This window comes from Paenibacillus sp. Soil724D2, assembly GCF_001427935.1.
Taxonomy (GTDB): domain Bacteria; phylum Bacillota; class Bacilli; order Paenibacillales; family NBRC-103111; genus Paenibacillus_E.
The window spans coordinates 54,566-109,898 of the sequence record NZ_LMRY01000058.1; the positions used below are offsets into that span (position 1 = coordinate 54,566).

Consider the following 55,333-nt stretch of genomic DNA (forward strand, 5'->3'; position numbering starts at 1 on the left):
TTCACCATAGCCAATCAAATTCTCTACATGGCCAATATGCTTAATGGTAAAATGTCAGATGGTAAAGAAGCTACAGAGGGTCAGAAAGCATGGGCGAAAGCGGTTCTTCTCGATCTCAGTCCATTCATGAAAGAACGCGGACTCCTATAATAATAAAAGCCTCCTCTTCTGAGGGGGCCTTTTTGCGTTTACATAACAACTTTCCATTTATCCACTTTTTCATCACGAACAACTGGTATACCCATAATCGTTGCTTCCCTTGGATCTCTAACATACGAAAATATCTTCGGATCAGTCATGAGTTCAAAATAATGTTTCGGGTGTATACGTACTTCTTTGGCATGACCAACGTACATTTTCTTATTGGCTGCATTCTCCGTGTTCCAAACGTCCTCCATGATCTGTTCTAAAAGACTCATATTATTTCTCCTTCACAAGTATTTTAACTGCTTCCTCACGTTTATCATCATTCAGTCCGTCAATGTTACTTGTATGCACTAATAGATTAATCAAATCGCCCATGTCATCATCATCGTCAAGTATGACAAATGATTCTATTTCATCATTGCAACCATCCAAGAATTGTTGTATTTCTAATCCGCGTATAACTTCATCAATAACAGGTGTCAATCCGTAAAAGTATTGATGCATGTCATAGCTGCGTAGTATCGCTTTCATACGTGTCGCCCCCATCTTTCGCCAAGTTGATGAAACGACTATTTTAGCTCCTGTTCGCTTAATAATCTCACGAAGATTTCGAACTGCAATTGGACAAAATTCTTGACCTTCATGAAGCCTACTCCGCACAAAATGCTTCCTATGGTTCATAACTCCATCTATATCAAGAAAAATAAGCTTCATCGTTATTCCTCCTTCACCCATATCTTCCTCAAATCCGTTCCTGTAACTTCCTCGATCATATAAACCTTATCCAACGTAGGTAAGGATCCTTTATTCCACGCACTCACAGTGGATTGACTTACTCCCATCTTCTCCGCGAACTCCGTATGACTCATACCTATATCAGCAAGCACAGCTTTTAATCTGCAGCGTAATTTCACCTTGATCACCTCTCTATATATATTCGCCAAAAAGGACAAGAATCCCTCTAAAATTTCGAAGTTAACGAAAAATATTTTAAGCAAACTGGCATAAAACGAGCTTGTTCGACAATACGATTAAGTATGAACCGCGGAACAGTCTCACAGGGAACGGGATTCGGAATCATAGGAATCGCATACTTTAGCGGTTTCCTGCTAATTCGGAAGATTCCCCGAAAAGCTAACTATCTTATAAAGATAGTAAGAATGGAGGTGGCGTATGATCCTAACAATTCTCGGTGTAACTGCAATGACGGGTGTGCTTGGCTACACTCAAAAAGAAAAACTAACTTTATCAGAAGGAAAGAAGATCGCACGAATCGCAAACAACGCAGGTTTGAACCTCATGGAAGATGGACAAAAGCAAACAATTCAATTACTCAGAAAGAAAAAGCATACGTGGGGCGTGGAATATTGCTATCGTATCCCTCTCGGCAGATCGTTCAAGGATTACGAAGCAAAGAAGCATGTTTTCGAAGATGGCCTTAACAACCGCAAATCACTTTGGGAATTCTCGGTTAAGGATTTACTTGGTATATGGAGTAACCTGCGCACCGGAAAGATTGAGATGAAAGACATTTCTCGAGAGATCAGTAAGTTAAAGGGTAAACATAGGCGTAAGGAAATATCTTTGAGCTATGATGGTACATTACTGGTGAAGGTTTACAACGAACCAACGAAGGAAGTTGTCGAGTTTAACGATGACCTTCTCAGTGAATGTAAGGGATGGAACGTACCTATGGGCGAAGCCAGGGAAGGTAAGATCTTTCATGACTTCGATAAGCTGCAGCACATGATTGTAGCTGGTACGCAGCGATATGGTAAATCAGTATTCTTAAAAAACATCATAACCACTCTCATACACACGCAAAGTGATAACGTTAGATTTTACCTTCTGGATTTGAAAGGAGGTTTAGCTATGAACCGTTTCATAAACTGTAAGCAAGTTGTGGGAGTGGCTTCAAATGTAGAGGAGTCAGTTGCTATGCTACAGGCTTTAGAAAGAGATATGAAGTCTAGACAAGTGGAGTATAAACGAAAGGGCTATGAGGACATTACAGAAGCTGGTGCGCGGTATCGTGATTTTATAGTAGTGGATGAAGCCGCAGAGTTGGCACCGGATAAATCAGAAGATAAAGCAAAGAAACAGGAATGTGAACGTATTCTGTCAGAGATTGCAAGAATGGGTGGCGGTCTTGGATATCGCTTAGTGTTTGCAACTCAGTATCCTGTTGGAGATATTTTGCCCAGACAAATAAAACAAAACAGTGTATCTAAGATGTGCTTCCTTCTTGATACAGAAGCGGCCTCAAGAGTCGTATTAGACGAAGCAGGAGCAGAATCACTTCCACTTGGAATTAAAGGTCGTGGGATTTACAAGACAGATCGTAAAATTACTGTTCAAACACCATTTATTACGAATGATTTTATAGAGAAAAAAATAGGTCCTCATATCATCATCAAAGCTAGAAAGGAGCATGAGGATGCCAAGCAAACGACCGGAACGGACAGAGAGGATACTCTCGTCATTGAAGCTGCTGGATTACCTAACAACGTCACAGATAGGAACGTTACACCATTTAGGAGGCCAAAGAAACGCACGTAGAGTCATTGAAAGCATGAGCGATTATCTAGGCTGCTTCCGTGATCGTGAGAACGTGTATTACCTTAACAAAGCAGGACGCGAGTACATTGGGTCAGATACAGTACGTCAGAAACTAGCCGAAGTCGATCATTACCTAATGAGGAATGACCTTTACATTAAGCGCAGACCGGAATCATTCGATACAGAGCAGCGGATTAAAACTGGTGAGATCACTATTGTGTGTGATGCCATCATGCAATGCAATTCCACACGCTACCTGGTGGAGATCGACAACACGCAATCCATGACAAAGAACGTGCAGAAGATTGAGAAGTATAAGAAGCTGAAAGATCTTGGTGTATTTCAAAAGCAATTTGGTTATTTTCCAAGAATTTTTTGGGTGTGTACTTCGGAGGCTCGTAGAAAGAATCTGACGGATGCTTGCGTAGGACTTGAAACGGTTATTCATACTTGGGATGAAATCAAATAAGGACGTGATGACATGAGAAAGACATTCACGATTGCAGAGTTTATGTCCGGTAAACACAATGAAACTTTCATGGATCGGATTAGAGAACGGATAACGAAGGAACGTATCGAACGTTGGGTGAAGACTGCTACGGGTTTAACTGTGCCTGTTACAACTGGTTTATTCGTCGGTCCGCATGTTTTCGCTGCACCTGCTTCCATACCTGCAGGAGCGGCAGTTGGAGCAGGAACAGCAGCCCTTATACTTAAAGCGTTTGATCCGCTGATACAATTAATTACTTCCCTCGCTTATCCCATAGCAGGTGTCATGATTGCCGGTGGTTGTTTATTCATCATGATTGGCTCCAGGGATAAAGGGATGGATATGCTGCGTAATGCGGCCATAGGTTATATCCTGGTGCAGTTAAGCCCGTTATTATTGAAAATCCTTGTTGGTATCGGTACTGGAGTATAAGGAGGTTGTTAACATGGCGAAAGGTCAACAAACTGAGCAAGTGCAAGAGCAGGATTTCTTGAGAAGCGAAGCATTGAAAATCGGATACAACAAAATGATATCTGATCTGGATGAGATGCTTAAAACGGATGGGATCACTGAGCTGCAAAAATCCCTTTTAACCAGCCAGAAGAACGAAATTAAAAAGCGTCTTGGTGCGTAAAGATCGACACTCCCTCAAAGGGGGTGTTTTTTATTTACTGTTTTCCTATACAACAGGACGCTGTCGCTCAGCGGTGAAATCGCCAACCATAGCGGCCAAACGATGCCGCTATCTCTTGGCTTTCACCCGTACTTCGCGTTCGCGAAGGGCGAAGCGGGCCGCGTGCGGGTGGTGATCCCCGCGGCGGCGGAGTGGCCGCTCAGCGCGGATGGCTACGCGGCGGCGGAGCCCGCGCCTTCGCCGCTCACTGCGGCGCTAAAGCAAGGCATGCTCGTCACGGAGCTGCCGAATTACCCAGGCGGCTCGCAGATGCTCAGCATCGAGCCGGGCCCGCAAACCTGCGAGCTTCAGTACGAGGCTCGGGGGACTAAGCTCGTGTACAACATGGGAGACAAGTTTCCCATTCATGTACTATTCACAGCGCCATGGGCGGAAGCTGTGTCGCTTGAACCTTATACGAGTATCATGAACGTATTCAACGAGCCCTTTGCACCTGAAATTTCGGGTGCCCAAGGCTTAGCAACGGGAGAATCATTCAAATTTCAGTGGTCCATCCATATTGAACCTTTGCAGTAGCTTACCAAAAAGAGTCAAGGGAAGGCATATTCAGCCTTCGTACTTGACTCTTTTTCTATTTCCATTTCATGAATGGCTCACCATGGCTCATAACTAAGACCAACGGATGAATAACCAGCATAACTGTGCCGGTGCAGCTCCTGAATAAGTCCTTCTATTTGTTTTGATTTAACCAATGCACCTCCCCGCGAGGTGTTATAAGCATTCAGCTCGACAGTGCCATCAAGTAAATGAAAGTGAGTGCCATCCTGGAGCGCTATGGCAGGCCCTGTCGTACCATAAAAAGCATGGTAATGGCCATACCGGATGCCGGAAATGCCTTGGTATTGATGTACGTGATTGTCATAAGCCGTACCGTTTACACTAAATGTATATAGTCGTAATAGGTGATGATGGTTTAATTCTTCTGATGTTATAACTTTAAAGAAATGAACATGAGCAGGTGGGATACGTGGGTGCATGACAAACCCCCTCGGCTACAGGATATGCTTCATCCTATTCGAGGGGGGCTGGAGTCATGACTAGGGGAGTGGATAAAGGTTAGATTGGCCGATCTTCATCTTTTTATCATCATAAATACGCACTTCGACTTGATGAGGCTTCCCAGGATCTAAAGGCGGGTTCTCCGACAGATCGACATAAAGTGTATCTTCACCATCGAAATTGGATTTAAATGCTAAACCATCAATATAAACATTGCAGGAGGAGTAAAAGGGCTTACCAACAACCTGAAGTTTGTGTTCACTTTGATTCACCTTTGTTATAACGGGATCGCCGTACCCCAAGGTGTAGCCTGGTTGTACAATCGTGTTTTTAAACCCTTTAGCTTCGTACCCATAACGACCTCCGAATAAATTATCGTATTGAAGCTGCATATAGTCGGAGAGATCACTTTCTTTGATTTGATACTTGTCCCACATCTCATTTGGCGGAATGACAGGAATTTTTTGCGACAATGCGTAGAGATAGTCTGTGTAGTAACTGCCCTGAACACCAGCCATTTGAAGAACCTTAGGGCCTAGAAAGGAAGGGCTCATTTTTAGATCCGTTTTTTCTTGATCTGCAGGCAGGAAATTGTTCCAAATCAAGAAAGGCGTGTAGTGTGTCTTAATATACAAATCTGGATCATCAGGAAGGACATATTTAGCATCACGGTAAACCTTATAATTTTCCTCGAAAAAAGGTAAATGATCTCCGAAAAAGAGAATGATCGTCGGCTCTGATTTTTTTGAGTAATAGTCCACTAGGGACTGAAGCGCTTTGTCAGTACCCGAAATACCCTGGGCGTATGTTTCCAAAATTCCTTTGGATTCAGGTGTAATATCTCCTTTAACCTCAATCGTATTTTTGACGAATTTCCCTGGTTTGAAGGGATGATGATTCTCCATCGTGTTCGCAAAAATAAAATCAGGCCCCTGACTTTTCTCTGTCTCCTCAATAATCTTCTTTGCAACGGCTCGATCCGCATAGTTAGGGCCTTCAAAATCATTTGGGAAAAACTCACTAGCTATGAAACGTGAAAAACCAAAATGCTTATAAACCTTTCTGCTGTCGAAGAAATAGCTGAAGAACGGGTTAATCGAGGTGGCGGTATACCCCTGCCTAGTCGTAATGCTAGCTAAAGAGTCCACACCATGATTCATATACTCTATGTAGGGCAATATTTTATCGGGTGATTTCCCAAAGAATCTCATGGAATTACCCGATAAGACTTCAAATTCAACATTTGCAGTGCTGCCTCCGAATTGTGGAGACAACATCCAACCGCTGGTATACGATTTCTGCAGCTGATGTAAATTCGGGATAGGATCTCGACTAAACGAGATATTTTTCATAATCGTCGGATCCCAAAAAGATTCTCCGAGCATCACAATGATGTTTGGCTTTTTGTCACTTGCTGGTTTTTTCTCAGGAATCTGCTCAAGAATGGTGGTAACGGCTTTCTTACTATATCCCTCAGGTTTTGCGACCTTGAGAAAACCTAGCATCTGTACAGAGGAATACAAGTATCCATTCTCGTCGTAGGTAATCGTTTGGTCCCAAGGGACCGTATAAATACCGTATAAATTCATGAAAGGGATAGGTTTGTCCGTATATAGACTAGTCGCCATAATAATGGCAATGACAGCATAAATACTACGTTCAATCCAAGTGAATCGGATACGTCGATGCAGCAAAATCAAATGAAATAATAAAGCAATTATCGTGAGAAAAATGGCGACAGTACCCAGTATTCTAAAATTGAGATACCCTTGCAAAAATGCTTTGTACTCAACAATTTGATTATTAAATACGAGGTCCCAAGGATAATATGGCGCTCCAATAGCTTTTAATTTACTGCCGCTTATTGCTCCTAGAGGAAGCAAGATTGCACAAAGAATCCAAAAGGATAACCGACTTCGACCTGTTAATGCAATTAGGAACAAATACATAGTACCGACAACAAAGTAGGCAAGAACCATTGAAAGCGGGTGTGACATGACCCATTTATGAAGTTCTTCATAAGAGCCTCTTTCTAAGTATTCAACCATGCCCATAAGTAGAAAAGGTAAAACAACAATCAAAATGCGAGAGGGTACATGCTTAAGTGTTTGAAGTAAATTAGTCATTCTTATAACTCCTGTTCTATATGAGCCAGTTCCATTCGTCCATTATCTTATATTATCGAAAAAGATGAAAGATAGCCCTTGACAGTCCTAACTATAACATTTATTATTACAGTTAATTGTTATGAAAAATATTACAGTTAGTTGATTGTAATTGTTTTTTCCAGTCAATATAAGAAACGCTTATGATAAGATGGCTGGAGACATAAAATGGAGGTGGAAACCATGCAGCATGTTGCTACGGCAACAGACATGACACAAGAAAAGGTTATAGATGCCAAGAAGGCTGTGCCATGGATTATTTTTCTTATTTTTTTCGCGGTGTTAAACGAAACTGTTTTTAACGTTTCCACGCCAGCGATCGCCAAGCAATACGCGATTACCCCGACAGGTGTGAGTTGGGTACTCACCACATTTATTATCTTCTTTGGGATAGGCTCAGTTATTTATGGCCGCTTATCCGATATTTTTAGCTTGAAAAAGCTAATAGTTGCAGGAATCTTCATCTATAGTGCAGGTTCCGCACTGGGCTTTCTTTTTCAAGCTTGGTATCCGGCCGTCATTTTTGCCCGCGCGGTTCAAGGTGCAGGCGCATCAGCTATACCGGCATTAATCATGGTCGTGGTGGCTAGATACTTTTCTCCTTCAGATCGGGGGAAAATATTCGGAATTTTAACATCTACGGTATCATTTGCTATTGCAGTAGGTCCCGTTGTTGGAGGATTTGTCTCATCAACCTTGCATTGGACTTATCTTTTTATCATTCCACTATTTACACTGATTTCAATTCCTTTCTTCAGACAGATATTACCTGAGGAGAAGCGCAAAGAAGGAAGTGTTGATATTCTTGGTGCGGTTCTCGTTGCATTTTCCGTAGCAGGTATCACGGTATATTTATCATTCCCTCATTGGTACTATTTGGCCGCGAGTGTGGTCTTATTCGTTTGGTTCGTTGCTCATATTCGCCGAGCAAAAGAGCCATTTATCGAGCCTGCCTTGTTCCGTAACAAGCTGCTTCGTGGCGGTTTGATCGTTGGTTTTCTCATTTTCTGTACAGTGATGGGTATTATGTTTGTTATTCCTTTGATGCTGGCGACAGTCAATGACTTGAGTACAAGTATGATCGGTCTCATTCTGTTCCCTGGTGCCATTTGTGCTGTTGTGTTTGGAACAATCGGCGGTAATTTAGCAGATAAGAAAGGAAATAACTTCGTTGTGTACATTGGAATGGGGCTTCTGTTTGTAAGTCTCGCGGCTATTGCCCTCACGGTAGGTCATTCTCCTTGGCTCATTTCAGCAGCATTGCTTCCCACTTATGTTGGTTTTTCCTTTATTCAAACTGCTTTAGCTAACCGTGTTTCCTTGACGTTGGAAGTGCATGAGACGGGGGTAGGGATGGGTTTGTTCAACCTCATTTCGTTTATCTCAGGCGCGGTAGGAACGGCGCTTGTTGCCAAGCTGTTAGATGGCGGCATGATGGAGTTTTACAAGAATCCGGTTTTGAATACGATAAAAGCTGTACCGTATAGCAATCTACTCCTTGTTTTTGCCGTAGTAGTGATGATAAGTGCTTTATTTTACAAGCAAATATTTGGGAAAAAACCATACACAGCTTAATTCATTCATGTTAAAAAAACCGACTAATTCTCAATCATGAGAGAGTCGGTTTCTGTTTGTTTTAAGCTTCTTCTCCCGTTTGTTCCTCACTGATTTGCTGTAAGGCTTGCAGGAATGTAGCCGATGGTTGTGCGCCAGTAAGTGCATATTTACGATTGATTACGAAAAAAGGAACCCCCGAAACTCCGGCTTGTCTGGCAAAATCAAGATCATCCTCGACCTGCTGTAACCCTTCCTTTGCACTTAAACGAGTGGAAGTTTGTTCCCGATTCATGCCGAGTTTCTCAGCGAAATCAAGCAAAACATCCACATTCCCAATATCTTTTCCATCTTCAAAGTAAGCTTTAAACAAAACGTCCACAAGATCTTTTTTGCGATCTTCGGGTGCGATAGCGATGAGTTGATGCGCCTTTAATGTATTTGGCATCTTCTCAACTTTTGAGAAATCGAAATGTAATCCTGACGCTTGACCAGCCTGTGTAACCTGCTGCAGCATACCGCTCAGCTTCGCCTCGTCCGCTCGTACCTTTTGAAGCATAACATCACGGAAGGGTGATCCCTCAGAAGGGGTTGAAGGGTCAAGTTGGTAAGCACGATAGTGGATTTCAACAGGCTCCGATGTAAAATTGGCTAACGCATCAGTCAAATTCTTTTTGCCGATACGACACCATGGGCAAACAATATCTTGAAATATTTCAATAATCATAGATTAGACTCCTTTGATGAAATAATAGTAACTATATTTTTATTATAGCATACTAATTCATTTGCCTGAACCGCTCAGGTGTCAGTCCGACATGCTTGCGAAAACTCGCCACAAAGTGGCTTGTATCTCGGAACCCTACCAGCTCAGCCACTTCCTTGATGGTCTGATTCTGATGGTTCAACAGCATCTCTTTAGATTTGCGAAGACGCATCATAATTAAATAGGAATAAGGGGATAGCCTAAAGGCATGCTGAAATAGTGTATTCATGTGTCTAGGTGTTATCTTTAGGATATCAGCCATTTCTTCAAGCCCGATATCAGGATTATCGTAGTGACTTTCAAGCCAAATCAATAATGGTTGCAGCTGGACCATCTGATTGCGAATAGAGGCGCGGTTATTGATTTGTCCATGCTTTTTTAGCTGAATTAGAAAGTGATACAAATCCGCAGAGGCTTCATACCCCGAATATTCGAGTGCTGCATCCATATTGGTTATAATTCGTCCTATTTCCACTTGCAGCGGACCCTCCTCATCCCAACGAAAAATAGCAGACTCCCTTAAATCAAAAGAACGAAGAATGGCATCTGCACAAGTCCCTCCAAATGTGACATATTGCGTACACCATTGTTCAGTTACAGCCCAATAAGAATGAGGTACACCCGGAAGCAATAATACCCCTGAACCTTTTGTTAAGCGAAATTTTTTCCCATCCATAATGAATTCCCCTTCACCAGCATAAGTTTGCAGCCAATGGTAACTAGGAAAACCCTCAGGTCTTACTAACTTTTCTTGATCCTCATGGTGACCAATGCTTTCAATAAATAATGGAAACGGTTGCGCAGTTGAAGGCATTAATTCATATCTTTTATGCATTTTTCACAATCCTGTTCCATTTTATTATATAAGGTGTAAGAATATTATATTTTAAGCCTGACAATAATCCAATACAATGTACTTATTCTTATACTAATCATCAAAATAAAAAAGAGGTGCCAACATGATAAATAAGCAACTTCCCAAAATTTGGTATGGCGGAGACTACAACCCAGAACAATGGGACAAAGAAATAATGAATGAAGATCTACGGATGTTTAATCTTTCAGGGATTGATGTTGCGACCATAAATGTTTTTTCGTGGGCGCTCTCACAACCAAATGAAGATACCTACGACTTTACATGGCTGGATGAAATTATCGACCGTCTTTATGAGAATGGAACCTATGTATGTCTAGCCACAAGTACAGGTGCTCATCCTGCATGGATGGCTCGTAAATATCCAGATGTATTGCGAGTTGATTTCGAGGGGCGTAAACGTAAATTCGGAGGACGACACAATTCCTGTCCAAACAGCCCAACCTATCGAAAATATTCGGAACGCATTGCAGAAAAGCTTGCTGAACGCTACAAGGATCACCCAGCAATTTTAATCTGGCACGTTTCTAATGAGTATGGTGGCTATTGTTACTGCGATCATTGCGCGGACGGCTTCCGAAGTTGGCTCCAAGAGCGTTATACAACACTCGAAACCTTGAATAAAGTGTGGAATACGGGTTTCTGGGGTCATACCTTCTACGAATGGGAAGAAATTGTTCCGCCAAATGCCCTTTCGGAAGAATGGAGAGTGGATAATACCAACTTCCAAGGAATCTCGCTCGATTACCGCCGTTTTATGTCGGATAGTTTGCTTGACTGTTACAAAATAGAGTATAGCGCGATTAAAAAACATACACCTGACCTACCTATAACAACGAATTTAATGGGTCTTTATAAAGAATTAGACTATTTCAAATGGGCCAAGCATTTAGATGTTGTTTCTTGGGATAATTACCCTTCCCTAAATACACCAATAAGTCTTACGGCCATGACCCATGACTTGATGCGCGGCTTGAAGCAAGGACAGCCATTCATGCTTATGGAACAAACCCCGAGCCAACAAAACTGGCAGCCCTATAATTCACTCAAACGACCCGGAGTTATGAAGCTTTGGAGTTATCAGGCCGTGGCTCATGGTGCGGATACCGTAATGTTTTTCCAGCTGCGCAGATCAGTAGGTGCGTGCGAAAAATATCACGGAGCTGTCATCGAGCATGTTGGCCATGAACATACTCGGGTGTTCCGCGAATGCGCGGAGCTAGGGTCTGAATTGCAAAAACTCTCAGACAGTCTACTGGACACTAGAATCAACGCACGTGTCGCCATCGTTTTCGATTGGGAGAATCGCTGGGCCATTGAGCTATCCAGTGGACCAACCGTTGCACTCAATTACGTGGATGAAGTCCACAAATATTATGACGCTCTTTTTCAGCAAAATATTCAAGCCGATCTAATAGGAACAGACACAGATCTATCAGACTATGACATCGTTATTGCACCTGTGCTGTACATGGTGAAAAAAGGCTACGCGAAGCGGGTGGAGGAGTTCGTCCGCACAGGAGGAACCTTCCTGACGACATTCTTCAGCGGAATAGTCAATGAGAACGATATCGTCACACTTGGCGGTTACCCTGGTGAATTGCGCGAGGTACTCGGAATATGGGCAGAAGAAATCGATGCGCTTTTCCCAGATCAAAGCAACCAAATCGTGCTAAAAGAACAATGGGGAGCACTAAGCGGTGACTACCAATGTGGACTGCTGTGTGACTTAATCCATTCAGAAGGAGCCGAGATAAAAGCCGTCTATGGAAGTGACTTCTATAAAGGAATGCCAGCACTAACCGTAAATAAATTTGGGGCAGGTCAAGCTTGGTATGTAGCTACTAGTCCTGAGCCATCCTTTTTGCAGGGGTTTCTAGCGAATTTGTGCAAAGAAAAAGGGATAACAGCCTTAATTCCCCCAGTTCCTGGAGTTGAAATTTCACAAAGAACCAATGAGGGTAAAACATATTTGTTTATTCTAAATCATAATGATCAACCCGTTAACGTAGATTTAGGAACTTTAAATGGAATGGATTTAATAGTAGGTCAACCAGTAACCAACACCGTTACACTTTCAGCAAAAGGTGTTCGCATTCTATCAATAAGCTGATGATTTTCTTCTATAAGTTTTCGGGAAAAAACCTCAGTCTCAAGACAGAGGTTTTTTCCGTTTATGAAATTTTATATATAGCAGCAATGCAACTTCGTCGATCTCGGCAAAGACGCGGCCAATTTTAGTAAAATCACCTTGAAAGGGCAGGATAGCCAAATGACAATAAATTATATTGTAGTCTTGATACTTTCAGCGATACTGTGAGGAAAAGTCAGCCCAGGCTACTCGTCAAAAAAACGTAAATTCTGTGGTATCTACAATGAGTGAAAGTGTAATAATTTAAACGAAAAACCAATAGCTAAAAACCTAAAGCTAACAAACTAAAACCAACAGCTAAAAACCAACAACTAGCAGGCAACAACCAACAAGCAACAACCAACAACCAACAACCAACAACCAACAACCAATAGCCAACAGCCAACAGCCAACAGCCAACAGCCAACAGCCAACAGCCAACAGCCAACAGCCAACAACTAACAGCCAACAGCCAACAGCCACCAACCACCAACCACCAACCAACAACACCCAATACCACCAACCAAACAATCAACTACCAATAACCAATCAATATCAATCAATAACTAATAAACTATTAATCAATAACCATAACCAATAGTCAACAACCAACAACCAACAAGCAACAAGCAACAAGCAACAAGCAACAGCCAACAAACAACAAACAACAAACAACAAACAACAAACAACAAACAACCAAGTACCAATAACCAACAATAACCAATAATAACCAACAATAACTAATAATAACTAATAATAACTAATAATGACTGATAATCAGTTCTGATATCTGATTACAATATTAAATTTAAAGTAACTCCTCCAATATGTATCCAACTCCTCCAACTCCTCCAACTCCTCCAACTCCACCAACTACACCAACTACACCCTACACCAACTACACCGTATACTAACTCCACCAACTCCACCGACTACACCAACAACACCAACAACACCAACAACACCAACAACACCAACAACACCAACTACAAGCCGAATCATCCAACTCAACAGTGGGTTCAACATTTTTATCGTTACTACTAAACAACCTGAATTAGCAGAATACCGGTGTTACCTCAGTTTCGAGTGCTGCCAGAATACTAGAGTAAGCAAACTTATTAAGCTTGTAGAATTATTAGAGTTATCGGGGCAATCAGCTTCCAGAGTTAAAGAGTTTTTTATGGCATTTTGTATATGTCTCAGAATTTCATTTCTACCAAGTTTATATTGCTAGCTCAAATAGCCAGAAAGCAACAAGTTGTAGATATAACAGAATTCAACTCTTTAAAATGAGAGTTCTTTTAATAAAAGAACTTCACAGGAGAACGTTTGTTTGGTATAATGAAAATGAGAACGGGTGTTCTAAGGCGGGTAAGGGGTGAGGATATGGAACTACAATTTACCGATGTGCAAACTTTTACGTTTTTAACAGAAGAGGAATGTGAGAATTTCTTAATGAAGTTGCGCTGGTCTAATGGGTTTTGTTGTCCTCGCTGTGATTATAATGAAGCTTTTAGAATCCGTACACGGAGATTATTAGAGTGCAAGGAATGCAGAATGCAGGTCTCTATAACAACTGGGACGATTATGCATAAATCCAAGCTCTCATTACTCCATTGGTTCCGTGCCATCCAACTGTTATTGCAAGAAGGCAAAGAGTATACGGCGAGTTCTTTATCACATATCCTTGGAATTAATTATAGAAGTGCTCAATTGATGCTTCAGAAAATTCATTATGCATATTTGGTTAAAGAAAATAGACTTAATTTGTTTCAGAAAGTAAGAGAATCAGCCTCTGATACTCCATCAGATAATGAACAGGAATCTAATGTAGAAACGCCTCAAACCGATTTAAACCAAAACTCCACTAACGAGTGGAATCTGCGCTTATTCTTAGAATCCAAAATAAATAGATTAAATTCCAAATTGATGATACGGAGTAGTTTGCCTAATAATCACCAAAGATATTTGAATAACAAGAATAGATCGGGGTTTACGTTTATTAATTGGATCAAGACGTTTACATCGATCTATTTATATCCTACTTTTCTTAAGTGTTTTCAACTCTCAGCTTAGCACGAAGGCTTGAATTGACTCTGTCGTTTTTTTCAGGCATGATGGATGAGCAGCATGTTTTGAAAAACAATGGAGTAGGGAGAGGGCTCGGTTGAAAAAAACTTTACAAGTACCTATTCATTTCTATCGGAAGTTTATTTCTCCGTTGAAGCCGCCGACTTGCCGATTCTATCCCACTTGTTCGCAATATGCATTAGAAGCAATTGAAGTTCACGGTGCGTTGAAGGGATCCTGGTTGTCGGTGAAACGAATTTGTAAATGCCATCCTTTTCATCCAGGTGGTGTTGATCATGTGCCGGCACGAGCGGGAAATTTATCTCATAACGATCAGTCTGCTTGACAGGCAGCTCATTTTTTCGATATATTTGCCTTAAGTTGTATATATGGTTTCGATGAACGGATAAGTACAAACGGATGCCTATAAACAGAGAGCCGGGTTAGGTGAAAGCCGGTATAGGACTAGGTTTGGAATATGGTCCCGGAGAATAGGCCTTCGAGCTGCCCTTGATTGCATTTGTGAAGCAAATGGCAAAATGGGAGTAAGCTGGCCTCGTGTCCCAGCGTTAATGGGCAAGTCGTAATCGACTTACTGAGCCCCGATCTTGTGAAAGGCGGGGGAACCTGGGTGGTACCGCGTGAGTTCAGCTCTCGTCCCAAGATGGATGAGGGCTTTTTGTGTTTTCTACTATTTGCTAGGAGGAACGAATGATGTCAACGCAATCGAAAACATTTTACATTACAACACCAATTTATTACCCGAGTGATAAGCTGCATATTGGTCACGCTTATTCTACGGTAGCCGGGGACGCTATGGCACGTTACAAGCGACTGCGCGGCTTTGATGTCAGGTATTTAACAGGTACGGATGAACATGGTCAAAAGATCGAGCGCAAGGCCCAAGAGAAAGGGACGACGCCTCAGCAATTTGTAGATCATATTGTTTCAGGAATCAAAGACCTTTGGGCGAAGCTGGATATTTCATACGATGATTTTATTCGAACAACCGAAGATCGTCATAAAGATGCCGTTGGTAAGATTTTTCAAAGACTACTGGATCAAGGGGATATTTATTTAGGCGAATATGAGGGCTGGTACTGTATTCCTGATGAGTCTTTTTTCCCTGAAAGCAAGCTAGTAGATGGGAAATGTCCAGATTGTGGGCGACCTGTGGAGAAAATGAAGGAGCAAACTTATTTCTTCCGGATGAGCAAGTATGCCGATCGCTTAGTGCAGTATTATGAGGAACATCCGGATTTCATCCACCCAGAATCTCGTAAAAATGAAATGCTGAATAACTTTATTAAACCAGGTCTTGAGGATTTGGCTGTTTCCAGAACGACATTCGACTGGGGAATTAAAGTTCCAGGGGATCCGAAGCATGTCATTTATGTCTGGATCGATGCTCTTTCCAACTACATTACTGCGCTTGGTTATGGCTCCGAAGATGAAAGTAAATTTAAGAAATATTGGCCTGCAGATGTTCATTTAATGAGTAAAGAGATTGTTCGATTCCACACGATTTATTGGCCAATTATGTTGATGGCTCTTGATTTACCTTTGCCGAAAAAGGTGTTTGCGCACGGCTGGCTGCTCATGAAGGACGGCAAAATGTCGAAGTCCAAAGGGAATGTTGTCGATCCGGTTACGTTGATCGACCGTTACGGATTAGATGCGCTGCGTTACTATCTCATGCGCGAAGTGCCTTTTGGGGCGGATGGAACATTTACGCCGGAAAGTTTTGTTGAGCGAGTCAATCATGACCTCGCTAATGATCTCGGGAATCTCTTGAACCGTACGATCGTGATGATCGATAAGTACTTTGCAGGCAAGATTCCCGCGTATGCTGCGGGGGCTACCGAATTTGACGAAAGTCTCTTGGAGACTGTTCGTTCTACGGTAGCGAAGTACGAGGAAGCGATGGAAAAGATGGAATTTTCCATCGCGCTTTCAGCGGTGTGGCAGCTTATCAGCCGCACGAATAAATATATCGACGAGACGCAGCCGTGGTCGATGGTGAAGGATGATGCCAAGCGCGAGACACTTGGCTCCGTAATGTATGTGCTGGCAGAATCCCAGCGCATTTCATCCGTATTGCTGCGTCCGTTCTTGACGAAGACGCCGCAACTGATTTGGCAGCAGCTGGGCTTAGCTGACGAAGATCTGCCACGCTTGACCGCATGGGAGAGCGTGCAAACGTTCGGGCATCTCCCTGAAGGCACTAAAGTGCAGAAGGGGGAGCCTATGTTCCCTCGACTGGACGTAGAGGCAGAAGTCGCCTACATCGTCGAGGCCATGGGAGGCGGCGCTGCATCTAGCGCCGATGAAGCGACTGCAGCAGCACCTGCGGCTGCTGCCAACACAGTGCCCGCGCCTGAAGCAAAGGACGAAATCGCGATTGACGATTTTGCCAAGGTGGAGCTGCGCGTAGCACAGGTGATATCAGCGGAGCCTGTGAAAGGCGCCGATAAGCTTCTCAAGCTGCAGCTCGACCTCGGATACGAGCAGCGCCAGGTTGTATCGGGCATCGCGAAGTTTTACTCGCCCGAAGAGCTTGCTGGACGCAAAGTGATTTGCGTCACGAATTTAAAGCCCGTCAAGCTGCGCGGCGAGTTGTCTCAAGGTATGATTCTCGCCGCTTCACATGGCGACCAGTTAACACTTGCTACAGTCCCTGATTCGATGCCTAATGGAGCAATTGTAAAGTAATAGAAGCCAAACGAACAAACACCTCATCCCTTATTTTTCCCGGATGGGGTGTTTGTTTTAGTATGGGTGTTTTTAATATGAGTGGGGCATGATAAAGGAAACTAACCACGGAGTGAGGCATATGAGTGTTCGGTTTCTTGTGAAATTAATAGGTATAACAGGGATGGTCATTCTTATATCGGCTTGTTCGATTTTCGGTGGCGACTCGGGTAAGAAGAAGGAAGATGCCAAAAAGGGTGAATCGAAATCTAAAACACAAAGTACGAAGGGAAAAGAAAGTATTATTGATCAAGAGTTGAAAAAGCAATATGAGATGTACAATGAGATTCTTCAATATAAGATTGAACAGGATAAAAAGCTTATTAAACAATCAGAAGAACGTTATAAGAAGTTAAAAGAGGAAAGTGATAAACCATCTGATTCTAAGAAAAGTGGGGATACAAGTAATAAGGATTCAGGTGGCAAGAAAGGTAGTGAATCAGGAGAGTCGAAGGAGGGGGATTCTGGCAGTTCGAAAAAGACAGATAGTGGTGGAGGTCAATCGAAATAACAAAAACGAATCAATAACTGATAGAGATGGGGCCATGCTGTGAATTCGACAGCTGGCTTTTTTGTTTTTTACACTTTGATGTATTGACTTCAATTAAGGGGACTCGTATAATCAATTCGTTAATAAAAATAATTACGATTTAGAAAATGGGTGGGTTGGTTATGATGATAAGAAATAAGAGAGTTCTTTACATAGTCTTGTTGGCTATTTTAACTGTTGTCATGGCTGGTTGTGGAAGTTCTGCAAGTTCGAAAGCAAAGATGGTTCAAGGCAAAGTCAATGTGGTGACTAGTTTTTATCCTCTTTATGAATTTACCCGCAACATTGGCGGGGAGTATGTGAATGCAATTAATTTGGTCCCAGCTGGCGTGGAACCGCATGATTGGTCGCCAAAGAGCAGAGACATTAAAAATATGACCCAAGCCCAGGTTTTTGTGTATCAAGGAGCGGGATTTGAAGGTTGGGTAGAGGACTTCCTCGGTAGTTTGTCAGGAGACTCGACTCTAAAGGTTGTTGAGGCCAGTAAAGGGGCAGATTTAATAAAAACGACGGAAAATAAAGAGGAATATGACCCTCATGCTTGGTTAAGCCCGTTAAACGCTGTGAAAATGGCTAATAATATTAAAATAGCACTAATAGAAGCGGATCCTGCTCACAAGGATGTTTTTGAGCAAAATTATACGAATTATGCAGCGAAGTTGACCGATTTGAATGCTCGATACAAAAAGGAAATTGCTCTTACATCGAAGAAAGAGATTGCGGTTTCCCATCACGCGTTTGCTTATTTATGCAGGGATTATGGTTTGACACAAATGTCCATAATGGGATTATCACCGGATGCGGAGCCGACGGCTCAGGATTTGAAAAAAATGAATGAGTTTTTGAAAGAACATGGTTTGAAATATATTTTCTTTGAAGAACTGGTATCTGATAAATTAGCCAAAACGTTGGCTAAAGATGCTAAAGTGGACACGATGGTACTTAACCCGATTGAGGGATTAACGGATGAACAAATGAAGGCAGGTAAAGATTATATCTCGATCATGGACGAAAATTTGAAAAACCTAGTTATTGCCTTACAATAAGGTATGTGTAGTTCCATTCTTAATGAGTCAGGAGTAGGAAGATGGAGAATAGCAGTAAAAACTTTTGCCATCGGAGCATAGTATCTATGGATAACCTTTCATTCTCTTATGATAATAAGAAAGTGATAGAGAAGCTTCATTTCGATGTCCTTGAACGTGATTTTGTGGGTGTCATTGGTTCCAATGGTGCTGGGAAAACCACACTGCTTAAAATGCTTGTCGGTCTGTTGAAACCAACAGTTGGCGAGATCAGGCTATTTGATCGACCGCTGAGCCAATTCAAGGATTGGGAACGCATCGGTTATGTTCCTCAAAAAAATGCGTTCAATCCCTTATTCCCAGCTACAGTCAGGGAAATTGTTTTATCAGGCATGTATAGCAAGAAGCGGGTCTATCGCCGATTGACTAAAGCAGATCTTCAAAAGGCCGAAGATGCGATGCTTGCGATGCGCATCGAGGATTTGGCTGACCGACGCATCGGTCAACTATCTGGCGGGCAACAGCAGCGTGCTTTCCTTGCACGCGCGATCGTAAACAACCCGGAGCTGCTCATTCTCGATGAGCCGACGGTTGGCATCGATGCTGAAACGCAGGTCGGATTTTTTCGAATGATCCGTCATATGCACCAGCATCATCATATGACCTTCATCATGGTGTCCCATGATATGGACATGATGCAGTCATATTTAGGTACGGAGCCGCAGAAGGTAAGCGGCGGCATCAAGTTTTATGTAAAGCATACCCATGATCCGGAGGATTGTCGTGAGACGAATTTGACACACTCAATCGGCCAGATACGTGAGATGATCGGAGTTCAATAAAGAGGAGAGACTTTGTTATTCGAACAAAGATCCCTATAATAGGAGCGGGCATTTTGGACATATTTACGGAATACTTTTTTCAGCGTGCATTAATTGGTGGCATTCTGATTGGGCTTACAGCGCCTTTAATGGGCGTTTTTCTTGTCCTTCGACGGTTGTCAATGATTGGGGATACACTTGCGCATGTTTCAATTGCAGGTGTTGCTCTTGGATTTCTCATTAACGTATATCCTTTGGGTGTTGGACTCGTGTTCGCCTTGCTTGCATCGTTTGCCATTGAACGTTTGCGCAAAGCCTACAAGACTTACGCAGAGCTTTCTATAGCCATTATTATGTCAGGCGGAGTTGCACTGGCAACTCTCCTCTTTACTATTGGCAAAGGCTTTAATATGAACGTTATGAGCTATTTGTTCGGCAGTATTTACACATTGGATTCAACCGATCTATGGGTTGTTTTTGGTGTTTGTGTACTCGTTGTCGGCGTAATCGCTTCCCATTTCAAAGAGTTCTTTCTTATGTTTTTTGATGAAGATGCAGCGAGTGTAAGTGGACTACCGCTAAAGTTTTATAATATGATGATTACAATGCTAACGGCACTTGTGATATCAGTCGCTATCAAAATTGTCGGAGCATTGTTAGTTTCCTCATTATTAACGATACCAGTCGCGTGCAGTTTATTGATCGCTCGGAGCTTTAAGCACTCCGTCTTTTTAGCGATACTATTTTCCGAAATTGCTGTTATTATTGGTCTTGTCGTTGCGGGTGTATGGGATCTTGCTCCGGGCGGAACTGTTGTGCTCACTCTCATTGCGATATTGAGCGGGATCATTTTGAAAAGAGGATTGAGGATTTAATATGGATTCTGTTAATTTGTGGATTGCTCTATGGGCGGGAATTGCTTCCTTCATATCACCTTGTTGTTTGCCCTTATATCCTTCTTATCTTTCTTACATAACGGGAATTTCAGTTAGTGAGTTGAAATCAGGGGAATCATCTTCGGCCGTTCGACGTCAAACGATGCTTCATACGTTAAGTTTTATCGTGGGGTTTTCGATCATTTTCTATGCATTAGGCTTAACAGCAGGCTTCCTAGGCAATTTTTTCATCGATTATCGTGATTTGCTTCGACAAATAGCAGCTTTATTAATTTTCATCATGGGCTTGTTCCTACTCGGCATTTTCCAACCTCAATGGTTAATGAAGGAACGTAAATTACAAATCAAATTTCGTCCTGCTGGCTATATTGGTTCTGTTCTAGTTGGAATGGGGTTTGCAGCAGGGTGGTCCCCTTGTGTTGGTCCTATTCTGTCGGCGATCCTTGCGCTCGCTACAACGGAACCTGGTACCTGGTTCCAATTAACGACTGCTTATTCGCTAGGCTTTGCGATTCCATTTTTTGTACTATCTTTTTTTATAGGATCTACGAAATGGATACTACGCTATTCAAACCTGATTATGAAAATAGGAGGGGGCTTGATGATCGTCATTGCGGTTCTGCTCTATACAGGCAAAATGACGCAAATCACGCTTTGGTTAAACTCCATAACCCCCGATTGGTTAAAGTTTTAGTTAAGTAAAATATTCAATTTTCGCATCAGGGAATTTATCAAAGATTTGATCTGTGATAAATTCCCTTAGTGCGTTTGCTTGTTCATCTTTGTAGACATATTTTCCTTTCCCGTATTTTCCCCATTTGTACTTTCGTTTTTCTTCGTCCATTTCTAGTTTCGTTTTTGGATATCTTTTTTCGATGATATTTTTGGCTGTCTTTGTGAAACGATGCTGTATCATTTCAAATGTTAAATCTTTGGTTGCCTCAGCAGGTAGTTCTTTATAAAGTCGTTCCAGTAAAGTGGCATAGCCTTCTTCCCATCCTTCATGCCAAATGATTGGCGCAATAATAAAGCCTAGCGGATAGCCTGCATGGGCTACTTTGCCAGCGGCTTCGATTCGTTCTTGGAACTTGGATGTGCCAGGCTCGAAGTTTTTAATGACGTAGTCCGCATTCACACTAAAACGAAATCGTGTATGTTTGTTATGTTTGGCATCTAACAAAGGTTCTACATGATGGTATTTGGTTACAAAACGCAGACGACCATTCTTTTGTTGACCCATAAACTCAATTAATTGCTTTAATGAGCCTGAGATATGCTCTAGTCCGACGGGGTCAGAGGTACAAGCGGCTTCAAAGCGGGTGATTTCCGGTTCTCGCTCCTCGATATACTGTTTGGCAGCATCTAGGATATCGTCCATATTTACATAGATACGTATATAAGGTTTAGCTCCCATTGTCGTTTGAAGATAACAATAATGGCAATGCCCCATACAGCCTGTAGCAATGGGGATTGCATACTCGGCAGATGGTTTGGAAGTTTCGAATTTGAGTGTTTTTCGAATACCAACGACAAGAGTGCGTTTCGCAATTCGGTACTTTTCAAGTTCTGAATCACCGGGCAAATCACGAATTTGATTATGAGAGGTCGTCATATGGATGTCCAGTCCTTGCTGCTTAGCCCATTCATATATTTGTTGTCCTTTAGGATAATTCATCGCGTCAGGTTCAAAATAAACAAGCTCCGGCACGAAAACAGCCGAGCTTGGCACGGGTCTGGAGAGCAGTTCAGTAGACATGATAAGCTCCTTTCACTACTATCTGTTCGATTCTTTGTTATACATTAGTGTGCCAACGTCATAACTTAATGAACCATGGGATATTTGACCGCGTCTGGGTTGATGCATTATGATAGTTAAGCAGTAGGCAGGAAATAAAGGAAAAGCAGGGGGAAATAAAGCAATGGCAACGCCAAGCATGGAAGACTATTTGGAGAGAATATACAAGCTTATTGACGAGAAAGGTTACGCTCGTGTCTCCGACATTGCTGAAGGGCTTGAGGTGCACCCCTCTTCTGTAACTAAAATGATTCAAAAGCTGGATAAAGATAATTACTTGATCTATGAAAAATATCGCGGACTCATGTTAACTCCCAAAGGGAAGAAGATGGGAAAGCGTTTAGTGGAACGTCATCAACTTCTAGAAAATTTCTTAACGACTATTGGTGTCCAAGAGGACAATATATATAAGGATGTAGAAGGAATTGAGCATCATTTAAGCTGGGATTCCATTACTTGTATTGAAACGTTATTAGAATATTTTCGAAGAGAACCGAATCGGATGGATGATCTCATGAATGTTCGTAAAGAGTTAGAAGCAGAAAGCTAGGCAGAGGCCGCAATTCGCGGTGCTCTGTCTTTTTTTTGGGTATATAAACATACTGCGTCCGCATACATAACAATGGAAGTCCTATAGTCGCTATACTAGGAGGGGTGTCGATTTGAAGATCAACGGTGTGTTTGAAGGCGGAGGCGTAAAGGGGATTGCACTGGTTGGTGGTGTAAGCGCGGCGATGAAGCAGGGGCATGTCTTCAATGAAGTCGCAGGTACAAGCTCAGGTGCCATCGTAGCGGCTCTTTTGGCCGCGGGTTATACAGGAGAAGACATGAAAGAAATGATCCTGAGAGCACCTTTCAGGTCGTTTATGCAGCGTTCGCCTATTTTTAATACGAAAATTATTGGACCTGCCGCGCGGCTGTTCATCAAAAAAGGCTTGTACTCCGGAGCGGCGTTGGAGGATTGGGTAAATCAACAATTAGCAGCCAAAGGAATCCGTACATTTGGTGATTTGAGACACAATCAACTGCGCGTAATTGCATCCGATATTACACAAGGTAAGCTTTTGATATTACCTGATGATATCGCTCAATATGGGATCGATCCACGCAAATTCTCTATTGCCAAAGCCGTCCGAATGAGCACAAGCATTCCTTATTTTTTCGATCCCGTCATGATTCGGCGCAAATTAAAAAGCTCTGCAAAGGCAGCGCCTTTCGCAGAGCAGTTTTACTATATTGTAGATGGTGGCTTGTTAAGCAACTATCCACTTTGGGTGTTTGATCAGGAAACAGATCGCGAGGATATCATCCCTGTTATTGGTTTCCAATTAGTAGGTAAAAACGAAATTCCCACTCATAAAATTAAAGGACCGATAACCATGTTGGAAGCGTTGTTTGGAACGATGTTGAGTGCTCATGATGAGCGCTATATTGAGCAAAAGAACCGGTTCCGTACGGTCAAAATCCCGACTTTAGGTGTGGGAAATACGCAGTTTAACTTATCCAAAGAACTCAGTATGTCTTTATACGACTCAGGCTTTCAAGCTTCCAATGATTACTTCAACAATTGGTCCGCTGAATTATATGAACAGAATTACGAGAAGTACGTATTGCGACGTGAATAACGCTAAGCCGTATTAATGATATTTGGGTAAATCATCCGAATCAGAATCTTTACTTCCGTTGATGACACGGAACTTGGCGTTTTTCCTTTTCCCTTTGGGCCCCCGACCCGTTGAATTCTTTTTCCAACGAGAAGGCGGGAATTTGTATAGAAGAAAAATAATCCCTAACACGAGAATAGGAATGAACAAAGTTCGCAAACTTACCAGCAAACCAATCGCAATCAAAATCGCAATGGCGACCTCGATCGGGGAAAATTTTCTTCTCATGCACGTCCCTCCAAGATTCGTTGTTCTGCTTCACGCATGCGGTTGAAAGAAGCAATCGACACCTCAACTTGACTGTCTTCAGGTTCTTTGGTTGTAAGCAGCTGAAGCCATAGTCCAGGATAGCCTAAGTAACGAAGGACGGGGACTTCACGAAGCGAATTGGTGAATCGTAATACTTCATAAGAAACACCAATGACAACAGGCAGCAATATTAAACGCTGCACGATACGTTCGACATATCCGTCATAGTGAAGGAATGAATAAATAACGACACCAATCAATACGGTGAACACGATGAAACTGCTGCCACAACGATAATGAAGCGTGTTGAATTTCTGTACGTTACTAACCGTTAGCTCTACGCCAGCCTCATAAGCACTAATGACCTTATGTTCAGCGCCATGATATTGAAACAATCTGCGGATCATAGGTGTCAAAGATATGAAATAAATATATCCGACAAGTAAAATAATCTTAATAACACCTTCTATAAGATTATGAAGAAATTGATTGCTAAATACATTTTGAAACAAAAACTGTTCGATAACAGCTGGAACCAGCGTGAATACGAATTTGCCAAATAGAAACGAAATCACACCCACAACAGCTACGCCAAGAATCATTGAAATATTAGAAAAGAAGCCTGGTTTTTCTTCTTTCTTGGCACTGTTAGCATCCTCGCCTTCTTGTTCAGCGAAGGATTCAGCCGAGAAATTCAAGTGCTGAGCGCCTTTAGCGCTTGATTCTATGATTCCCACAATACCGCGTATAAACGGTATTCTCTTGAGTGTTTGGACCCAAGGGATCACTTTCTTCGGTACTTCTAAGTAATCAAGGGAACCGTCTTTTTTGCGCACAGCGGTTACATGCACATTTTTTCCTGCGAACATGACGCCTTCAATGACGGCTTGTCCTCCGTATATACTGTTTTGTTCTGCCACAAGATCCACCTTCTTATCTTTCTCAAATTCAGTTATTTGTACTTTCTTATTGTAACGGATTCGTAGATTGAATGCTACCGATAGCGGTAGAACATACTATTCATACCTAAGGAAAGACAAGCAACATGTGTAGAGAAAGGAAGACGATGGATGATAAGTGATAAAAAGGAAGAAAAAATCCGGACAAATCGTTGGGTATTTGCCCTTTACATCGGCTTTTTCGCTGGATTTATATGGGGAGCAATCAAAATTGTTGAGTACTATTTAAAGTTCACCAAGATTGTAATCGGCTTTCTTGTAGAGCCTTTTTTCAAACATGATTTTCTGCATACTTGGCTGGGAACGCTCATTGGTTGGGGGATCTTCACCGTTTTTTCAATCGTTGCTGCGTTCATCTATATGGTCACGATGTGGAAGCTTCAGGGGCCTTGGTGGGGGCTAGCGTATGGAGCTCTATGGTGGGCTGTAATATATTTACTCATTGGTCCCTTATCGGGAATGACCTACTGGATTAAGGATCTGGATCTAGATACTGTTCTTAGTGATTTTTGTTTGTTTCTGCTATGGGGAATGTTTATTGGTTATTCCATTTCTATTGAATACACGGATGCAAGAACAAGACGACCTATACACAAGACATGAAAGTTATGGTAAAATATCAAAGGTTAAATAGGCTTGTAAAGCCCATTTTTCAATGAAAAATGCTTGGGAGTGATTTCCTGTTGAAAAAGGTTCTAGTCATTAATGGTCCGAACTTAAATATGCTCGGCGTACGTGAACCTGGCGTGTACGGAACGGTTTCGCTTTCAACGATTATTCAAGGTTTAAATGAATTAGCTGAGGCGCTGTCGATCGAGCTTGAGAGCTTTCAATCGAACCATGAAGGCGATATTATTGATAAAATTCATGAAGCTTTCGGCACAAAAGATGGTATTGTAATCAATCCAGGAGCATTCACGCATTATAGTTATGCCATTCGCGATGCACTCTCAGCGGTTCAATTGCCAACTGTAGAAGTTCACATTTCGAATATTCATAAGCGCGAGGAGTTTCGTCATCACTCGGTTACTGCGCCTGTCGTTATCGGTCAAATCTGTGGCTTCGGTGCACAGAGCTATGAACTTGGTTTAAGAGCATTAATACCTCATCTGTAAGAAAGATTGGTGATCTCAATGCAGGAGAAACGTATTGAACGTCTTCGCAAGGTTATGCAACAGCAAGATTTACCGGCAATACTCATCACGAATGCATACAACCGTACATATGTATCTGGTTTCACTGGTTCTTCTGGCTATGTCCTTATAACGTTAGACCGTGCCTTATTGTTAACTGATTTTCGTTATATGACGCAAGCTCCTCAGCAAGCTAAGCTATTTGAAATTGTTGAGCATAAGGCAAAAGCAATCGAGACAGTGAAGGAACTCTTGCAGCAGCAAGGGATCACAAAGCTTGGCTTCGAGCAAGTGGATGTATCCTACGGTGATTTCTTAAGCTACCAAGAAGGATTAGCGGGTATCGAATTGGTGCCTACAGCACGTGTTGTCGAGTTGATTCGAATGGTTAAAGATGAGGCGGAATTACAAATTATGCAAGAAGCCGCCGATCTGGCTGATCAAACATTCTCACACATCCTATCTTTTATCAAGCCAGGTGTGCAGGAAAAGGATATTGCCCTTGAGATCGAGATGTTTATCCGCAAAAATGGCGGGACTTCAACGTCATTTGAAACAATCGTTGCTTCTGGTGAACGCTCTGCGCTTCCTCATGGCAAAGCGAGCGATCGCGTGCTACAATTAAACGAATTTGTCAAATTGGATTTTGGAGCGTATTATAAAGGGTATTGCTCTGACATTACTAGAACGGTTATGCTAGGTAAGCCGACAGACAAACATAAAGAAATTTATGACATTGTCCTTGAGGCCCAATTGAATTGTTTAGCTAACCTCCGACCAGGTATTACTGGCAGAGAAGGCGATGCTTACGCACGAGACGTGATTGTGAAGCATGGTTATGGCGATTACTTCGGTCACGGTACCGGACATGGTTTAGGCATGGAGGTACATGAAAATCCACGCTTGTCGAAAACCGAGGACATGATTTTAACACCTGGTATGGTGGTTACGGTTGAACCTGGTATTTATCTCCCCAACTTTGGCGGAGTTCGTATTGAGGATGACGCAGTAATTACTGACACCGGCATTAAAATACTCACACATTCTACCAAAGATTTTCTTATTATTGACTAGCGGAGGGATTCACAAGTGATATCAGTTAACGATTTCAAAACAGGTCTTACAATTACAGTTGAGCATGATATTTTTACTGTTCTAGATTTCCAACACGTTAAACCAGGTAAAGGCGCTGCATTCGTGCGCTCCAAGCTTAAAAACCTGCGTAACGGGAATACCGTTGAACGTACATTCCGTGCTGGCGAGAACGTTGGACGAGCGCACATCGAAAACCGTGAAATGCAATACTTGTACGCAGCTGGCGACGAGTACACATTCATGGATACAGAGACGTTTGATCAGATTTCCCTTTCCCATGAACAATTGAAATGGGAATTGAACTTTCTGAAAGAAAACATGAACATCAAAATCATGAGCTATCAAGGTGAAATTCTTGGGATTAACCTTCCGAAGAGCGTTGACTTGAAAGTTATCGAAACCGATGCAAGCGTTAAAGGAAACACAGCTCAAGGTGCTTTGAAAAATGCGAAAGTGGAAACAGGTCTTAATGTGATGGTGCCACTTTTCATCAACGAAGGCGATATTCTTTCCGTTGATACAGATGATGGAAAATACCTTTCACGCGCGAGCAACTAATGACTAAAGCCTTTCAGACTCTTTGGAGTCCAAAAGGCTTTTTTTCATTTCACGTGGATTTCTTACCACAGCAAGGTGTTTTTATGCTATAATATTGAATTGTTATGCACTAGTATGCGTTGGGAGTGGGTCAGCTTTGTCTCTTATAGTGATGAAATTTGGCGGAAGCTCTGTTGGTGATCCAGAGCGAATGAAGCGTGTTGCAAAAAGAATCGTAGAGCGAAAACAAGCAGGACATAGCTGCGTTGTTGTCGTTTCCGCGATGGGAGATACAACGGATGATTTGATCGACCTGTCTAAGCAAATTTACGATGGAGCCCCTCCGGCTCGTGAAATGGATATGTTGTTAACGACAGGAGAGCAGGTATCGGTAGCTCTCTTATCGATGGCAATACATAATTTGGGTGAGCAGGCGGTTTCTTATACCGGTTGGCAAAGTGGTATTTATACGGAACCGATTCATGGTAAGGCCAGAATAACGGATATTCAGCCACATCGTGTACTGAAAGCTCTCGAACAAGGCAATGTCGTCATCGTAGCTGGCTTCCAAGGGATGACCGATGCAGGTGAGATTACCACACTTGGCCGCGGCGGGTCGGATACAACGGCTGTAGCACTTGCTGCTGCTATTAAAGCAGATCTATGTGAGATTTATACCGATGTAGATGGCATTTATTCGACAGATCCGCGCATCGTGAAAGTAGCGAGAAAGCTAAATGAGATTTCCTATGATGAGATGCTGGAGCTTGCTAATTTAGGGGCTGCTGTTCTGCATCCAAGGGCTGTAGAATATGCCAAAAATTATAACGTTACCTTAGTGGTACGTTCCAGCTTTACTTACAATGAAGGTACCAACGTGAAGGAGGAAGCAGTGATGGAGCAAGGAATCGTCGTTCGAGGCATCGCTTACGATAAGAATGTGGCAAGAATTAGTATTCTAGGTGTACCTGAGAAACCGGGACAGCTGGCTAAAGTATTTATTGCTCTTGCCGAAGAGCAAATTGATGTCGACATCATTGTACAAAGCGGTGTGATCAGCGGTTCGGCTGATTTCTCTTTCACAACGACTCTTGCAGATCGCGAAAAAGCATTGACCGTGATTGAACAAATTCGCGGTGACATTGGATATCGTGAAGTCACTTCTGAAGTGAACCTTGTGAAAGTGTCCATAGTTGGCGCTGGTATGGTAAGTACACCAGGTGTTGCTGCAACGATGTTCAAAGTGATTTCTGATCTTGGTATCTCTATTTCCTTAGTTAGCACATCGGAGATTAAAATGTCCTGTGTCGTTGACAACACGAACCTAACTGAAGTTATCCGTTCCCTGCACACTGCATACGGCTTGGACACAACCGAGCATGCGTTTGTTGGTGGACCAGAAGATCGCAGATAATCGAAAAATTAATGCCATTTATCTGATATAAAATAAGCCAGCTTTAATAAAAAAGCCGTTATTCCGGCTGCCATTAAGGGGCCAACCGGAATTCCGCGCATAAATATAATGCCAAATATAGAACCAATCACAAGACCCACAATTAATTGTGGGTCTAATTTTAGCAGTTCCAACCCTTTTCCATTCATATAGGTAGCAATAGCTCCGCCAAGTAGTGCGATGATGCCCGGCCAAGTGGTGAATACCGACAAGATATCCTTCACGGAGATACGCTCACTGGCAAAGGGGACCAGCACCCCAATCGTTAAGAACAATAATCCGAGTTCTAATCCTCTGCGCTCCATCGTGGGAAAAAAACGGTCTAACCCAATAAGTTTAATCGCAAGTAAAATGCAAGCCGCGGTCGTAATAATTGGTGATCGGCCAATGAGTCCAATTATAATGAGAATAACTAAGAGCAAATCGCCATTCATAGTGTCAAAACCCCTCGTCCTCATAACTTCAATCTTAGTTTATGAGAAGGGCTTGTATTTAGAACGAAGGAGTGTTTATCAAAGATGCATGAGTACCATTTGATCACGTTCCAAAAGGGGAACATGATCTGTGATATTCGGTTTTGCGCAAAAAACCAAATCTGCCTGGAAACCAGACTTATTCATTTTCTTTCCATTACTGCAGGTTAATATTTTTTCATACAACGAATCCTTCGATTCCAGATAACACCCTCGCATGGCCATGCCGAAATCGTTGACTGCTATATTTTTGTCACCGAGCAGAATGGACAATTCCTCAAGGATAAGACCTGCGCAAAGCCCATCTTCCAAAGAGAAAACATCTTGAGTTCCTGCGCACAAAATAACGGTATCTCGTTTGAAATCGACCGCGGCCCTCGCGCAAGCTCTGCTATTTAGTAGGGCTCCCGCTAACACGTGATCGGCTTTCATCGCTTTCTGAATACCTCTTGTTCCATTCGTGGTTGTAAGTATAATTCGCTTGCCTTGAACGGCTGCTTTTGTGTATTCCAGTGGCGAATTTCCGAAATCGAAACCAGGAATCTTTTTACAAAAACGCTCGCCTCCAAGTAAATCTCCCTCTCGAAATAATTCCTTGGCCTTCAGAACCGTTTCCACAGGAACAATGGCTTTGCAACCGTTAATCAGTGCGGTGATGATCGTGCTAGTTGCACGTAAAACATCAACGACAATGACGGTTTTATGAAGAAATTCGTCACTTCTAGCTTCGCCGATGTTGGCGACAACCTCGATATGCATCTTTTAATCCTTTCTGGTACCCAACGACAACGTATCGGAACGGAGTCCTCTCCGTAATGCTTCCAACGCAATCAACTCATCCGGTGGAATATTGCCCAAGTGGATGTTGGGGCCTAGCATGCTAATTAAATGTACCTGCTGACTTTTGAGCGGTGCTTCCCATAAGAGAAGCTCGCCGGGAATTGCGGAAAGCACCCTTTGCAGTTCGTCGTCCTTACATTTCCCGTTCTGATCAAAAATACCAACGCCCATGCCTGATTCCCGGGCTTCAATGGTAACCATTTTGGCCCCGAGTTCCGTGTCGATCAAGACTGTTTCAATTAATTCCTCCAACTCAATGGAAGATCCCCAACCTTTCTTGCCATATTCGGTGATGACCTCGAATCCCTCTTCCAATCCTCTAGAAATAAGCTCGTTTCGAAGTCTGCGCTCCATTTCAATCGTCCCATCGGAAATTTCAACGCCATTAAAACCAAGCGCAATAAGCATGTCAAAAAAAGAGTTTACCGCATTCTGTCTGATGGCTACCTCCAAAAAGGTACCACCCGGATAAACGCAAATGCCGTTTTCTTTTGCAGAGGAAATCTTACTTTTAAGTACATGTAACGGATAAAGCGGCGAGGTACCGAAGCCAATTTTGATCATATCCAGATGGCTGCTTGACGTGGTAAGCAGATCTTGAAAAGCGTTCAAGCCTAATCCTTTATCCATCACCATCGTTTTACCCAGTGTTCTTGGTTTAGCCTGCCTTTGTCCTGTGGGGTCGGCTAGAACGGGATTCCATTTCAAATGAGAGGTCACTTCCATCGGTAATTCTCCTCACTGTCCTTTGAAGGTTCAATTCTGTGTTCAGCATATGCATCTTCACAAATGGAGGTGCCCAGCATGCCTAAAATCAGACGAGCTTGCATAAGGATAGGGTAAAAAGCTTTGACCCTATCCTTATGCGTTCTGTCGAATAAACGGTCGCTCCGAGAATTTATAAAAACCTCCAGGACTCCATTGTAAAGCTGTTCCTTTTATTGGATTGAGTAGGTAGGAACAGCTTTATAAAAGTCGCTCTTCCGGCCTTTTATAAATCCTCTCCGCTAAATATTCGATGACACATAAAGCTCAAAGATTTTTACGAGGAGGAGTAGAAAGAAATGAACAAAATTGTCCTAACGATGGCTTCGCTGAGGATGATGTCGGGGAGTATCGAAATTATCGCAGCCATTGTGATGCTGAGACTGGCGACGGTGGAGAAAGCGCTGCTGGTGAACTCGGGTTTGGCTCTAGTAGGTCCTCTAGTATTACTAGCAACAACGACGATTGGATTAGTAGGAATCGCAGAGAAACTATCATATGGCAAAATGCTGTGGGTGATTGCGGGAGTAAGCTGTCTCTTTATTGGTATTTTAAAAAAGTAATCGGTCATATTTCTTTCTATTAAGCATAGAAATGAGTATAGAAGACTGGACAACTTGGAGGGATGTCTCCCTATGCTTGATTCGATTCTGCATTTGGTGCCTCAAACTTTCCGATATCTCTTAGCCGCTCTGCCGACAGACGTACAAGCTAGTGTTGAAGAAATAAGGGTGAGAGAGTCACGGCCTCTTGAGATTAGCTGGGGGGATCGATACACCTTTGTGAGTGAACGGGGGGAGATGGTGACTCAGGAAACGAAGGCATACAAGCCGACACGGCAGGACTGTCTTACGCTGCTAGAGATGCTTACGAATCATTCCTTGTATACTTTCGAGGAAGAGCTGCGTAGAGGCTATATCACGATTGCTGGAGGTCATCGAGTTGGACTAGCAGGGCGAACTGTTTTGGATCAGGGACATGTTAAGCAAATACGTGATGTAAGTTCTTTCAACATAAGGATTGCCCGCGAGATCCAAGGGGTCGGCCAAGAGGTGTTACCACAGCTATTCGATCCTTTACTGAGAAGCATCCATCATACGCTCATCATTTCACCTCCACAGCATGGGAAAACAACGCTGATCCGCGATCTGGCTAGATTGATTAGCCGGGGAGAATGGGGGGGGAGTAACGTATCGACGACTGGTAAGAAAGTGGGAGTGGTGGATGAACGATCAGAACTGGCTGCATGTGTCAAAGGGGTGCCCAGATTCGATCTGGGGCCGCGCACTGACGTTATGGATGGTTGTCCGAAGGCGGAAGGCATGATGATGATGATTCGGTCGCTATCACCTGATGTCCTGATTGTGGATGAGATTGGGCGTCCAGAAGATGCGGACGCCATCCATGAAGCTGTTCACACCGGGATTCGCGTCGTAGCCACTGCACATGGTGCTGATTATGAGGATGTACGCAGGAGGCCTGTTCTGAAGCAGCTGTTGGAAGAGGGTGTATTCACGAGATATGTCATTCTGCATAGAAGAAAAGGTGCACAAGCTTCCTATCGCATCTTGGATTGTCAGGGCAAGGCCTTGGAACTCTATCCTGTGCGAAAAGGATGATGGTAGATGCTGAAATTTGTCGGAGGGGTTCTTATTATCGGTGCTGCCACATTGTTTGGCTTCCTAAAGGCTGCGCATTATGTAAGACGTCCGAAGCAAATCCGTGGCCTTATCAGTGCGTTAGGGAGAATGGAGACGGAAATCATGTACGCACTCACACCGCTGCCTGAAGCATTCGCCTCACTCAGCAAACAGGTCGCAGAGCCGCTATCTTCCTTATTTCGAATAACTTCAGAGCGTTTATTGAAGAGTGACGGTAAATCCACCCGTGAGATTTGGCAATGGAGTGTCAATGATGTATGGACAAGAACTTCGATGAGGCAAGCGGAACAAGAAGTGGTGCTGCAGTTGGGAGCCGTTCTTGGGCTCACAGATCGAAGTGATCAAATCAAACATTTACGGCTCGCGATTAGCCAACTTCAAACGGAAGAAACCGAGTCTAGGGAAGAGCAGCGGCGCTACGAGAAAATGTGGAAAAGCCTCGGTCTCTTAATCGGAGCATTGATCGTGATATTGATGTATTAATGGTAGCAAGGATGACTTGGCCATACAAGTGAGTTCCTTGTCAACAGAGTGAGGTGCCTGGAATGAACGTAGATGTGAATGCCATTTTCCAGATCGCCGGCATCGGCATCATCATCGCGATGATCCATTCGGTGCTCAAGCAGATGGGCAAAGAGGATATGGCACACTGGGTCACGGTCATTGGCTTCGTGGTCGTGCTCTTTATGGTCGTCAGTATGCTCGATCATTTATTTAAAGAAATCAAAACGATCTTCCTATTCCAATGAGGTGGGCCTGATGGAAATCATCCAGATCGTAGGTTTAGGACTCATCGTAACGATATTAACGCTCATCATCAAAGAGCAGAAGCCAATGTTCGCTTTCTTGCTGGCGGCATTTACGGGCATCATGATTTTCTTGTTCCTGATCGGTAAAATTTCCTCAGTCATCCAGGTGCTCGAGGACTTAGCTCAAAAGTCAAGCATCAATATGGTTTTTCTCAAAACGATTCTGAAAATCATTGGTGTTGCTTACATCGCTGAGTTCGGTGCTCAAATCGTACGAGATGCCGGTCAAGAATCTATTGCCTCCAAGATCGAGCTTTCCGGGAAAGTGCTCATTATGGTGATGGCGATTCCGATCATAACCGTCATCATTGAGACCGTCGTTAAACTGCTCCCTGCTTAGGATGATCCATGAGGAGTGACCAATATGAATCTACTTTATTCGCACCAGAAGCTGAACAACCGCTGGATTATTTTATTCATAATGACAATGGGATTATGGCTTGGATTGACGGGCAATATGGCCGCTGAATCGCCTACGGATATCATTATCAAGGAGCAGGCCAACCATCTGAATACGGAACCTGTTGAGCAATATTGGGATAAGCTCATGAAGGATTACGGCGGTTACTTCCCTGAAAGTAAGACGCCAACCTTCATGGAATTGCTGCTCGGGACCAAGGGCATTAGCATGAAGAGTATTTTCAAAGGATTGCTAAGCTATGTGTTCCACGAAATCATCATTAATGGAAAGCTGCTTGCTTCGATCGTGGTCCTGACGATTTTCAGTATGATTCTCGAAACGCTGCAAAGCTCCTTTGAAAGAAATACAGTCAGCAAGCTTGGTTATTCAATTACTTATATGGTTCTGATTATTATAGCGATCAACAGCTTCAGCGTAGCAATCGGTTACGCCAAAACGGCTATATCTTCCATGATTCAATTCATGATTGCCATAGTACCTTTGCTATTAACTCTTTTGGCATCAATGGGAAATGTCACTTCTGTGGCGATTTTACATCCGCTGATTGTGTTTATGATCCATTCAGTTGGAACAGCGATATATGTGTTTATATTCCCTTTGTTGTTCTTTTCGGCTGTCCTGCACATCGTCAGCTCACTAAGCGAGAAATACAAAGTCACCCAGCTAGCGAACCTTCTGCGCACAATAAGTTTAAGTATGCTGGGCGTATTCGTCACTGTTTTCCTCGGGGTTATATCGATTCAAGGGACTGCCGGAGCGGTTAGAGATGGCGTTGCGATTCGAACGGCAAAGTACATTACCGGAAACTTTGTCCCTGTTGTGGGACGCTTATTCTCGGATGCAACAGAGACAGTGATTGGGGCATCGCTGCTTGTGAAAAATGCAATTGGACTTGTTGGAGTTGTCATTCTAATCTTGTTGTGTGCGTTTCCGGCTATCAAAATTTTAACGCTAGCTTTCATCTATAACTTATCCGCAGCGATCATGCAGCCTTTGGGAGATAGTCCAATAATCGCTTGCTTGCAAACGATAGGCAAGAGCTTAATTTATGTGTTTGCGGCACTGGCAGCCGTCAGCTTAATGTTCTTTCTAGCTCTAACGATCATGATTACGATCAGTAATGTCTCCGTGATGATGCGGTGAAAGGAGGCAGCTATGGTTTGGTTAGCGGGATGGCTAAAAAGCGTCATCATGGTCATTATGTTGGCTACATTTGTTGATCTGCTACTTCCAAGTAATACCATGCAGCGATATGTCAAAACGGTTATGAGTTTATTCATCCTGCTTACACTGTTATCTCCAGTACTTCAATTGTTTCAGAAGGATTGGGACATCGATCAATTGATTGGTCAAGCGGAGCAGCGGCAAAACGATAAAACAATGCTTGCAAGCAGCAGCGGTGGAAATTCATTGATGAAATCGCTCGATGTGATTACAAAGGATGCCCAAAAGCTTCAAGAAGCAGGACAAAAACAATCACAGCAAATGATTCAAACGCAGTTGGCTGAGCTGATGAAAGAGGATTTACAGAAGCAAACAGAGCTGATCATCCAAGACGTTCAGGTGCTGGCACAAATCGACAATAATGGGAAACCCGCTATAACGAAAGTCAGGGTAACCCTTGATGATATAGAAACGCCGAAACAGGTGAAATCAACATCAGCCTCAAAAAGCATAGCTGTTATGGAGCCAGTCAAGCCAATTGATCCGATAAGGATCGAACCATCCACGAAGCTGCAGGGAAGTAACTCAAGTGATAAAGCAGCAGCAACTCTGCCTAAGTTATCGTCACGAATAGAGCAAGAGGTTGACCATCTCAAGCAAAAAATCGTGCTTGATTGGATCGTGGAGCCTGCACAGATTGATATCCAATTAAACCAACGGAATGGAAGGATTGCGAGGTGAATCGATGGGAACATTGCTGCAATGGATGGAGCACAAATTCGGCGGAGGTCCGGGAGGACCCAAACGCAAGAACACGCTCTTATGGGTCGTGATGATTGGACTTTTGGGAGCTGCGCTGATGATTATGAATGCATTTATGACTGTAAAAGATGTTGATCCCATCAATGCGGGCAGAGCCTCTCCGCAACCCAGCAAAGAAACATTTCTCAACAGTACATCCAAAGAAAATTCTACCTTTCACGATTATGAAGCAGCCTATCAAACACAGTTGAAGGAGATTTTACAAAAAATTGTTGGTGTAGGCGATGTTGAAGTGCTCGTTACAATTGAGTCGACGGAAGAAATGACGGTCGACAAAAATTATAATGACAATCAGCAAATGACGACAGAACGCGACAATGGTGGAGCGACAAGAAATATATCCCAGGTAACGCGGAGTGGTGAAGTGGTTGTCTATCAAGTTTCCGGTGACCAGAAACCGCTTGTGCTCAAATACATTAAACCGAAAATCAGAGGCGTCATCGTTGTCGCCAAAGGCGCCGAGAATCTCACTGTGAAAAAAATGATTACAGAAGCTGTAGAGCGAGGACTTGATGTGCAAGCGAGTAGGATCTCTATTTTACCCCGCAAAACTGGGGGATGAATGTGGCAGTAAATCAAAATTGAGGAGGAATTTCAATGAATGCGAAAAGACAAACAATTTGGCTCGTTTCTATGCTTAGTTTAATGGTGGTGCTTTCCGCTTATTATCTGTTCACAGAGGATGTTAATAAGCTTGATTTAGCCACAACGGAAACGATCAATAAATCACAAGAAGTGAAGATTGATATGAGTCAGGTTGACCCTGCGAATGCAGCGAAAACAGATGTGAAAGCGACAACAGGCGGAGATGCAAAAGTCGACACGAAAGCTGTGACTCCGCAAAATTCAACAAAAACAGACGTGAAAACCGATGCTAAAACGGATGCTAAAACAACAACGACGCAGGATGCTCCCAAAGCAACTTCACCAAATACGGCTAAAACGGACGATCAAGTTTTGAAGATGGTTGAAGAGCAAGCGAGAACGACATCGGCTAGCGATTATTTCACGAATGAGCAAATGAAACAAAGAGATTATTTCAGCAAAACATCCTCTGATTTGATGGAAATCATTATCGATTCGAAGAAGACACCTGAAGCTGTAGCCAAAGCGACAAATGATTTAGCGAAGTTGACTGATATTCAAGAAAAAGTAGAAAATTTACAAGATGTGCTTATGAAGGATTTCCCGCAAGCTATTATTAATCAAGATGGAAACAAATGGAAAGTGACAGTTCAAAGCGATAAATTGGAGAAAAGCCAAGGTGTAACGATCGTTGATTTGGTGATGAAAGAGCTCGGTACAGGTCCGGAAAATATTAAGATTCAATATGTTCGTCCTTAGTAAAAAGAGGTGAGATTAACCCGCCCAGGATGGCGATGGAAAGGGTCCGGACAAACTGGACTCTTTCCATTTCTTGCGTTTATGGGTATAATACATACGTTGCGGCTATGAAACCGCATTTTTTACTGGTTCACCAACCTTGAAGGAGTGACATGAATGTTCAAATTGAGTGAAATCAAAGAGTTGATCAAACTCGTCGATCAATCCTCTTTACAAGAGCTTGAAATCGAAAATGAAGGTGCACGCCTTTCAATTCGCAAGCCGAATAAAACGGAGTCTGTCTATGTAACAGCCCCCGTTCAACACACGTATGCTCCGATCGGTCAAGCAAGCATTGCTAACACAGCACCTGCTGCCGCTCTCGAAGCTTCTATCCCTGCGACTACTGGACATGCTAAGCAAGAGGACTCATCTTTACATAAGATAGTTTCACCAATGGTAGGAACCTTCTATCAGTCTGCTTCTCCTGGCTCTGCTCCTTTCGTAAGTGTTGGCTCCAAGGTGGGCGACAAAAACGTCGTCTGTATTGTGGAAGCTATGAAATTGATGAATGAAATCGAAGCTGAAATTAAAGGTGAAATCGTTGAAGTACTTGTAGATAACGGTCAGCTTGTTGAGTACGGACAACCTTTGTTTTTAGTTAGACCAGAGTAAGCGAATAGTAGGCTCTTATGCTTATGACGCAGTTTTGCTTGAGCAAAACTCAGTACACGCTTATGATGCAAGTTTTCCTAACGGAAAACTCTTAGGAGGAAAAATAATGAAATTTCATAAAATCCTAATAGCGAACCGCGGAGAAATTGCTGTTCGTATTATCCGAGCTTGTCGCGAGCTCGGCATGTATACAGTGGCTGTTTATTCGGAAGCCGATCGTGATGCGCTTCATGTGCGTCTAGCCGACGAAGCCTATTGTATTGGGCCGACTGCCTCCAAGGACAGCTATTTGAACTTCACGAACTTGATGAGTGTTGCTACGCTAACAGAATGTGATGCGATCCATCCTGGATATGGCTTCTTAGCAGAAAATGCGGACTTCGCAGAAATTTGCGAGAGCTGCAATATTACATTTATCGGTCCATCTCCAGATGCGATAAGCCGGATGGGTGATAAAGCGGTTGCCAAGCAAACAATGAAAGAAGCAAGAGTACCGATCATTCCAGGCTCAGACGGTTTGGTTGAGAACATTGACGACGCGATCGTCATAGCAAGAGATATCGGTTACCCGATCATTATTAAAGCGACAGCAGGCGGCGGCGGTAAAGGAATACGTATTGCCGAGAACGAGGAAACACTCGTACAGCAAATTACGGCAGCGCAGCAAGAAGCACAAAATGCTTTTGGCAACGCAGGTATATATTTGGAGAAATACTTGACAGGCATGAAGCATGTTGAGATTCAAATTTTAGCTGATAAACACGGCAATGTTGTTCACTTAGGTGAGCGCGACTGTTCCGTACAACGCCGCAGACAGAAGCTTGTTGAGGAAGCTCCTTGCCCGATTCTGACAGCAGAAACACGCACAGCGATGGGGCAAGCGGCCGTTCGTGCAGCGAAAGCCGTTAATTATTCAGGTGCAGGAACACTTGAATTCCTACTCGGTCCTGATGGTAATTTCTACTTCATGGAAATGAACACGAGAATCCAGGTTGAGCATCCCGTAACCGAAATGATTACAGGAATTGATATCATCCAAGAGATGATTCGTGTTGCAGAAGGCAATCCATTATCTTTTGCACAAGAGGATGTCCACATCAATGGATGGGCTATTGAGTGCCGTGTGAATGCGGAGGATCCGAATCGGAACTTCATGCCTTCAGCGGGTCAAGTGAAGTTTTACTTGCCGCCAGGTGGTTTTGGCGTTCGTGTTGACAGCGCGGTATATCCGGGCTATACAATCCCGCCGCATTATGATTCCATGATCGCTAAGCTTATTGTTTGGGGAAATACACGAGAAGAAGCGATTGCCCGCATGAAAAGAGCGCTAACCGAGTTTGCGGTGGATGGTGTAAACACGACGATTCCATTCCATTTGAAGCTGCTTGAGCACAAGAAATTTATCAAGGGTGACCATGATATTAAATTCTTGGAAGAGCATGATGTGAATGATCCAGAATCGTAAGACAAACATTTGTCATATTTTTGGCGAAATGGTATAGTAATAAATTAAGATGGCTTATCCAAACCATGGATCAAGCAAGGGAATGCTTATGAAACAAGTTTGTTTCACAAACTCTAGGGAGGTGCCACAATGAGCACAATCGCTCCGGATTACGTCAAAACAGACATGGGCAGCATCCAAATTGCCCCCGAGGTTATCGAAATCATTGCCGGTTTGGCAACGGTGGAAGTGCAAGGAGTAGCGGGGATGAGTGGCGGATTAGCTGGCGGCATTGCTGAATTGCTTGGACGCAAGAATTTGTCCAAAGGCGTAAAGGTAGAAGTCGGACAACGTGAAGCAGCCATTGACGTCTCCATTATTATTGAATATGGCAATCGAATTCCTGAAGTTGCAAGCGACATTCAACAAAATGTGAAGCAGGCAATTGAATCGATGACAGGCTTAAACGTTGTTGAAGTCAACGTTCATATTCATGATGTTCATTTTAAACAGGTGGATAAACCGGTTGAAGAAGAAACAGCAGCTGCTCATCGTGTGAAATAGGCGGATTGCTGCATCCATATGGATCAATTGAAACCCCCTACAGGTTGCAGGGGGTTTCCTCTAACTATAGGAAGGGGACAAGCTTACGTGGGTAAAATTGTGGACAGGCTCTTGCTACTTCTCTATAGCCTAATTATTCTAATTGCTTCTATCGTTGTTTTGTTCACAGCTTCGAGCTGGATCCCGTTAGAACAAGCAGGTCAAGTGTTAAGTAATTTTTATTTCGAAAAAAGCTTTGCGTATCCGGCGATTATCATCAGCCTGATCATGCTGTTGATCTCTGTTCGTTTCCTCATATTAACGCTGCGCCGTGGTCGTTCTCAAGCGCCATCTATCGACCAACGAACGGATTTCGGAGATATTCGCATCTCGATAGAAACGGTTGAGAATTTATCTCTGAAAGCTGCTGGTCGTACCAAAGGTGCCAAAGATTTACGGGCCCGTGTAAGGGTGAATCAATCAGGTCTAGAAATTACGATCAGAACCATTGTGGATGGGGAAAGTTCGATTCCTGAACTTACTGAAGAGATGCAAAGTACTGTGAAAAGTTACATCGAAGATATTACTGGCATTCCTGTAGCTTCCGTAACCGTATTCGTAGCGAACATCGTGCAATCATCCCCAACTTTTAAAAGCCGAGTCGAATAGAGGTGAACCCACTCATGTGGAATGAGCTGTGGGAGTCCCATAGGGGCAAAGTGATCGGAGTGGCAGCAGGCGTTTTCTTCGGCTTCATTTATTTATTTTTTGGTTTTTGGGATATGTTGATCTTTGGATTCATTGTTCTGGTCGGCTTTTATGTAGGGAACAAACTGGATCGGAAAGAAAATTTCGTCATTCTTGAAGACATTTGGCGCTATCTCACGCAAAAATGGAGAATGTTTCGCTAAAATCCCTGGTTCTACCATGGATTTTTTTGTTTGGATTCATTCCAATATGACGTATACTAGTAAAAAGAGTTTTTTAGGACGAATTACATCCATGATTGCTTAAGAAGTCAGTTTTCTAACTTTTAGGAGGACCACAATGAAACGCAGAGTTGCACGAGAAATTGCTGTACAAAGCCTTTACCAAATCCAGATGAATGAGGCTACACCTCAGGAAGCTGTCCAAATTGCGATTCATGAAGCAGAGCATGATAATGAAACAGAGTTGAATTTTTCCGGAGATAAAATTGACCCTCTATATATTGTTGAGCTCGTTGAGGGTACATACAGTAACAAAGTTAGAATTGATGAACTGCTTGAAGAGTACTTAAAAGGTTGGGCGATGGACAGGCTTTCACGAATTGATCGTGAAGTGCTGCGTTTGGCTGTGTATGAAATGCTGTACAGAGATGATGTTCCACCTAAAGTTGTCGTCAATGAGGCGATTGATTTGGCCAAGCATTATGGCACGGAAGAGTCAGGTAAGTTCGTTAACGGAGTACTTGGTAAAATGATTAAAGAAGTTGAAGATTTAAAGGGCAAAGTTACACCGTCCTAATTAACATTGATTATTCAACCATTTATATATAGCCATAGCAAACGTTTTTCACAAAACTCTTAGGGGGAAATAACATGTCTGCACAAGTTATTAATGGGAAAGAACTCGTGAGTTCCATCCGTGAGGAGATCAGGTCAGATGCGGCCGCGCTAACTGCGCAAGGCAACCAGCCTGGTCTTGTCGTTGTTATTGTGGGAGAAGATGCGGCTTCACAGGTATACGTAAGGAACAAAGCGAAAGCCTGTGATGATGTAGGGATTTATTCCGAAGTACATCGCTTACCGGAACATACAACGCAACAAGAGTTAATTGCTCTTATTCATAAATTTAATAGCGATAACCGAATTAACGGTATTCTTGTTCAATCACCGCTGCCTAAGCATATCAATGAAGAGGCTGTTGTAGATGAAATTGATCCGCTTAAGGACGTGGATTGTTTCCACCCCATTAATGTCGGTAACTTGATGATTGGCAAAGACGGCATGAAGCCATGTACACCGCATGGTGTTATCGAAATTCTAAAACGCACAGGAGTCGAAATAGCTGGTAAGCACGCTGTTGTTGTAGGAAGAAGCAATATCGTAGGCAAGCCAATGGCTATGCTGCTTCTGCGCGAGCACGCGACGGTATCTGTTGTGCACTCTCGTACTCCGAATATGGAGGAAATCACGAAACAAGCGGATATTCTTGTTGTAGCTGTCGGTAAAGCGAATTTAATTAAAGCTCATCACGTGAAGCCTGGTGCTGTCGTTATCGATGTGGGGATGAATCGTCCTGCTGATGGCAAACTGACAGGAGATGTTGATTTCGAAGCGGTTAAAGAGATTGCAAGTGCAATCACACCCGTACCCGGTTGCGTAGGTCCAATGACGATTACCATGCTGCTTCGCAACACCGTTGATGCAGCTAGCCGCGCAGCTAAAGCGAATGTGAGCGTTTAATCAGGAGTATGGCGAGAAACGAGACGAAGATCTTATCTGTCAAGGATTTGAACCGGTATATTAAACTCATGCTAGAGGGCGATTCCCGTCTGCAGGATGTTTGGGTTCGTGGGGAAATCTCTAATTTTACTCACCATTCCAGCGGTCATATGTATTTTACGATCAAGGATGCGGATGGCAGGCTCAAAAGCATCATGTTTGCTTCTCATAACCAGAAGCTCGGTTTTTTACCAAAAGAGGGAACGAAAGTGATCGCTCGCGGTAATATTTCCGTATATGAAAGAGACGGAGCGTATCAGTTCTATGTGACGGCGATGCAGCCGGATGGCATCGGCAGTTTGTATATGGCCTTCGAGCAGCTCAAGAAGAAGCTCGAAGGGGAAGGGCTGTTCGCGGCGGAGCGCAAGAAACCGATTCCTCGGTTTCCGCGCGCGATCGGCGTGATTACGTCTCCGACAGGAGCCGCTGTGCGTGATGTCATCATCACGCTGCAGCGCCGCTACCCGTCGGTCCAGATTCTCCTGTACCCTGTATTGGTACAGGGTGCGCAAGCGGCTCCTTCGATCGTCAAGGCGATCGAAGCGATGAACCGGCTCGGTGAAGCCGACGTGCTCATCGTGGGCCGCGGCGGCGGCTCGCTCGAGGAGCTCTGGGCGTTCAACGAGGAAGCCGTTGCGCGGGCTATCTGCGCCTCCGCGATTCCCGTCATCTCGGCCGTCGGCCACGAGACGGACTTCACGATCGCGGACTTCGTCGCCGATCTCAGAGCACCGACGCCTACGGCGGCGGCTGAGCTCGCGGTGCCGAACCACCTCGAGCTGAAGCAGCAGCTGTCGCAGCAATCGCAGCGGCTGCACTACGGGCTGCTCCAGCAGCTGCGCCGCAAGCAGGAGCGGCTGGAGCGCGCAAAGCGCTCCCCGTTCCTGACGAACCCCCGCAGGCAGCTGCTAATGCAGCCCGCGGAGCGGCTCGACCGGCTGGCGGAGCAGCTCGGTTACCGCATGCGCCAGCGCCTAACGCTGCTGGCGGAACGGCGATTGAAGCTGGAGCGCCGCTTATCCAGCTTCAATCCCAAAGAGCAGGCCGTGTCCGCAAGGCGGCGCTTGGATACTTCCAAGCGGCAGATGCTCACGGCCATGCAGACCCTCCTGCGTACGAAGAAGCAGGAGTGGCAGTCCGGCGTCCGTCATTTGGACGCCCTCAGCCCGCTGAAGGTCATGCAGCGGGGCTACAGTTTGGCGTATGACGAACAAGAGCAGGAGCTCATTCGTTCAGTGTCCCAAGTGAAGGTTGGAGATTTCGTTAAGATTCGTCTCAAGGACGGAAGGTTGAATTGTCAGGTATCGGGGATGGAGGAGAATAAAGATGTCTACGAGTGAAACGGAAGTTAGCTTTGAACTGGCCATTGAACAGCTGGAGCGCATAGTTGCCCAATTGGAAAGCGGCGATGTGCCTTTGGAGAAAGCCATTGAGCTATATCAGGAAGGCGTTCGGCTCTCCCATCTGTGCGGTGTGAAGCTTGAACAAGTGGAGAAGAAAATCGAGATGCTGGTTGAAGGTGAGTCGGGCACTGTTAGCAGGAAGCCTTTCCAACCTGTCTTAGAGGATAAGGGGAATTAGGTTGAATAAGACGTCTACCATTCATGAATATATAGCTTCCCATGCAGAAATGGTTGAAGCGGCTTTAATCCAAGCGCTGCCTGCAGCATGGGACGTTCCTGGTTCACTGCGTGAGTCCATGAACTACTCCTTAATGGCTGGAGGCAAGCGCATGCGCCCCATTCTGGTGCTAGCAGCAGCTGAAGTGCTGGGGGGTTCCCTAGAAGCAGCGATGCCTGTTGCTTTAGCCATAGAGATGGTTCATACATATTCCCTGGTTCATGACGATTTGCCAGCAATGGATAATGATGATTATCGCCGAGGCAAACTGACGAATCATAAAGTATATGGTGAGGCCATGGCCATTCTAGCTGGCGATGCATTACTGACTCATGCATTCTTCAGCATTACGCAGGCCCATAAAGGCCATGGCATTCCAGCTGAGCGTGTGCTCTCCATCACAGAAGAACTTGCCATTTATGCAGGGGCGAGAGGGATGGTTGGCGGTCAAGCTGCCGATATGCTCGGGGAGCAAGGCATTACAAAACTTGAAGAATTAGCTTTTATTCATATGCATAAGACGAGTGATCTCATTGTTTTCTCCTTGCGTGCCGGCGGTCATATTGCTGGAGCCACGGATGCGCAACTTCGTGCACTTAGTGAATTCGGCCATGCCATTGGTCTTGCTTTTCAAATTCAAGATGATATTTTGGATATTATCGGCGATGAGAAAAAGTTAGGTAAGCCAGTTAAGAGTGATGAGAAGCAGCAGAAGGTAACTTATCCCTTTTTCATCGGGATCGAAGCCTCGGAGCAGAAGGTTAAGGATTTAACGAATCAGGCCAAAGAAGCGCTACTTCGCGCACAGATTGCGCACCCAGAGAGGCTTCTTCAACTGGCGGATTACTTAATGCAGAGAGATCATTAATTCTTTATTGGGTGTATTATTCCCCTTGCGTTTTTGTCGTTTTACACGAAATACCCAATTTATGATATAATAGTGAAATCGATCTCAGTATTTTCACATTGAAAGTGAGGAAACAAGCGTGCTGCTCGAACAAATCAATCGGCCTGAGGACTTGAAGCGTTTATCCTTGACGGAGCTTGAGATTTTGGCTGGTGAAATCCGTCAATTTCTGATTGAGAAGCTGTCCGTTACAGGTGGACACTTGTCCTCCAATTTAGGTGTGGTTGAGCTCACCATTGCTTTACATACCTTGTTCCACAGCCCGTATGATAAATTTATTTTTGATGTGGGTCATCAAGCTTACGTACACAAAATTTTAACCGGTCGCAAAGATAAATTCGATACCCTGCGCAAGTACAAGGGGCTTTGTGGATTCGTGAAACGTTCAGAAAGTGAACACGACGTCTGGGAAGCCGGACATAGCAGTACTTCGCTGTCAGCCGCAATGGGAATGGCGATGGCCCGCGATTTGAAAGGTGAACATAATAAAGTTGTTGCCATTATTGGTGATGGGGCGATAACCGGTGGTATGGCGTTAGAAGCAATGAACCACATTGGTCATGAGAAGAAAAATATTATGGTCATTCTGAATGACAATGAAATGTCGATTGCGCCCAATGTCGGGGCTATTCATAATTATTTGAGCAAAATTCGTTCGGATCGTCATTATTTGAAGGCCAAAGAAGAAGTTGAACATTTACTTAAGAAAATTCCTGCCATCGGCGGCACCTTGGCCAAAACCGCGGAAAAGCTGAAGGACAGTCTGAAATATTTTGTGTTAAACGGTGTTTGGTTTGAGGAATTAGGGTTCACTTACATTGGGCCTGTAGATGGACATAATTTACCGGTATTGCTCGACACGCTTAAACAGGCCGAGAAAGTCAACGGTCCTGTACTTGTTCATGTCGTAACGACCAAAGGCAAAGGGTATACGCCTGCTGAACAGGATTCACACAGTTGGCATGGTCCAGGACCTTACAAGATTGAATCAGGTCAGGTGCTTAAATCCGTAGGTCCTCCTATGTATACAGAAATTTTCGGGAATACGTTAATCGAGCTTGCTGAGAAGGATTCCAGAATTGTTGCTGTTACTCCAGCTATGCCTGGAGGCTCTGGGTTACTGAAGTTCGCGAAGCAGTTCCCCGATCGGATGATTGACGTCGGGATTGCGGAGCAGCATGCGGCAACACTATGTGCAGGTCTTGCGAGTGAAGGCTTGAAACCCGTATTTGCGGTATATTCCACTTTTCTGCAGAGAGCTTACGACCAAGTCGTCCACGACATTTGCCGTCCTAAGCTGAATGTTACATTTGCTATTGACCGTGCAGGGTTCGTGGGTCCAGATGGCGAGACCCATCATGGTGCATACGACATTTCATTTCTACGATCGCTGCCGAACATGGTGCTTATGATGCCTAAGGACGAACGTGAGTTAAGAGATATGATGCAGACTGCTCTTGAGTACAATGATGGACCAATCGCATACCGCTATCCTAGAAATAGTGGGACGGGATCGAGTGTTGTTGAAGCGCCAAAAGCGATTCCAATCGGTACGTGGGAGACATTGCGTGACGGGGATTATGCGGCTGTACTTGCTGTTGGACCGATGGTGCAGATTGCGGAAGAGGCAGCCGAACAATTAGCTAAGGAAGGCATCAACCTTCGCGTTGTCAATGCTCGATTCATTAAACCGCTTGATGAAGCCTATTTACTTCAGCTAGCGAGTGAGTCTATTCCAATTATCACGATGGAGGAAGGTTCTATCCAAGGCGGACTTGGCAGCAGTGTAGTAGAATTCTACGCAGCCAAAGGGGTCGTTGGATTGCACGTTCAAATAATGGGGATCCCGGATTATTTCGTTGAGCATGGAAGCGTGAAGGAACAACGTGAAGAAGTTGGACTTACCACACAAAACTTAATCACGGAAGTGAAGAAGCTAGTGCCACGTAAACGACAACGAGCTTAGGCTATGGATGATAAGAATAGGAGTAACACAAACACAATGTCATCGGATAAAGAACGATTAGATCTATTGCTTCTTGAGCAAGGCTATTTCGAAAGCAGAGAAAAGGCAAAGGCCGCCATTATGGCAGGCCTTGTTTTTGCTGATGAAGAACCTGTAGATAAAGCAGGTATGAAGATCAGCCGGAAGGCTGTATTGAAAGTGAAAGGTGCGCTTCATCCTTATGTGAGTAGAGGCGGCCTTAAGTTAGAGAAGGCATTGAAACAATTTGATATTGATTTAAATGGAGCAGTTATGCTTGATATTGGAGCCTCGACAGGCGGATTTACAGACTGTGCTCTGCAAAATGGTGCTTCCTCTGTGTACGCCGTCGATGTTGGCTATAATCAATTGGACTGGTCGCTTCGTAATGATGAACGTGTTCATGTTATGGAGAGAACGAATTTCCGCTATACGAAAATGGAAGATTTGAACGGTCCACGACCTACATTTGCAAGCATTGATGTATCTTTCATTTCGCTGCGTATTATTTTACCGCCACTGAAAGAGATCTTGTTAGATCAGGGGCATGTGGTTGCCCTCATTAAACCTCAGTTCGAGGCAGGTAGAGAGAAAGTAGGCAAATCCGGTGTTGTACGCGATCCAGATGTTCATGTGGATGTGCTGAGCACTGTGTTAAATTTTGCAGAAGAGTTAGGCTTTCGCTTGAAAGGGCTGACATACTCACCAATCACAGGAGGGGAAGGGAATATTGAATTCCTTGCCTATTGGTCTAGTGATTCTGATGACGTTGCTTCTCTTGCTGACGCTTCATCCCTGAAAGAATTGATTGCAGTGACGGTCAAAGAAGCACAGAAATTGCATGGCAAATAAACTCATCTTTGAGAACGCCTTTTTGCGGCCCAGAGATGGGTTTTTTCAGTAGATTGGAAAGTATCCTTGCTTTGCATCTACCTTGATAAACGCACTCGTCCATAATGAACGATGGAGTCATTTATCCTTGCTTCAAAAAAAGGATTTTCCGGGTAAATCCGCGAATACTATGGCGAGGTGAGGGACATGGAACAAGGCGATGTTAAAGTCATTTTGTTAATCCTGATCATAGTTGTAGGCATTATCTTTTGGCGATTCCAAAGGTGGCTAGACGGACCGAATAAGAAAAGAAGAAGGATTCCTAGACACTCAGAAATACCGCAGGATGAAGTCGTGGAGCTGCTTGAAGGAGCAGGTTTCGATGTGCTTGCCGGAAAAACCAAAATTCCCATCACCATGAAGGTCAACGAAAGAGAACAGCTGGAAAGCCGGTTATTCATCGACTACTTTGCCCAGAAAGAAGAACAAATTTACCTCGTAAAAGTAGCGAAGGAACGTAAACCGCTTGAAATGACAGGAAGCGCTGTTCGCGATATGCTTCTAGCCTATAGTCTGATTTATCCAGAAGCTGACGGTGTGCTTTATGTGGATATGGCACTAAACAAAATTAAAAAAATCACATTTCATATAGAGGTGTAAGGATGAAAGGTCAAAGGCATGTAAAAATCAGAGAGATTATTACGAACCACGAGATTGAGACGCAGGATGAATTGGTGGAGACTCTTCGGGCTGCTGGCTTTCATGTCACTCAGGCGACAGTCTCACGCGATATCAAAGAGCTTCATCTGATTAAGGTTCCCTTGGATGATGGCAGATATAAGTACTCCATGCCCGCGGATCAGCGATTTAATCCGATGCAAAGACTGCGTAGAGCATTGAGTGACCATTTTGTTAGCATTGACCATACCGACAATCTTGTCGTGATGAAATGTTTGCCAGGCACAGCCAACACGATTTGCGCACTTATTGATAATCTAGAGTGGAACGGTGTCATGGGAACGATTTGCGGAGATGATACCATTCTTGTGATTTGCCGCGGCAAAGAGAACAGCCTCACTTTTGTGAATGATGTCATGTCATTACTATCTTAATTTCAGGAGGAGCACATGCTTACAGAACTTTCGATTCGTAATTTGGCTGTTATTGAACATGTACATATTCGTTTCAAAGCTGGTTTTCATGTCCTAACAGGAGAAACAGGCGCAGGTAAATCGATTATTATCGATGCTTTAACACTCATAGTTGGTGGTAGAGGATCTTCGGAGTTGGTACGTTACGGTGCAGACAAAGCAGAAATAGAAGCAATGTTTGAATTACCATCCACGCATCCGGTTTGGCATACGCTTACAGAACTCGGCATAAGTGCGGATGCCGGTGAGCATTTGCTCATTCGAAGAGAAATTACGGCAACTGGTAAAAGCTCCAGCCGAATTAATGGCCAGCTTGTTAACTTGACAATGCTTCGTAAAACGGGTGAGTGGCTGGTTAATATTCATGGTCAGCATGAGCATCAATCCCTGCTGAATGTAGATGAACACATTCATTCTCTTGATTTATTTGGTGATTCTGAAGTTGAGGCTGCAAAGAAAAACTATCAATCTAGCTTTGATCAATATATGAAGCTGCAAAAAGAGCTGAGAGAGCTTCAAGAAACAAGTAAACAAGCGCTTCAAATGCTAGATTTATATCGTTTTCAAATCGATGAAATTTCGGCTGCAAAGCTCAAAATGGGGGAAGATGAGACCTTAATCGAAGAGAAGCGAAAACTGGCTAATGCGGAGAAATTATTTCAAAGCTCTTCCGAGGCCTATGATTTCCTCTATGCGACGAATCGTGGATTAGATGCTGCCGGAAAGGCGGTTTCCAGATTGCAGGATATTGTACAACTTGATCCAACGAAGCTAAGTCCTCTTCTCGAGCAGGCGCAATCCGCTTATTATCAGATGGAAGACGCAGCTTATCAATTGCGGGACTATCGAGATGGCATCGAGTTTAATCCGTCGCGTTTGGATTTTATTGAGCAAAGATTAGATATGATCACGTCTCTAAGGCGAAAATATGGAGAGAATATTAAAGAAATACTCGGTTATTTGGATAAAATAAAAAGTGAAGTCGATACCATTGAAAATAAAGATGAGCATATTCGCAAATTAGAAGACAAGCTTGCGGCCGAAGAAAAGCAGTTGGGCGAGGCGGCTTTAGATCTTTCCAATTTGCGCAAAGGGATAGCAGAACAGCTAGCAAATCAAATTGAGCATGAACTTCGCGATCTGCAGATGGAACGCACACAGTTCCGAGTAAAAGTAGAGCAAACACTTGATGAACGCGGCATTCTTGTTGAAGGAAACAAAGTGCGTTACTCACGGCAAGGAATTGATCAAATTGAGTTTCTCATGGCACCCAATCCTGGAGAGCCTTTACGCGGTCTTAGTAAAATTGCTTCTGGCGGAGAGCTTTCTCGTATTATGCTCGCGATGAAAACTATATTTGCACGCATTGATCAAATTCCTGTCCTTGTTTTCGACGAAGTTGATACAGGTGTGAGTGGCCGCGCGGCGCAAGCTATTGCAGAAAAAATGTCCGTTTTGTCAACAAACTGCCAAGTTTTCTCGATTACGCACTTACCTCAAGTGGCAAGCTTCGCTGATGTACATTTCTATATCCGGAAAGAAGTGGATCAAGAACGTACGTTTACACGTGTTCAAGATATGCCTGATTCTGGACGAATTGAGGAATTAGCGAGAATGCTTGGCGGAGTCGAAGTGACGGAAACCACCCTGCATCATGCTGGGGAAATGCTTACCATGGCAAGAAATAAGAAAGCAAGGGCATGAAAGTATAGATAGTCAGCATTTTCAGTTATAAAACGGGGAGAGTGGGGTTAACTTAAAGGTACGCATTTGACGACACCCATCGTCAGGGCTCAAGGAAGTGTGAAGGAGCGTGAAGATATTGCAATCCAGCAAAAGAAAAAGATTGTTCGGACTCCTGCTCGTCTTCTTCGTTTGTATGGTAAGTTTGTCTCCGCCTTTTCAAAGCTTTGCCTCCTTCCCTCAGGAACTTCGCTTATTCAGCGGTCAGGGGAAGCAGCTCCAACTAACAATGCCGGTCAACGCCCAAGTCACGGTAAAAGATACGGATATTGTAAAGGTTAACGGCAATGCCAAGCACTCATTTCAAGTTAATTTGAAAGAACCCATCTCTTTGCAATCCGATCACTCTGGGCAAACAGAAATGAAGCTCAAGCTGTTCGGTGCAATCCCCATCAAGACAGTTAAAGTCAATGTAGTGCCGGATTTGAAAGTCATCCCAGGTGGTCAAACGATCGGTGTGAAAATTAAGTCTGCCGGTATTTTGGTCGTAGGTCATCATTTAGTAACTGTTGCCCAAGACCAAAAAGTTTCACCTGGTGAAGAAGCAAAAATTCAAGTAGGTGATTTAATTACTAAAATCAATGGCAAAGATTCCAAGGATGTTAGTAAGGTTGCTGATCTTGTAGCCAAATCCGGAGAAAGCAAAACACCGTTGGAGCTAAAAATCCTTCGTAACAATGAAGAGATTATTGTGAAGCTGCAGCCTGTCTATGACGTCGTAGATAAGTCGTATCGCTTGGGCCTGTACATTCGAGATTCAGCTGCGGGTGTTGGTACTCTAACCTTCTACGCACCAGATCAAGGCGTGTACGGGGCACTGGGACATGTTATCACGGATATGGATACCCAAACGCCAATCATCGTTGGTGACGGCGATATTGTGTACTCAAATGTAACCTCTATTTCTAAAAGTCACAATGGAGATCCCGGTGAGAAACATGCTACCTTGTACAAAGATAGTAAAGTTATTGGTAATATCGAAAGGAACACGGCATTCGGTATTTTTGGAAAAATGTATGCTGCTCCTGACCACAGCTTGGATAAAGAAGCCATACCTGTTGCTTTTGCTGAAGAAGTGAAAGAAGGGCCTGCTCAAATTTATACGGTCGTGGAAGGACAGAAGGTTGAGAAATTTGACATTCAAGTTGTCCATGTATCCAAACAAGAAATTCCAGGAACAAAAGGTATGGTGATTAAAATCACTGATCCACGGTTGTTAGATAAAACAGGCGGTATTGTTCAAGGGATGAGCGGCAGCCCAATTATCCAGAATGGCAAGTTAATTGGAGCCGTCACACACGTATTCGTGAATGATCCTACAAGTGGCTACGGTTGTTTCATAGAATGGATGCTTCAGGACTCGGGTATAATCCTTAGACCTTCATCAGGAGCTTCGTACAAAGAATCAAAGGCGAGCTAAAAGCCTTTGATTCTTTATTTTATTTTAACCTCATTCTACAAGGAAAACGCGGCTTTATGTGAATTTGTCGAAAAATGTTGGAAATAGAAGATAAATATATTATTATATAAGAAAGTGAAATAAAAGAAAAGAAAAATAATATTCGACAGAAGGAATTTAAGTTGGGGTGTCGAATACCTTTACTTAAGAGAGAATTACCAACTTGTATGAGTAGCTAAAGGAGGATTTTAAGTTGCAAAAAATTCAGGTGTTACTGGCAGATGATAATCGTGAGTTTACCCATTTATTATCAGAGTTCATTGGTGAGCAAGAGGATATGGAAATTGTAGGAGTGGCGTACAACGGTAACGAAGTTCTTCGTTTTCTTGAACAACAACGTGAATTGCCGGATGTACTCATTTTAGATATTATTATGCCTCACTTGGATGGCCTGGGTGTACTTGAAAAAATGCGTGAGATGAATCTTCCCACACAACCGAAAATCATCATGCTAACCGCTTTTGGGCAAGAAAATATCACTCAAAAAGCTGTGCAACTTGGAGCCTCTTACTACATTCTTAAGCCTTTTGATATGGAAACGTTAACGAATCGTATTCGCCAGCTTGTTGGCAACAATCAAGCATCTGCAACAACTTCAACGTCGCGTGCAAATATTGTACATATGCCTAAAGGTAAAAACTTAGATGCTAATATCACTAGCATCATACATGAAATCGGCGTTCCTGCGCATATTAAAGGATATCAATATCTTCGCGAAGCGATTACTATGGTTTATAACAATATCGAAATCCTTGGCGCGATCACCAAAACTTTGTACCCAGCTATTGCTGAGAAGTACAAGACTACGCCTAGCCGCGTTGAACGGGCTATCCGACACGCGATTGAAGTCGCTTGGACGCGCGGCAACATTGACAGCATTAGCTTTATTTTTGGCTATACGATTAATATCTCGAAATCAAAGCCGACGAATAGTGAATTCATCGCGATGGTTGCCGATAAGCTTCGTATCGAGCATAAGGTTTCTTGAGAGGGTTAGAATCTTTGTAATGTTTCGGAGGGCATCAGAATGAAATATGAGCTCGGTCGCTGCCTACTTAGTGAGCGATTACTTGAGTCCAACATGACTATCGGTGAACTGGCTCGAACATTGTTCTACAAGCCAGAGCGGATTACCGACTTTGTTGAAAACAAAAGAATCATGCCGCTTAAGTCTGCTATATCTATCACTGACACCCTAGGGTGTGATGTGAATGATTTGTATGAATTGGTTACGATCGAGTCTAATATTTTGAATTGATGGCTGTAATCCTATATATCAAAAAGCGGGCGCTCTTATCCAGAGCGTTCTTTTTAGTTTATTTTAGACTTAAAATGAAGAAGGGAATGTTAAAAAGACTACCTATGAGTATAGGTAGCCCTTCTATATTGATTTCTAATTACCAAACAAATGCGCTAGTGATGATAACCAGCAAAATAAACAGTACCAAGATTGCTGCTGGAGAAGTATAACCTACGCCAGTTCCACAACTCATCCGAATCAACCTCCAACTGATATTGGTTTGTGTTTCAAGATAGCTTATGACTATTTTTGAGGAAAGTTTGGGCGAATCGAATGATTGTGCTATTGTCCCTACTCTTGAAAAAAATCCGATTGGAGGTTGTTAATCAATTCTTGGAACCTCACGATGCGGATTTACGTTAATACATCTAGTCGATTATTTTCATTAGAAATTAAAAGACTATTCCAATAAGTTTAAGCTTGGAGGCGGCATAGAAGTTGTTATTTATATTGACGAGTATCGTAGTGGGAATTGTGTGCGTTATTGTTCTATTTATGAATGTTTACCCTGTTTTTGGACGGAAACCATCGAAGGAGAAGACTCTGGCTTTCTCTCGATCCTCTCAATATTTGAATGGGAAATTCGAAAATCCAGTTCCTACCATGATGAATATGGGCTTCAAGAATACAGTGGGGATCTTGCTCGATTTTGCTAAAAGCAGTCCTAATCGACGTCCCAATACGCAATTAGTTATGGGAGCCCCCGATTTGACCAAGGATCTGGAAACAAAAGTGACCTGGTTTGGTCATTCGGCTTCCTTACTAACGATCGATGGGAAAGCCCTCTTATTAGATCCCATGTTCGGGAAAGCTCCTTCTCCGTTTCCATGGTTAGGGAAGGGAAGATATAGCGGTGGATTGCCTTTTGAAATTGAGCAGCTGCCTGTGATTGATGCCGTCATTTTGTCACATGACCATTATGATCATTTGGATTATGGAACGATCATGAAAATTAAGCATAAAGTGAACAAGTTTTTAGTCCCGCTTGGGGTTAGTGGTCATCTGATCAGATGGGGTGTCCAGCCAGAGAAGATCGAAGAGTATGATTGGTGGGATGAGTTAACGTTTGAAGGTTTAACGTTAGCCTGTACGCCAGCTATACACTTTTCGGGGAGAAGCATGACGGATCGCGGTGCTACCCTATGGTGCTCGTGGGTGATCAAAGGAAAGCAGTCCAGCATTTTCTTCAGCGGTGATAGTGGGTATTCCTCTCATTTCAAAGAAATTGGACTTAAATATGGTCCGTTCGATCTTACTTTGATGGAGTGCGGTCAATACGATGATCGCTGGTCTGATATTCATATGATGCCAGAAGAAACGGTTCAAGCCCATATGGATGTGAAAGGGAAGCTGATGATACCGATACATTGGGGGGCATTCACGCTGGCCTTGCATGATTGGACAGATCCGGTAGAACGTGCCACAAGGGCAGCGCATGTTAACAAAGTGTCAATTGTCACACCAAAAATAGGTCAAACTGTTACCGTGAACGCCGCGGATTACCCGATAGAAGCTTGGTGGGAGTAGAGGAATCA

67 protein-coding genes (1 of these 67 only partly in view) are annotated in these 55,333 nt (G+C 43.5%); 51 read left to right on the forward strand and 16 right to left on the reverse strand.

All coding sequences use genetic code 11. The features are described from left to right. Positions 1–150, forward strand: the final stretch of a protein-coding gene (locus ASG85_RS32675) for an N-acetylmuramoyl-L-alanine amidase (protein ID WP_060649017.1). 561 nt of this gene lie to the left of the window's left edge; only the last 150 of its 711 coding nucleotides appear in the window; its start codon lies beyond the left edge, outside the window; the stop codon is at positions 148–150. A 38-nt stretch (positions 151–188) separates the two neighbouring features. Here ASG85_RS32675 and ASG85_RS32680 read toward each other — a convergent pair whose 3' ends face one another. From ASG85_RS32680 to ASG85_RS32690, 3 genes are read right to left on the reverse strand one after another with little or no spacing between them, the layout of a single operon-like run. Next, positions 189–419, reverse strand: a complete 231-nt coding sequence (locus tag ASG85_RS32680) for a hypothetical protein (protein ID WP_060649018.1) — start codon at positions 417–419, stop codon at positions 189–191. 1 nt (position 420) lies between these two features. Further along, positions 421–861 (reverse strand): HAD domain-containing protein, encoded by a 441-nt coding sequence (locus tag ASG85_RS32685; protein WP_060649019.1) that lies wholly within the window; start codon positions 859–861, stop codon positions 421–423. A 2-nt stretch (positions 862–863) separates the two neighbouring features. Further along, the gene (locus tag ASG85_RS32690) at positions 864–1,061 is read right to left on the reverse strand and encodes a helix-turn-helix transcriptional regulator (RefSeq protein ID WP_156396981.1); all 198 of its coding nucleotides are present in this window, start codon (positions 1,059–1,061) and stop codon (positions 864–866) included. 259 nt (positions 1,062–1,320) lie between these two features. Between ASG85_RS32690 and ASG85_RS32695 the strand changes: the two genes are divergently transcribed. The 5 genes from ASG85_RS32695 to ASG85_RS32715 all read left to right on the forward strand — a co-directional run bounded on the left by ASG85_RS32695 (position 1,321) and on the right by ASG85_RS32715 (position 4,406). Next, a complete protein-coding gene (locus ASG85_RS32695) occupies positions 1,321–2,706 on the forward strand; it encodes an FtsK/SpoIIIE domain-containing protein (RefSeq protein ID WP_063860457.1) in 1,386 nt (461 codons plus the stop codon). Beyond that, the gene (locus ASG85_RS37425; protein WP_162257300.1) at positions 2,630–3,175 is read left to right on the forward strand and encodes a replication-relaxation family protein; all 546 of its coding nucleotides are present in this window, start codon (positions 2,630–2,632) and stop codon (positions 3,173–3,175) included. Before ASG85_RS32695 ends, ASG85_RS37425 begins: the two co-directional genes overlap by 77 nt. Positions 3,176–3,187: 12 nt before the next feature. Further along, entirely contained in the window at positions 3,188–3,628 is a 441-nt protein-coding gene (locus ASG85_RS32705; protein ID WP_060649022.1) for a hypothetical protein, read from the forward strand. Positions 3,629–3,641: 13 nt separating this feature from the next. Next, complete coding sequence (locus ASG85_RS32710) at positions 3,642–3,830, forward strand: hypothetical protein (RefSeq protein WP_060649023.1); 189 nt, start codon at positions 3,642–3,644, stop codon at positions 3,828–3,830. 162 nt (positions 3,831–3,992) lie between these two features. Next, a complete protein-coding gene (locus ASG85_RS32715) occupies positions 3,993–4,406 on the forward strand; it encodes a hypothetical protein (protein ID WP_156396983.1) in 414 nt (137 codons plus the stop codon). Between the two features lie 77 nt (positions 4,407–4,483). On the opposite strand, the gene ASG85_RS32720 is transcribed toward ASG85_RS32715, so the two are convergent. Then, positions 4,484–4,867: a YmaF family protein gene (locus tag ASG85_RS32720; RefSeq protein ID WP_057306450.1), complete on the reverse strand. Its 384-nt coding sequence runs from the start codon at positions 4,865–4,867 to the stop codon at positions 4,484–4,486. A 60-nt stretch (positions 4,868–4,927) separates the two neighbouring features. Next, a complete protein-coding gene (locus ASG85_RS32725; RefSeq protein WP_057306449.1) occupies positions 4,928–7,015 on the reverse strand; it encodes an LTA synthase family protein in 2,088 nt (695 codons plus the stop codon). 222 nt (positions 7,016–7,237) lie between these two features. Here ASG85_RS32725 and ASG85_RS32730 point away from each other — a divergent pair, with 222 nt between their 5' ends. Next, positions 7,238–8,629, forward strand: coding sequence for an MFS transporter (locus ASG85_RS32730; protein WP_082588334.1), 1,392 nt, complete (start codon positions 7,238–7,240; stop codon positions 8,627–8,629). A 61-nt stretch (positions 8,630–8,690) separates the two neighbouring features. Here ASG85_RS32730 and ASG85_RS32735 read toward each other — a convergent pair whose 3' ends face one another. Together ASG85_RS32735 and ASG85_RS32740 are read right to left on the reverse strand one after the other, a co-directional pair. Next, positions 8,691–9,335: a DsbA family protein gene (locus tag ASG85_RS32735; protein WP_060649025.1), complete on the reverse strand. Its 645-nt coding sequence runs from the start codon at positions 9,333–9,335 to the stop codon at positions 8,691–8,693. A 52-nt stretch (positions 9,336–9,387) separates the two neighbouring features. Beyond that, on the reverse strand, positions 9,388–10,209 hold the full coding sequence (locus tag ASG85_RS32740) for an AraC family transcriptional regulator (protein ID WP_060649026.1): 822 nt from the start codon (positions 10,207–10,209) through the stop codon (positions 9,388–9,390). A gap of 124 nt (positions 10,210–10,333) precedes the next feature. On the opposite strand from ASG85_RS32740, the gene ASG85_RS32745 reads away from it, so the two are divergent. Next, positions 10,334–12,361 carry a beta-galactosidase gene (locus ASG85_RS32745; RefSeq protein WP_060649027.1) on the forward strand — a complete coding sequence of 676 codons (2,028 nt, stop codon included), beginning with the start codon at positions 10,334–10,336 and terminating at the stop codon, positions 12,359–12,361. 301 nt (positions 12,362–12,662) lie between these two features. Here the strand turns inward: ASG85_RS32745 and ASG85_RS37430 are convergent, their stop codons facing one another. Together ASG85_RS37430 and ASG85_RS38685 are read right to left on the reverse strand one after the other, a co-directional pair. Continuing rightward, on the reverse strand, positions 12,663–12,914 hold the full coding sequence (locus ASG85_RS37430; RefSeq protein WP_156396985.1) for a hypothetical protein: 252 nt from the start codon (positions 12,912–12,914) through the stop codon (positions 12,663–12,665). A gap of 347 nt (positions 12,915–13,261) precedes the next feature. Beyond that, the gene (locus ASG85_RS38685) at positions 13,262–13,405 is read right to left on the reverse strand and encodes a hypothetical protein (protein WP_162257301.1); all 144 of its coding nucleotides are present in this window, start codon (positions 13,403–13,405) and stop codon (positions 13,262–13,264) included. A gap of 360 nt (positions 13,406–13,765) precedes the next feature. Between ASG85_RS38685 and ASG85_RS32750 the strand changes: the two genes are divergently transcribed. The 8 genes from ASG85_RS32750 (at position 13,766) to ASG85_RS32780 (ending at position 21,186) form a co-directional block, all read left to right on the forward strand. Continuing rightward, a complete protein-coding gene (locus ASG85_RS32750) occupies positions 13,766–14,455 on the forward strand; it encodes a transposase (RefSeq protein WP_162257302.1) in 690 nt (229 codons plus the stop codon). A gap of 91 nt (positions 14,456–14,546) precedes the next feature. Beyond that, complete coding sequence (yidD, locus tag ASG85_RS37435) at positions 14,547–14,795, forward strand: membrane protein insertion efficiency factor YidD (RefSeq protein ID WP_082588329.1); 249 nt, start codon at positions 14,547–14,549, stop codon at positions 14,793–14,795. 368 nt (positions 14,796–15,163) lie between these two features. Further along, positions 15,164–17,161 carry a methionine--tRNA ligase gene (metG, locus tag ASG85_RS32755; protein ID WP_060649029.1) on the forward strand — a complete coding sequence of 666 codons (1,998 nt, stop codon included), beginning with the start codon at positions 15,164–15,166 and terminating at the stop codon, positions 17,159–17,161. Positions 17,162–17,282: 121 nt separating this feature from the next. Then, positions 17,283–17,711 carry a hypothetical protein gene (locus tag ASG85_RS32760; RefSeq protein WP_060649030.1) on the forward strand — a complete coding sequence of 143 codons (429 nt, stop codon included), beginning with the start codon at positions 17,283–17,285 and terminating at the stop codon, positions 17,709–17,711. Between the two features lie 161 nt (positions 17,712–17,872). After that, positions 17,873–18,796, forward strand: a complete 924-nt coding sequence (locus ASG85_RS32765) for a metal ABC transporter substrate-binding protein (protein WP_164484199.1) — start codon at positions 17,873–17,875, stop codon at positions 18,794–18,796. Positions 18,797–18,837: 41 nt separating this feature from the next. Further along, a complete protein-coding gene (locus tag ASG85_RS32770; protein WP_060649032.1) occupies positions 18,838–19,617 on the forward strand; it encodes a metal ABC transporter ATP-binding protein in 780 nt (259 codons plus the stop codon). 53 nt (positions 19,618–19,670) lie between these two features. Then, positions 19,671–20,471 (forward strand): metal ABC transporter permease, encoded by an 801-nt coding sequence (locus ASG85_RS32775; protein WP_060649033.1) that lies wholly within the window; start codon positions 19,671–19,673, stop codon positions 20,469–20,471. 1 nt (position 20,472) lies between these two features. After that, positions 20,473–21,186 (forward strand): cytochrome c biogenesis CcdA family protein, encoded by a 714-nt coding sequence (locus ASG85_RS32780; RefSeq protein ID WP_057306439.1) that lies wholly within the window; start codon positions 20,473–20,475, stop codon positions 21,184–21,186. On the opposite strand, the gene splB is transcribed toward ASG85_RS32780, so the two are convergent. Beyond that, entirely contained in the window at positions 21,187–22,248 is a 1,062-nt protein-coding gene (splB, locus tag ASG85_RS32785) for a spore photoproduct lyase (RefSeq protein WP_057306438.1), read from the reverse strand. A 163-nt stretch (positions 22,249–22,411) separates the two neighbouring features. On the opposite strand from splB, the gene mntR reads away from it, so the two are divergent. Further along, a complete protein-coding gene (gene mntR, locus ASG85_RS32790; protein ID WP_029197173.1) occupies positions 22,412–22,837 on the forward strand; it encodes a transcriptional regulator MntR in 426 nt (141 codons plus the stop codon). Between the two features lie 112 nt (positions 22,838–22,949). Continuing rightward, positions 22,950–23,912, forward strand: coding sequence for a patatin-like phospholipase family protein (locus tag ASG85_RS32795; protein WP_057306437.1), 963 nt, complete (start codon positions 22,950–22,952; stop codon positions 23,910–23,912). 12 nt (positions 23,913–23,924) lie between these two features. Here the strand turns inward: ASG85_RS32795 and ASG85_RS32800 are convergent, their stop codons facing one another. Next, entirely contained in the window at positions 23,925–24,179 is a 255-nt protein-coding gene (locus tag ASG85_RS32800) for a hypothetical protein (protein WP_057306436.1), read from the reverse strand. Then, on the reverse strand, positions 24,176–25,069 hold the full coding sequence (locus ASG85_RS32805; RefSeq protein WP_057307060.1) for a DUF1385 domain-containing protein: 894 nt from the start codon (positions 25,067–25,069) through the stop codon (positions 24,176–24,178). Before ASG85_RS32805 ends, ASG85_RS32800 begins: the two co-directional genes overlap by 4 nt. A gap of 201 nt (positions 25,070–25,270) precedes the next feature. On the opposite strand from ASG85_RS32805, the gene ASG85_RS32810 reads away from it, so the two are divergent. The 5 genes from ASG85_RS32810 to ASG85_RS32830 all read left to right on the forward strand — a co-directional run bounded on the left by ASG85_RS32810 (position 25,271) and on the right by ASG85_RS32830 (position 29,338). After that, positions 25,271–25,762: a YqhR family membrane protein gene (locus ASG85_RS32810; protein WP_060649034.1), complete on the forward strand. Its 492-nt coding sequence runs from the start codon at positions 25,271–25,273 to the stop codon at positions 25,760–25,762. Between the two features lie 80 nt (positions 25,763–25,842). Further along, positions 25,843–26,274 carry a type II 3-dehydroquinate dehydratase gene (gene aroQ, locus ASG85_RS32815; RefSeq protein ID WP_057306434.1) on the forward strand — a complete coding sequence of 144 codons (432 nt, stop codon included), beginning with the start codon at positions 25,843–25,845 and terminating at the stop codon, positions 26,272–26,274. 18 nt (positions 26,275–26,292) lie between these two features. Further along, entirely contained in the window at positions 26,293–27,366 is a 1,074-nt protein-coding gene (locus ASG85_RS32820) for a M24 family metallopeptidase (protein ID WP_060649035.1), read from the forward strand. A 15-nt stretch (positions 27,367–27,381) separates the two neighbouring features. Beyond that, positions 27,382–27,945: an elongation factor P gene (gene efp / locus ASG85_RS32825; protein ID WP_057306432.1), complete on the forward strand. Its 564-nt coding sequence runs from the start codon at positions 27,382–27,384 to the stop codon at positions 27,943–27,945. Between the two features lie 136 nt (positions 27,946–28,081). Continuing rightward, positions 28,082–29,338 carry an aspartate kinase gene (locus ASG85_RS32830; protein WP_057306431.1) on the forward strand — a complete coding sequence of 419 codons (1,257 nt, stop codon included), beginning with the start codon at positions 28,082–28,084 and terminating at the stop codon, positions 29,336–29,338. Positions 29,339–29,346: 8 nt separating this feature from the next. On the opposite strand, the gene ASG85_RS32835 is transcribed toward ASG85_RS32830, so the two are convergent. The 3 genes from ASG85_RS32835 to ASG85_RS32845 all read right to left on the reverse strand — a co-directional run bounded on the left by ASG85_RS32835 (position 29,347) and on the right by ASG85_RS32845 (position 31,416). After that, the gene (locus ASG85_RS32835) at positions 29,347–29,811 is read right to left on the reverse strand and encodes a DUF441 domain-containing protein (RefSeq protein WP_057306430.1); all 465 of its coding nucleotides are present in this window, start codon (positions 29,809–29,811) and stop codon (positions 29,347–29,349) included. A 78-nt stretch (positions 29,812–29,889) separates the two neighbouring features. Beyond that, the gene (locus tag ASG85_RS32840) at positions 29,890–30,609 is read right to left on the reverse strand and encodes a 2-phosphosulfolactate phosphatase (protein WP_057306429.1); all 720 of its coding nucleotides are present in this window, start codon (positions 30,607–30,609) and stop codon (positions 29,890–29,892) included. A gap of 3 nt (positions 30,610–30,612) precedes the next feature. After that, on the reverse strand, positions 30,613–31,416 hold the full coding sequence (locus ASG85_RS32845) for a phosphosulfolactate synthase (protein WP_057306428.1): 804 nt from the start codon (positions 31,414–31,416) through the stop codon (positions 30,613–30,615). Between the two features lie 338 nt (positions 31,417–31,754). On the opposite strand from ASG85_RS32845, the gene ASG85_RS32850 reads away from it, so the two are divergent. From ASG85_RS32850 to ASG85_RS32980, 27 genes are all read left to right on the forward strand, one after another. Beyond that, positions 31,755–32,018 (forward strand): YqhV family protein, encoded by a 264-nt coding sequence (locus tag ASG85_RS32850; protein ID WP_057306427.1) that lies wholly within the window; start codon positions 31,755–31,757, stop codon positions 32,016–32,018. A 72-nt stretch (positions 32,019–32,090) separates the two neighbouring features. Then, positions 32,091–33,074 (forward strand): stage III sporulation protein AA, encoded by a 984-nt coding sequence (spoIIIAA, locus tag ASG85_RS32855; RefSeq protein WP_060649036.1) that lies wholly within the window; start codon positions 32,091–32,093, stop codon positions 33,072–33,074. Between the two features lie 6 nt (positions 33,075–33,080). Then, complete coding sequence (gene spoIIIAB / locus ASG85_RS32860; RefSeq protein WP_057306425.1) at positions 33,081–33,599, forward strand: stage III sporulation protein SpoIIIAB; 519 nt, start codon at positions 33,081–33,083, stop codon at positions 33,597–33,599. A gap of 62 nt (positions 33,600–33,661) precedes the next feature. Beyond that, positions 33,662–33,865 (forward strand): stage III sporulation protein AC, encoded by a 204-nt coding sequence (gene spoIIIAC / locus ASG85_RS32865; protein ID WP_029197158.1) that lies wholly within the window; start codon positions 33,662–33,664, stop codon positions 33,863–33,865. Positions 33,866–33,875: 10 nt separating this feature from the next. Beyond that, positions 33,876–34,265: a stage III sporulation protein AD gene (gene spoIIIAD, locus ASG85_RS32870; RefSeq protein WP_057306424.1), complete on the forward strand. Its 390-nt coding sequence runs from the start codon at positions 33,876–33,878 to the stop codon at positions 34,263–34,265. 24 nt (positions 34,266–34,289) lie between these two features. Further along, entirely contained in the window at positions 34,290–35,489 is a 1,200-nt protein-coding gene (gene spoIIIAE / locus ASG85_RS32875) for a stage III sporulation protein AE (protein ID WP_057306423.1), read from the forward strand. 12 nt (positions 35,490–35,501) lie between these two features. Continuing rightward, positions 35,502–36,251, forward strand: coding sequence for a stage III sporulation protein AF (gene spoIIIAF / locus ASG85_RS32880; protein WP_060649037.1), 750 nt, complete (start codon positions 35,502–35,504; stop codon positions 36,249–36,251). Between the two features lie 4 nt (positions 36,252–36,255). Then, positions 36,256–36,894 carry a stage III sporulation protein AG gene (gene spoIIIAG / locus ASG85_RS32885; protein ID WP_057307059.1) on the forward strand — a complete coding sequence of 213 codons (639 nt, stop codon included), beginning with the start codon at positions 36,256–36,258 and terminating at the stop codon, positions 36,892–36,894. 35 nt (positions 36,895–36,929) lie between these two features. Next, positions 36,930–37,676: a SpoIIIAH-like family protein gene (locus ASG85_RS32890; protein ID WP_060649038.1), complete on the forward strand. Its 747-nt coding sequence runs from the start codon at positions 36,930–36,932 to the stop codon at positions 37,674–37,676. A 156-nt stretch (positions 37,677–37,832) separates the two neighbouring features. After that, the gene (accB, locus tag ASG85_RS32895) at positions 37,833–38,330 is read left to right on the forward strand and encodes an acetyl-CoA carboxylase biotin carboxyl carrier protein (RefSeq protein WP_057306420.1); all 498 of its coding nucleotides are present in this window, start codon (positions 37,833–37,835) and stop codon (positions 38,328–38,330) included. A 106-nt stretch (positions 38,331–38,436) separates the two neighbouring features. Further along, on the forward strand, positions 38,437–39,795 hold the full coding sequence (gene accC / locus ASG85_RS32900) for an acetyl-CoA carboxylase biotin carboxylase subunit (RefSeq protein ID WP_057306419.1): 1,359 nt from the start codon (positions 38,437–38,439) through the stop codon (positions 39,793–39,795). Between the two features lie 129 nt (positions 39,796–39,924). Beyond that, a complete protein-coding gene (locus tag ASG85_RS32905) occupies positions 39,925–40,338 on the forward strand; it encodes an Asp23/Gls24 family envelope stress response protein (RefSeq protein ID WP_057306418.1) in 414 nt (137 codons plus the stop codon). Positions 40,339–40,425: 87 nt separating this feature from the next. Continuing rightward, positions 40,426–40,986: an alkaline shock response membrane anchor protein AmaP gene (gene amaP, locus ASG85_RS32910; RefSeq protein ID WP_057306417.1), complete on the forward strand. Its 561-nt coding sequence runs from the start codon at positions 40,426–40,428 to the stop codon at positions 40,984–40,986. A gap of 14 nt (positions 40,987–41,000) precedes the next feature. After that, entirely contained in the window at positions 41,001–41,228 is a 228-nt protein-coding gene (locus tag ASG85_RS32915; protein WP_060649039.1) for a DUF2273 domain-containing protein, read from the forward strand. Between the two features lie 136 nt (positions 41,229–41,364). Next, positions 41,365–41,823, forward strand: coding sequence for a transcription antitermination factor NusB (gene nusB / locus ASG85_RS32920; RefSeq protein ID WP_057306415.1), 459 nt, complete (start codon positions 41,365–41,367; stop codon positions 41,821–41,823). A 74-nt stretch (positions 41,824–41,897) separates the two neighbouring features. Next, on the forward strand, positions 41,898–42,764 hold the full coding sequence (folD, locus tag ASG85_RS32925; protein WP_057306414.1) for a bifunctional methylenetetrahydrofolate dehydrogenase/methenyltetrahydrofolate cyclohydrolase FolD: 867 nt from the start codon (positions 41,898–41,900) through the stop codon (positions 42,762–42,764). Positions 42,765–42,772: 8 nt separating this feature from the next. Then, positions 42,773–44,143, forward strand: a complete 1,371-nt coding sequence (gene xseA, locus ASG85_RS32930) for an exodeoxyribonuclease VII large subunit (RefSeq protein ID WP_060649040.1) — start codon at positions 42,773–42,775, stop codon at positions 44,141–44,143. Continuing rightward, on the forward strand, positions 44,130–44,384 hold the full coding sequence (xseB, locus tag ASG85_RS32935) for an exodeoxyribonuclease VII small subunit (RefSeq protein ID WP_057306412.1): 255 nt from the start codon (positions 44,130–44,132) through the stop codon (positions 44,382–44,384). Before xseA ends, xseB begins: the two co-directional genes overlap by 14 nt. 49 nt (positions 44,385–44,433) lie before the next feature. Further along, positions 44,434–45,291 (forward strand): polyprenyl synthetase family protein, encoded by an 858-nt coding sequence (locus tag ASG85_RS32940; protein ID WP_060649118.1) that lies wholly within the window; start codon positions 44,434–44,436, stop codon positions 45,289–45,291. Positions 45,292–45,409: 118 nt separating this feature from the next. Beyond that, a complete protein-coding gene (gene dxs / locus ASG85_RS32945; RefSeq protein WP_060649041.1) occupies positions 45,410–47,296 on the forward strand; it encodes a 1-deoxy-D-xylulose-5-phosphate synthase in 1,887 nt (628 codons plus the stop codon). Between the two features lie 36 nt (positions 47,297–47,332). Further along, entirely contained in the window at positions 47,333–48,166 is an 834-nt protein-coding gene (locus ASG85_RS32950) for a TlyA family RNA methyltransferase (RefSeq protein ID WP_060649042.1), read from the forward strand. 186 nt (positions 48,167–48,352) lie between these two features. Further along, the gene (locus ASG85_RS32955) at positions 48,353–48,805 is read left to right on the forward strand and encodes a hypothetical protein (RefSeq protein WP_057306408.1); all 453 of its coding nucleotides are present in this window, start codon (positions 48,353–48,355) and stop codon (positions 48,803–48,805) included. Between the two features lie 2 nt (positions 48,806–48,807). Further along, a complete protein-coding gene (ahrC, locus tag ASG85_RS32960) occupies positions 48,808–49,257 on the forward strand; it encodes a transcriptional regulator AhrC/ArgR (RefSeq protein ID WP_057306407.1) in 450 nt (149 codons plus the stop codon). Positions 49,258–49,272: 15 nt separating this feature from the next. Then, the gene (gene recN, locus ASG85_RS32965) at positions 49,273–51,000 is read left to right on the forward strand and encodes a DNA repair protein RecN (protein WP_060649043.1); all 1,728 of its coding nucleotides are present in this window, start codon (positions 49,273–49,275) and stop codon (positions 50,998–51,000) included. A gap of 118 nt (positions 51,001–51,118) precedes the next feature. After that, complete coding sequence (spoIVB, locus tag ASG85_RS32970) at positions 51,119–52,459, forward strand: SpoIVB peptidase (protein WP_057306405.1); 1,341 nt, start codon at positions 51,119–51,121, stop codon at positions 52,457–52,459. Positions 52,460–52,691: 232 nt separating this feature from the next. Then, the gene (gene spo0A / locus ASG85_RS32975; protein WP_047673954.1) at positions 52,692–53,486 is read left to right on the forward strand and encodes a sporulation transcription factor Spo0A; all 795 of its coding nucleotides are present in this window, start codon (positions 52,692–52,694) and stop codon (positions 53,484–53,486) included. Between the two features lie 39 nt (positions 53,487–53,525). Further along, the gene (locus ASG85_RS32980) at positions 53,526–53,756 is read left to right on the forward strand and encodes a helix-turn-helix domain-containing protein (RefSeq protein WP_060649044.1); all 231 of its coding nucleotides are present in this window, start codon (positions 53,526–53,528) and stop codon (positions 53,754–53,756) included. 139 nt (positions 53,757–53,895) lie between these two features. Here the strand turns inward: ASG85_RS32980 and ASG85_RS38430 are convergent, their stop codons facing one another. After that, on the reverse strand, positions 53,896–53,991 hold the full coding sequence (locus ASG85_RS38430) for a YjcZ family sporulation protein (protein ID WP_156390218.1): 96 nt from the start codon (positions 53,989–53,991) through the stop codon (positions 53,896–53,898). Between the two features lie 254 nt (positions 53,992–54,245). On the opposite strand from ASG85_RS38430, the gene ASG85_RS32985 reads away from it, so the two are divergent. Further along, entirely contained in the window at positions 54,246–55,325 is a 1,080-nt protein-coding gene (locus ASG85_RS32985) for an MBL fold metallo-hydrolase (RefSeq protein ID WP_414858805.1), read from the forward strand. Positions 55,326–55,333: the final 8 nt, after the last annotated feature.

What these genes read in the sequence shown, in the direction of transcription:
- ASG85_RS32680 (WP_060649018.1), bottom strand. Translation starts at nt 419, where the DNA reads ATGAGTCTTTTAGAACAGATCATGGAGGACGTTTGGAACACGGAGAAT.
- ASG85_RS32685 (WP_060649019.1), bottom strand. Translation starts at nt 861, where the DNA reads ATGAAGCTTATTTTTCTTGATATAGATGGAGTTATGAACCATAGGAAG.
- ASG85_RS32695 (WP_063860457.1), top strand. Translation starts at nt 1,321, where the DNA reads ATGATCCTAACAATTCTCGGTGTAACTGCAATGACGGGTGTGCTTGGC.
- ASG85_RS32705 (WP_060649022.1), top strand. Translation starts at nt 3,188, where the DNA reads ATGAGAAAGACATTCACGATTGCAGAGTTTATGTCCGGTAAACACAAT.
- ASG85_RS32710 (WP_060649023.1), top strand. Translation starts at nt 3,642, where the DNA reads ATGGCGAAAGGTCAACAAACTGAGCAAGTGCAAGAGCAGGATTTCTTG.
- ASG85_RS32720 (WP_057306450.1), bottom strand. Translation starts at nt 4,867, where the DNA reads ATGCACCCACGTATCCCACCTGCTCATGTTCATTTCTTTAAAGTTATA.
- ASG85_RS32725 (WP_057306449.1), bottom strand. Translation starts at nt 7,015, where the DNA reads ATGACTAATTTACTTCAAACACTTAAGCATGTACCCTCTCGCATTTTG.
- ASG85_RS32730 (WP_082588334.1), top strand. Translation starts at nt 7,238, where the DNA reads ATGCAGCATGTTGCTACGGCAACAGACATGACACAAGAAAAGGTTATA.
- ASG85_RS32735 (WP_060649025.1), bottom strand. Translation starts at nt 9,335, where the DNA reads ATGATTATTGAAATATTTCAAGATATTGTTTGCCCATGGTGTCGTATC.
- ASG85_RS32740 (WP_060649026.1), bottom strand. Translation starts at nt 10,209, where the DNA reads ATGCATAAAAGATATGAATTAATGCCTTCAACTGCGCAACCGTTTCCA.
- ASG85_RS32745 (WP_060649027.1), top strand. Translation starts at nt 10,334, where the DNA reads ATGATAAATAAGCAACTTCCCAAAATTTGGTATGGCGGAGACTACAAC.
- ASG85_RS38685 (WP_162257301.1), bottom strand. Translation starts at nt 13,405, where the DNA reads ATGTTGAACCCACTGTTGAGTTGGATGATTCGGCTTGTAGTTGGTGTT.
- ASG85_RS32750 (WP_162257302.1), top strand. Translation starts at nt 13,766, where the DNA reads ATGGAACTACAATTTACCGATGTGCAAACTTTTACGTTTTTAACAGAA.
- metG (WP_060649029.1), top strand. Translation starts at nt 15,164, where the DNA reads ATGTCAACGCAATCGAAAACATTTTACATTACAACACCAATTTATTAC.
- ASG85_RS32760 (WP_060649030.1), top strand. Translation starts at nt 17,283, where the DNA reads ATGAGTGTTCGGTTTCTTGTGAAATTAATAGGTATAACAGGGATGGTC.
- ASG85_RS32765 (WP_164484199.1), top strand. Translation starts at nt 17,873, where the DNA reads ATGATGATAAGAAATAAGAGAGTTCTTTACATAGTCTTGTTGGCTATT.
- ASG85_RS32770 (WP_060649032.1), top strand. Translation starts at nt 18,838, where the DNA reads ATGGAGAATAGCAGTAAAAACTTTTGCCATCGGAGCATAGTATCTATG.
- ASG85_RS32780 (WP_057306439.1), top strand. Translation starts at nt 20,473, where the DNA reads ATGGATTCTGTTAATTTGTGGATTGCTCTATGGGCGGGAATTGCTTCC.
- splB (WP_057306438.1), bottom strand. Translation starts at nt 22,248, where the DNA reads ATGTCTACTGAACTGCTCTCCAGACCCGTGCCAAGCTCGGCTGTTTTC.
- mntR (WP_029197173.1), top strand. Translation starts at nt 22,412, where the DNA reads ATGGCAACGCCAAGCATGGAAGACTATTTGGAGAGAATATACAAGCTT.
- ASG85_RS32800 (WP_057306436.1), bottom strand. Translation starts at nt 24,179, where the DNA reads ATGAGAAGAAAATTTTCCCCGATCGAGGTCGCCATTGCGATTTTGATT.
- ASG85_RS32805 (WP_057307060.1), bottom strand. Translation starts at nt 25,069, where the DNA reads ATGTTCGCAGGAAAAAATGTGCATGTAACCGCTGTGCGCAAAAAAGAC.
- ASG85_RS32810 (WP_060649034.1), top strand. Translation starts at nt 25,271, where the DNA reads ATGATAAGTGATAAAAAGGAAGAAAAAATCCGGACAAATCGTTGGGTA.
- ASG85_RS32820 (WP_060649035.1), top strand. Translation starts at nt 26,293, where the DNA reads ATGCAGGAGAAACGTATTGAACGTCTTCGCAAGGTTATGCAACAGCAA.
- ASG85_RS32835 (WP_057306430.1), bottom strand. Translation starts at nt 29,811, where the DNA reads ATGAATGGCGATTTGCTCTTAGTTATTCTCATTATAATTGGACTCATT.
- ASG85_RS32840 (WP_057306429.1), bottom strand. Translation starts at nt 30,609, where the DNA reads ATGCATATCGAGGTTGTCGCCAACATCGGCGAAGCTAGAAGTGACGAA.
- ASG85_RS32845 (WP_057306428.1), bottom strand. Translation starts at nt 31,416, where the DNA reads ATGGAAGTGACCTCTCATTTGAAATGGAATCCCGTTCTAGCCGACCCC.
- ASG85_RS32850 (WP_057306427.1), top strand. Translation starts at nt 31,755, where the DNA reads ATGAACAAAATTGTCCTAACGATGGCTTCGCTGAGGATGATGTCGGGG.
- spoIIIAA (WP_060649036.1), top strand. Translation starts at nt 32,091, where the DNA reads ATGCTTGATTCGATTCTGCATTTGGTGCCTCAAACTTTCCGATATCTC.
- spoIIIAB (WP_057306425.1), top strand. Translation starts at nt 33,081, where the DNA reads ATGCTGAAATTTGTCGGAGGGGTTCTTATTATCGGTGCTGCCACATTG.
- spoIIIAC (WP_029197158.1), top strand. Translation starts at nt 33,662, where the DNA reads ATGAACGTAGATGTGAATGCCATTTTCCAGATCGCCGGCATCGGCATC.
- spoIIIAD (WP_057306424.1), top strand. Translation starts at nt 33,876, where the DNA reads ATGGAAATCATCCAGATCGTAGGTTTAGGACTCATCGTAACGATATTA.
- spoIIIAE (WP_057306423.1), top strand. Translation starts at nt 34,290, where the DNA reads ATGAATCTACTTTATTCGCACCAGAAGCTGAACAACCGCTGGATTATT.
- spoIIIAF (WP_060649037.1), top strand. Translation starts at nt 35,502, where the DNA reads ATGGTTTGGTTAGCGGGATGGCTAAAAAGCGTCATCATGGTCATTATG.
- spoIIIAG (WP_057307059.1), top strand. Translation starts at nt 36,256, where the DNA reads ATGGGAACATTGCTGCAATGGATGGAGCACAAATTCGGCGGAGGTCCG.
- ASG85_RS32890 (WP_060649038.1), top strand. Translation starts at nt 36,930, where the DNA reads ATGAATGCGAAAAGACAAACAATTTGGCTCGTTTCTATGCTTAGTTTA.
- accB (WP_057306420.1), top strand. Translation starts at nt 37,833, where the DNA reads ATGTTCAAATTGAGTGAAATCAAAGAGTTGATCAAACTCGTCGATCAA.
- accC (WP_057306419.1), top strand. Translation starts at nt 38,437, where the DNA reads ATGAAATTTCATAAAATCCTAATAGCGAACCGCGGAGAAATTGCTGTT.
- ASG85_RS32905 (WP_057306418.1), top strand. Translation starts at nt 39,925, where the DNA reads ATGAGCACAATCGCTCCGGATTACGTCAAAACAGACATGGGCAGCATC.
- ASG85_RS32915 (WP_060649039.1), top strand. Translation starts at nt 41,001, where the DNA reads ATGTGGAATGAGCTGTGGGAGTCCCATAGGGGCAAAGTGATCGGAGTG.
- nusB (WP_057306415.1), top strand. Translation starts at nt 41,365, where the DNA reads ATGAAACGCAGAGTTGCACGAGAAATTGCTGTACAAAGCCTTTACCAA.
- folD (WP_057306414.1), top strand. Translation starts at nt 41,898, where the DNA reads ATGTCTGCACAAGTTATTAATGGGAAAGAACTCGTGAGTTCCATCCGT.
- xseA (WP_060649040.1), top strand. Translation starts at nt 42,773, where the DNA reads ATGGCGAGAAACGAGACGAAGATCTTATCTGTCAAGGATTTGAACCGG.
- xseB (WP_057306412.1), top strand. Translation starts at nt 44,130, where the DNA reads ATGTCTACGAGTGAAACGGAAGTTAGCTTTGAACTGGCCATTGAACAG.
- ASG85_RS32940 (WP_060649118.1), top strand. Translation starts at nt 44,434, where the DNA reads ATGGTTGAAGCGGCTTTAATCCAAGCGCTGCCTGCAGCATGGGACGTT.
- ASG85_RS32950 (WP_060649042.1), top strand. Translation starts at nt 47,333, where the DNA reads ATGTCATCGGATAAAGAACGATTAGATCTATTGCTTCTTGAGCAAGGC.
- ASG85_RS32955 (WP_057306408.1), top strand. Translation starts at nt 48,353, where the DNA reads ATGGAACAAGGCGATGTTAAAGTCATTTTGTTAATCCTGATCATAGTT.
- ahrC (WP_057306407.1), top strand. Translation starts at nt 48,808, where the DNA reads ATGAAAGGTCAAAGGCATGTAAAAATCAGAGAGATTATTACGAACCAC.
- recN (WP_060649043.1), top strand. Translation starts at nt 49,273, where the DNA reads ATGCTTACAGAACTTTCGATTCGTAATTTGGCTGTTATTGAACATGTA.
- ASG85_RS32980 (WP_060649044.1), top strand. Translation starts at nt 53,526, where the DNA reads ATGAAATATGAGCTCGGTCGCTGCCTACTTAGTGAGCGATTACTTGAG.
- ASG85_RS38430 (WP_156390218.1), bottom strand. Translation starts at nt 53,991, where the DNA reads ATGAGTTGTGGAACTGGCGTAGGTTATACTTCTCCAGCAGCAATCTTG.